Genomic DNA, 57,671 nt, shown 5'->3' on the forward strand with positions numbered 1-57,671 from the left:
TGGATGCCGTCGGCCTCGATCTGGGCGATGAACGCGTCGTCGACTGAGTTGGCGCTGGCGGTGCCGGCGAGGCCGAGGGCGGCCAGACCGAAGGCGGCGGCGGTCAAGGTGGTGCCGGCCAGGGATGCGGTGAAGCGGCGAGTGAACATTTGGTACTCCGTTTGTGCTGCTGGTGGTGGTGGACGCTGGTTGCGCTATCCAAATACTCAGCACTGCGCCTTGACGGATTCTTGATGGATCCTTGGCGTGACCGAGACGTACCGTTCACCAATGCTCGGACGGGCGAAGGAGTTGCGCCCGTGCTCGAACAAACCGCTGAAATCACTTGCGGCGCAGCGGTTTTGACAGGCAGGTCAGCCGGCGGCGTTGGGCCGCAACGGCGGACACGCACCGCCGTAGTCGGACGCCAGCTCGAAGTGCCAGATCTCGTTGGCGTAGATCTGACACAACCCGTACGCCGGGCCGTTGGCAATCAGCCAGGAGTCGGCGGCGCCAGGACCGACGTCGACCGCCTTGCCGATCACGTGCTTGGAGACACTCGGCGAGGCGACGTACTGGCTGGCGACGGCGGCGCTGCCGTAGGTGACGACGGCGTCGTCGAAGAGTTGCTGCTGGAACTGCGGTGAGCGCCATCCCGAGGTGAGACCGACGGTGATGCCGTCGGCCGCGGCTGCGCGGGTGGCCCGCTCGAGAGCATTGAGCAGGGCGGGGTCGAGCCGGCTGACGGCCGGGTCGGACAGATCGAACGGGCTGAGCTGCTGGCCGTCGGGGATCCAGCCGCCGGAGACGGGACCGGCCGGGGCCGGTTGGTCGGAATTGTCACCGGGCGCGGCCGCGGCAGGCGCCGCCAACGCGACGCCGGCAGCCACTGCTGCCGCCAGCAGCGGATAGGAAGCACGCATCGACCCAGTCTGACCGATGCGCTCAACAACCACTCAAGCGGCCGCGATCGTCGACATCAATGGCTGCAGCGTCTCGAACAGCGGTTTGCGGTTGCGCAGGTAGAAGTGGTCGCCACGCAACATCCGCACCGAGAAGTCCGCCTTCGTCCGGGACCGCCATTCGTGCAGGTCGGTTTCTTTGACGATCGGGTCCTCGCTGCCCCCGAAGACGTGGATCGGGCAGGACAGTTCGGGTGCGTCGGTCTCCTGGTCGACCGTCACCAGCAGCTTCAAGTCGTGCCGGGTGATCGTCAGCGCCTGCTCGTGCAGAGTCGGCCAGCGCGTCAGACCGGCGGGCATCAGGCCCATCTCGGCCAGGAACGCCGCGAGCTGCGTGTTGTCCAGCTGGTCCACCACGTGCAGCGGCAGCTGGCGGTTCGGCGGGGCGTAGGCCGACAGGAAGATCGCCCGCGGTTGCTCAGCGCCGGCCGCGGCACGCACGCAGGCCAGCCGGTAAGCCAGCATGGCGCCGAAGCTGTGACCGAAGAACATGTGCGGTTCGTCCAGCAGTGGGCCGAGTTTGGCGATCACCTCATCGACGAGTTCGCGCATGGTGGCGAACCGCTCGCGGTTGGGGATCTCGACCGGGACCACCTCGACGGCTGGCCGCAGCGCCTTGACCCAGGCATTGAAAACCAACGCGCCGCCGCCGGCGTGGTGAAAGCAGAACAGCCGCATGATCGTTGCCTTTCGTCTCAATGTCGGACAAGGTCAGCTTCGGTGATCGGGCTTGGCGGATCCTCTACGAATCCTTGGAGGCTTCTTGCGTTCGGTCTGGCCTAACACCTAGGCCAGGTCCTCGGCAGCCTCGAAGTCGGCGTACTGACGGACACCGGTCTGCAACGCTTTCTGCATCAGCTCTTGGTCGTAGGCAAACGGTTCGGTCGAGTCGATGAACTGCTCGACGGTCGCCACGAAACGGTCCGGGTGATCGTCATGTGGCATGTGGCCGGACTCCTCGAAGATCTCGAGACGCGAACCGGGGATCTGCTGGTGGGCCAGCCGAGCGTGGCTCACCGGGATGATCATGTCGTCTTCGCCCCAGATGATCTGTACCGGAAGGTCCTGCATGAGGTAGGTGCGGTCCAGCATCGTGACGAACTGGCCGCGGGTGTCGACGACTGCGCGCAGCGTCCGGGCGAACGCGGCCACGGCGCCGGGCTTGGCCAGCCCGCGGGCCAACCGGGGCAGGCTGGACACGTCCCGGGTGAATCGCGTTGAGCCCACGACGTTTTCGATGGTGCGGCCAACGAGTTCCAGGGCGGGCAGCGCACCGGGCACCTGCAGCATGGACAGCGCTTCGGCGCCCAAGGGCATGGCGGCAAAACGCAGGGCGATGCTGACGTCCTTGGTGACACCGCCGGCGCTGACCAGGATGACGCGCTCGACGAACTCCGGGTACTGGTAGGTGAACTGTGCGGCGATGCCGCCACCCAGGGAATGCCCGACGAGGGTGACGCGGTCGATGTCGAGCACGGTGAGCAGGTCACGCAGACCGTTGGCGAAGGCCGCCAGCGAGTAGTCGGCGTGCGGCTTGTCCGACTCGCCGTGGCCCAACAGATCGGGCGCGATGACGGTGAATCGTTGCGCAAGCTTGGCGTGCACCGGGCTCCAGGTGGTGGAGTTGTCGCCGACGCCGTGCAGCAGCACGATCACCGGGCCGGAGCCGGCGATGCGGTATGCGCGGCGGTGACCGTGGATGGTGCGGAACCGCAATTGCGGCTCGGTGATGTCGCGGACGGGCCGCAGGTGGCGGCGGTTGCGGTTCGACATGGTGTCCCTCCCTGGCGTATGTCTCCTCCGCCGAAGCGGGGTGTTGCAGACAACAGTCCAGGGCAGCCCTTGGGGAGTTCTTGAGAAATCCTTGGAGGAGGGTTTGCGGGAGGCCGGTTACGAATCCCGGTGGTCGTGCAGACCGCAGGACACGGAGCTGTCCAGGAAATCCACTTCGCCGGTCAGCGTGACCGGATCCCCCCGCTGGAAGACGTTGACGGCGCGCTCGCGCCTGCGATCAGGCGGATGAGATCGGCGGTGCGACGCGGTCGCTCGACCATCACATGGTGTCCCGCGGGAGAAACCGTGACATGTTCTGCTCCAAGGGTTTTGGCCAAACGGATCTGCTTGTCGCGCCACCAGCGGGTGCGCCAACCCGTATGGGCCGTGACGACCATGCGCGGCACCGGCGGCAACGGGTAGCGAGGCCGCAGCGCGCACAGTTCGACCGCCAGCTCGTGGTAGGTGGCATGCTCGGCGAGCAACGCGACCGCAACTTCGGGTTGCCGTGCGGCCTCGCGTATCTCGCGCATCATCTCGGCATCCAGTCCGCCGGGCCGTCGACGTTGCAGGAGCATCAGTGCGGTGCGGGTCAGTGGTTCCTGCAGGTGCAGTCTGCGCAGCACCGTGGCGGTGGCACGCGCGGCGAGCAGCTTGGGCCGCAGCGGCAGCGCCGGGCGCCACGGGCGATCGGCGGCGATGCTGGAGTCGAGCAGGAGCAGCGCGCGGGTGCGGTTTGGATACAGGCGGGCGAACGCTTCGGCGTAGAAGCCGCCGACCGAGTGCCCCACCACCACAACTGGCTCGGACTTGCACACCCCGTCGAGTACACCCGCGATCCGGTCGGCTTCGGCTCGGATCGTGTAACGCCCTTCGGCCCCCGGTGCTACCGGGATGCCGGGCCGGTCGAATCGCACGACAGTGTGGTCTTCGGCGAGTTCGGCGACGGTGTCCCGCCAATGCAATGCGCGACCCCCGAGGCCACTGCACAACACCACGACCGGACCGCTGCTGCCGTCGACGAGGACCTGCACCCGGTGACCGGCGACCTCGATCTCGAAGCGGCCGGTCATGGGCCGTTTCCGATGCGGACGCGGGCGGTGCGTAGCGCAACGTAGATCAGCCAGCCTGCGAAGGCGACCAGTTCTGCGCGCTGGGCGATCCCTACCGCGCCCACGACGTCGGCGCTGTCGATCACGATGGCGACGCCGGTCAGTATCGCGGTTCCGCTGAGGGCGGCCAGCATGAACAGTCCGAGGCGACGCACCGATGTCGGCGCGTTTTCGCGGCGATCGGCCACCGCGAAAGCCAACAGTGATGCTAAGGCCGCGGCCAGGACCACGCCGCTGCTCAGCCAGTGCAGTTGATGGCCGATCGGGACCGTGCCCGTCGCCTCACGGGCTTTGCAGCTGGCGTTCGAGCTGGGAGCGCACACCAGCACCCACACGGTGCTGTCCAAGACGGTCGCAAGGGCGAAGACCACCAGGGCCCACCATCCTCTGGTGCTCCAACGGGTGGCCGGGACGCCGAGCATGGCGGCGGTCGCCGCGAGCACCAGGACGGCGGCGGCGGCCAGATCGCCGGCGCGGAACCATTCCCCGAAAGGTTGGTCGGCGGCGGCCAGTTCGCTGATGTAGAGGTCGGGGTCGGGCAGCGTGTGGGTGAAGACGACCTCGAGCACCCAGTTGGAGTACAAGACCGCGCCAGCCACGGTGCCGGCAACGGCGACCCACCGCAGCACGGGCAACAGCGATCGGCGCTTGGTTGCCACCAGGTCAGGGCGTTGCCGCAGGGCCATAAAGCCATCATGCCGTGCTTGTCGCTGCGCAGACGTGATTCGTCAACGGGTCGCGCCCACGTCGATCACGGGGGCGCGAGGGCTACGCGATTTTGGTGAGCGTGAACGTGTCGTGCGCGTCCGGAATACCGCAGGGCGCCGAGCTTTCCACGAAGTGCGCCTCGCCGGCCAGGGTGCGCGGGTCCCACCACTGATGGACGGTGACCGGATGCGTGCCGCCATCCCAAAGCGAGCCGTTGTCTCCGAGGTAGTACGAGGGGCATGTCACGCCGTCCGGAATCATCCGCGTCACGGTGTGGCGACCATTGACCAGCGGAGCGGAGAAGCCGTGGCCCGGTTCGGTCGTCACATGGGCGACGCATTGTGGCGTGCAGGTGGTCGTGATGGTCCACGTTGCGGTGTCGCCGTCGTCGTCCAGGTAACGGTAGGCGCCGTTCATCGCGGAACCCTCGGCTTGGGCAAGCGGCGCTGTGCCAGCGCAAATCGCGAATGATAACGCAAGCGCTGCGATCGGCAAGTCGAGTTTCATGCTCCCGCCTCGGGCCAGAGTTTAGTTGCCTAGGGACAATATCGCCGAAGTGTATCAGTAAACTCCCAGCTGACGAACGGAGTTCGGCGGTTTACGTGGCAGGCATTGGCTCGTGACGGTCGTTCGGCGCGCTGGCCTGGCGGATTGCACTCATCATGCGTGAAATTGGCCGCGGCGCGGTGGTACCGCCCCGGGCGCAGTCGTCTGCGGCATAGTTGTCTGCGTCGAACCGGGAGAACGCGATGAAAGCCTGGCAACTAGTCGGCGCCAACCAGCCCCTGCAACTCGTCGAGCGTGAGGACCCGCGACCGGGACCGGGGCAAGTCGTCCTCGACGTGCGGGCGGCGGGACTCTGCCACAGCGACGTCGGGTTCCTCGACGGCACGCTGACGCCGTTGTTGCCCAAATTGCCGATCATTCCTGGGCACGAGGTGGCGGGGGTGGTCGCGGCGGTCGGCGCCGACGTCGCCGGATTCGATGTCGGCGAGCGCGTCGTCATCGAGTCGGGCAAGGCAGGCGCGCCGGGGTGGTCGAGCGACGGAGGCTTCGCCGAAAAATGCCTCAGTTCCGCCAAGGCCCTGATCGCACTGCCCGACCAGATTGATTTCGCCCAAGCCGCTACCGCCACGGATGCGGGCCAGACGGCCTACGGCGCCGTGATGGGCGTCGGGCAAGTGCGGGCCGGTGAGAAGGTGGGCATCGTCGGATTGGGCGGTTTGGGTCTGACCGGGGCGCGCATCGCCGTGCTGGCCGGCGCGCAGGTGTACGCGGCCGAACCCAAACGCGACGTATGGGACCTCGCCCGACAGCAGGGTGTTCTCGAGGTGGTCGAAGACGTCCGTCAGTTGGCATCGCACCAACTCGACGTGATTGTGGACTTCGCCGGCTTCGGCACCACCACCGCCGGTGCGATCAGCGCGGTTCGGGTGCATGGCCGGGTAATTCAGGTCGGGCTCGGGCTCAACGAGGCAACGATTTCGACTCCGGAACTGGTGCTCAAGGAAGTGACCTTGCGCGGTGCACGAGGTGGTCATACCGGTGCCCTGGCAGCGGTGCTGAGGCACATGGCCGCGGACGAACTCACCATCCACACCGAAACGATCACTTTCGACGAGATTCCCGCCGCCATCGAGCGACTCCGAGCCGGCGACGTCGTCGGCCGGTTGGTCGCTGAAATACCCTGAGCTCAGGCGGTATTGGGATCGGCCACCTGGACGTCCGGCGACAAGTCACCCACCCGCGTCGCGGTGAACGGTACGACTATGGGAGCGCACGGTGCCTCCAACTGGGTACTGACCCCGACGAACGTCCCGTCCGACTTCACTTGGAAGGCAAGGGTTTCCGTGCCCTGCTTGGTGGTGCTGTTGCAGGTGAACATCTTCCATCTGGTCGCCACCCACTGGTCTCTGTTCTCCCGGAACACCAGGGCGCCCTCCTCAGGCGGTTGCAGCCAGGTGGGGCCGATCGAGGTGTCCCATGCGGTCGCGACGCACCCGCTGGCCCGGCACGCCGAACGGATGGCGATCAACCTGGAATACGGGGCGGACGGCTTCGGTACGCCGTCGACCGTCTGCCTGGTGCCGTCGAAGTCGAACTTGTAGGTGCCGTCAGCTAATGCCGACGCGGCGGCGGTGCCGGGCAACGCCGTCGCGACCAACGGCCCTGCGGCGATTGCGAATATGGCCGCTGAAAGTACCCGACAGATGGTCATGGCGTCGACTCTCATTTCGTTGGCACGCCACTGATCGTGTGCTTGTGAGCTGACAATTGCAAGAGCGTCTTGTTGGGATCGGTAGTCGTTCTTGGAGTGTGCACTGACTGCACCGCCGTCAACGCGGCGGCCGGTCCAGGAAAGGAACCTCCATGAGGAAGACATTCATCGCAGGGCTGGTGACAGCCGCCTTGGTGTCGAGCGGCGCTGTGGCCCCTGCGGGAATCGCACACGCCGACAACCAGGGCCCATACCAATGGTGTCCAGGGCAGGACATGGCGTTTCCGCCGGGGCCGGGTCGGGACATGGTGTGGGACATGACAATCTGCCACACCTTCTATTTCGTCGACTACGGCAAGGGCAACGTTCCGCGTAACACTCCCGGCCCTCCGGAACCTTGGGTCTGGGACGGCGCCAACCCGCCGCCGAGTAATCGGTGCTATCCCTGGTGCCTGTAGAAGGGGAACCGAGCTAGTCCAGGTCGTTGGGCAATAAGGCCAAGCTATCCCGAGAAGGTGACGACATTGCCTGGGAACAGCTGGTTGCCCGGTTGAGACGGTCGGGGATCGCACGATCGGTCCCTGCTCGCCCAGCAGTTCACCGAGCTGGTCCAAACGTCATTGCCGCCCGCGTCGAACGCGATGTCCATTGTCGCGGTGCCGGCCGGGCTGTCAGTTCCGTTCGTGTCGTAATGAAAGTTGGCCACGATCGTGGTGCGCCCCTTGTTCCGCTTGTCGGACCGGCTGCCCTCCATCTGTAGAAGAGCAAAGGTGAACTTCTGTCCAGGCTTGACGTGGTCGTTGTGATTAGGGCCTGACTGCGGGTATTTGGCAGTGCTGTTGTAGTCCCAGAACACCAGGTCGAACTTGGTGTTGTTCACGATCTCGAAGGGGCTCGTGTTGCTAGCAGGGTCAGCGCCGGCGTTTCCGAAAACGCTTGTGGCCGAAGCAATAACGACGACAGTAGCGACAGCGCCCACTCGCATCATCTGGGTGATCGAGGATCTCATCGTTGTCCTTCAACGTAGTTGGAACGCAATTGGCGAGACGAGTCCTTAGCCTAACTGCGAAGGTGCCGATCTTGTGGTGATATGCATCGGTTGGCGCTCCTATGGCCCTGCGGCAAGGCGGTTTTCGATCGAGTTGATGAGGATGCGCCGGCTGCACGGCGAGTGCGCCTCTTGCGGCTGCCGGAGCTAAGTCGGCCGGCCGAAACCAGACGTGGGTCTTTGCTTTATGCGCTGATGAAGTGTGTTGACCGTTCTCCACTGGTGGTGCTCTGTCGGAGAGCTTTACGGGGACGTCTGGAGTTCCCGGGTAGCTTCCTCGAGTTTTCTGAGCAGACGCTTCTGACTCCTCGGCAAGGTGCGCGCATAAACTGGTTCGACCATGGCGAGTCTGCCGCGAAAGCTCACGGCCAGTGTCCAACGCAATTTGCAACGCCCAGCCGGCATGGGCGTGACTTTGTAGACCTATTTCCGACCCTCTGAACTTGCTTCACCGTCCTGGAAACGACGCCGGCGACATGTAGGCAAGTCCACCGTTCGACTCATAGACGTCGACCCGGCTGGGCGGCGTGACGAACTTACGCCAACCTCCGCCCGCCACTGGTTCACCTGCTGCCTCCGCGAAGTTGTAAACACCCCGCGCGACTTCCTCCCCGAACTTGTAGTAGTCCCTCTCGTTGGTTTTCGATATCCACATTTGCTGAGGTTGCAACGTCACCTTGACGCTGCCGGGCGCCTCGGACTCGATCTTGGCAATAGCGCATGCCCACGCGACAGGTGTTTGGCACATATCGGTGAACGACGTTGCCATGCCATCGTCAGTCGACAAGCCACTAAGGACCGCGTCTGATACTTGCTTCGCATATGCCGTGCCGTCATAGGGGGGCGACGAGGTGCCGCCGGGTGCTGCTGACCTGCTCGGGTCGGCCGCGCAACCGGTGAGCGCCAAGAGCAAAACCGCGATGAAGTGCCACCTCATGCACCGAAACCCTATAGCTAGCGTTTCCCGGTCGAGGCCAAATAGATGATACGAGGGGGACTCTAATCTGCGTGTCAGCTCGGCGAATTGGCTGAAAAGCACGCGCGATTGAGGCATGGCTGTGCGTCTCTGCTTTCGCACCATTCATGCACCTGGTCGCGGTTCTCAAGCGCGTCCGTTGCTATGCGTAGGAAGCGGCTATCGTTGTGGCCGGCGCACGCCGACAGCGGCTACGTCGCGGTAAACCAGTGGGACAGCCGAACGCGGCCCACACCCTCACGCGGATCTGGCTCAAGCTGGCCAAGGCGACCGGTGTGCGTTCGCACCGGCTGCACGATGCCCGCCACTCCCGCGGGACTGCGCTGCTCGGGCACGCTGACGCCTCTATCACTGCCCGCCTCTACGCCCACAGCCAGGACGACGCGCTCCGCTCCGCTGGACAGAGTTTGGCGCAGTTGTGACATCGTCGTCACGCTGAACGCAGTTTCGCGGGGCAGCCGATCGAGGGTGTTGCGATAAACCGCAGGTGAAAGCTGGTTTCTCTGGGTGCCCCCGGCAGGATTCGAACCTGCGGCCTTCTGCTCCGGAGGCAGACGCTCTATCCCCTGAGCTACGGGGGCGCACGAACAGCATGTTGCGCCATAGGGCATAAACAAGCCCCGCCAGAGTAGCGCATCCCGGGGACCGCCCGACCACCGGTAATGGATTCGAAGCCAACGCGCCCCAGCCAATAGGATGGACGCTCGTGACCCCCGCCGACCTCGCTGAGCTGCTCAAAAACACCGCCACCGCGGTGTTGGCCGAGCATGGCCTCGACGTGTCCGCGTTGCCGGCGACGGTCACCGTGGAGCGCCCGCGCAACCCCGAGCACGGCGACTACGCCTCCAACCTGGCCTTGCAGCTGGGCAAGAAGGTCGGCGCAAACCCGCGTGAGCTGGCCGGATGGCTCGCCGACGCGCTTGTCCAGACCGACGGCATCGCCGCAGCCGAAGTGGCCGGACCGGGCTTCATCAACATGCGCCTGGAGACCTCGGCCCAGGCCAAGATCGTCAACGACGTCATCGATGCCGGCGCAGGTTACGGCCACTCCGACGCCCTGAAGGCCCTAAAGGTCAACCTGGAGTTCGTCTCGGCCAATCCGACCGGGCCCATCCACATCGGCGGCACCCGCTGGGCCGCCGTCGGCGACGCGCTCGGCCGGTTGCTGACGACGCAGGGTGCCGACGTTATCCGCGAGTATTACTTCAACGACCACGGCGCGCAGATCGACCGCTTCGCTCAATCCCTGGTCGCCTCAGCGAAAGGTGAGCCCCCTCCCGCAGACGGCTACGCAGGCACCTACATCACCGAGATCGCCGCGCAGGTACTGCAGAAGGCGCCCGAGGCGTTGGACCTGCCCGACGGCGAGATGCTCGAAACGTTCCGGGAAATAGGCGTCGATTTGATGTTCGCCCACATCAAGGAATCACTGCACGAATTCGGCACCGACTTCGACGTCTACACCCACGAAGACTCAATGCACACCAGCGGCCGGGTCGAGCAGGCGATCGACAAGTTACGCGAAACCGGCAATATCTACGAGAAGGACGGCGCAACCTGGTTGCGCAGCAGCGCTTTTGGTGACGACAAGGACCGCGTCGTGATCAAGAGCGACGGCATTCCGGCTTACATCGCCGGGGATCTGGCGTACTACCTGGACAAGCGGGAGCGCGGCTTCGACCTGTGCATCTACATGCTCGGTGCCGACCACCACGGCTACATCGCCAGGCTCAAAGCGGCTGCTGCCGCGTTCGGTGAGGACCCGGCCACGGTCGAGGTGCTGATCGGGCAGATGGTCAACCTCGTGCGCGACGGCCAGCCGGTCAAGATGAGCAAGCGCGCGGGCACCGTGATCACCCTCGACGACCTGGTCGAGGCGATCGGCGTGGACGCCGCGCGCTACAGCCTGATTCGTTCCTCGGTGGACACCCCGATCGACATCGACCTGGCGCTGTGGTCGTCGGCGTCGAATGAAAACCCGGTCTATTACGTGCAGTACGCCCACGCCCGGCTGTCCGCGCTGGCCCGTAACGCCGCCGAATTCGGCCTGATCCCCGACACGGCGCACCTCGAGCTCCTCGGTCACGACAAAGAGGGCACGCTGCTGCGCACCATCGGCGAGTTCCCGCGGGTATTGAAAACGGCTGCGTCGCTGCGAGAACCGCACCGCGTCTGCCGCTACCTGGAAGACCTCGCGGGCGACTATCACCGGTTCTACGACTCGTGCCGGGTGCTGCCGCAGGGTGACGAGCAGCCGACCGACCTGCACACCGCGCGGCTGGCGCTGTGCCAGGCCACCCGCCAGGTCATCGCCAACGGATTGGCCATCCTCGGAGTCAGCGCGCCGGAGAGAATGTGAACGTCCATCCCGCCGGACCCCGGCACGCCGAGGATGCCCGGCACGCAGGTAGCCCGCCCCGCCCGCAGTCAGCCGAGGAGTTGCTGCGCCTGGCGCCAAATGTCTGGCCGCGCAGCACTTCTCGTAACGAAAGCGGAGTGGCTTCGATCGCCGGGGTCACGGTCACCGACCTCGCGCAGCAGTACGGGACCCCGCTGTTCGTCGTCGACGAGGACGACTTCCGCTCCCGCTGCCAAGAGACCGCCGCGGCCTTCGGCGGGGGAGCCAACGTGCACTACGCCGCCAAGGCATTCCTGTGCAGCGAGATAGCCCGCTGGATCGAGGAAGAGGGCCTGTCCCTGGACGTGTGCACCGGTGGCGAATTGGCCGTTGCGCTGCACGCTGACTTTCCGCCGGAGCGAATCACGTTGCACGGCAACAATAAATCGGTTACCGAGCTGACCGCGGCGGTAAAAGCCGGTGTCGGGCACATCGTGCTGGACTCGGTGACCGAGATCGAACGGCTCGACACCATCGCCGGCGAGGCGGGCATCGTGCAGGACGTGTTCGTGCGTCTCACGGTCGGTGTCGAGGCCCACACCCACGAGTTCATCTCCACAGCGCACGAAGACCAGAAGTTCGGACTGTCGGTCGCCAGCGGCGCGGCCATGGCCGCGGTGCGGCAGGTGTTCGCCGCCGACCACCTGCGCCTGGTCGGCCTGCACAGCCACATCGGGTCCCAGATCTTCGACGTCGCCGGCTTCGAGATCGCCGCACACCGGGTCATCGGGCTGCTGCGCGACATTGTCGCCGAATTCGGGGTCGACAAGACCGCGCAGGTGTCAACGGTGGATCTTGGTGGGGGACTGGGTATCTCGTACCAACCATCCGACGATCCGCCGCCCATCGCCGACCTGGCGGCCAAGCTGAGCGCCATCGTCGGCCACGAGTCCGCCGCCGTCGGACTGCCCACCCCCAGGTTGGTGGTCGAACCCGGCCGCGCCATCGCTGGACCGGGCACCATCACGCTGTACGAGGTCGGCACCGTCAAGGACGTCGACGTGAGCTCGACCGCGCACCGCCGCTATGTCAGCGTCGACGGTGGCATGAGCGACAACATCCGTACTGCCCTCTACGACGCGCAGTACGACGTGCGGATGGTGTCCCGTCTGTCCGACGCGCCCGCCACCGCGGCCCGTCTGGTCGGAAAGCATTGCGAGACCGGCGATATCGTCGTTCGCGACACCTGGGTGCCGGACGACATCCGGCCCGGTGACCTCGTTGCCGTGGCCGCGACCGGCGCCTACTGCTATTCCTTGTCGAGCCGTTACAACATGGTGTGCCGTCCCGCCGTGGTGGCCGTGCGTGACGGAAAGTCCCGGGTGATCCTGCGCCGCGAGACGGTCGACGACCTGCTGAGTTTGGAAGTGAGGTGACCGTGCCCGATAACGAGAAAGTCGTAGGCGTAGCGGTACTCGGGTTGGGCGTAGTCGGCAGTGAGGTCGTACGCATCATCGAGGAGAGTGCCGAGGATCTGGCGGGCCGCATCGGCGCCCCACTGGTGCTGCGCGGCGTCGGGGTGCGCCATGTGGCCGAGGACCGCGGGGTGCCCGTCGAACTGCTCACCGACGACATCGATGAACTCGTCTCCCGCGACGACGTCGACATCGTCGTCGAAGTGATGGGCCCGGTCGAACCGGCCCGCAAGGCGATCCTGACTGCGATCGAACACGGCAAGTCCGTGGTGACGGCGAACAAGGCATTGCTGTCCACGTCCACCGGAGAATTGGCCAAGGCCGCCGAAACCGCCGTCGTGGACCTGTATTTCGAGGCAGCGGTCGCCGGGGCGATCCCGGTGATCCGCCCGCTGACCCAATCGCTGGCCGGGGACACGGTGTTACGGGTGGCGGGCATCGTCAACGGCACCACCAACTACATCCTGTCCGAGATGGGCAGCACCGGAGCCGATTACCAGCAGGCGCTGGCCGATGCGAGTGCGCTGGGCTACGCCGAAGCCGACCCCACCGCCGACGTCGAAGGTTATGACGCCGCGGCCAAGGCGGCGATCCTGGCATCCATCGCCTTCCACACCCGGGTGACCGCCGATGACGTGTACCGCGAGGGCATCACCAAGATCACCCCGGCGGACTTCGAGTCCGCGAAATCCCTGGGCTGCACCATCAAACTGCTGTCCATCTGTGAGCGCATCACCACCGACGAAGGCCAGCAACGCGTTTCGGCCCGGGTTTACCCGGCGTTGGTGCCGCTGGACCATCCGCTGGCCTCGGTGAACGGCGCGTTCAACGCGGTCGTGGTGGAGGCCGAAGCGGCCGGACGGCTGATGTTCTACGGGCAGGGGGCCGGTGGTGCGCCCACCGCATCGGCGGTCACCGGCGACCTGGTGATGGCCGCCCGTAACCGGGTGCTGGGCAGTCGCGGGCCGCGTGAATCCAAGTACGCCCAACTCCCGGTGGCGCCAATGGGTTTCATCGCCACCCGCTACTACGTCAGCATGAACGTCGCCGACAAGCCCGGCGTGCTGTCGGCGGTGGCCGCGGAATTCGGCAAGCGCGAAGTGAGCATCGCCGAGGTCCGTCAGGAAGGCGTGACCGACGACGGCGGTCAACGGATCGGGGCACGCATCGTCGTGGTCACCCACCAGGCAACCGACGCCGCACTGTCGGAAACCGTTGAGGCGCTTGCCGACCTGGACGTGGTACAGGGAGTGGCGAGCGTGTTGAGACTGGAAGGAACGGACCTATGAGCCGGACGGTCGTCCACCAACCCTGGCCGGGGTTGATCGCGGCCTACCGGGACCGACTCCCGGTGGGCGACGACTGGACCCCGGTCACCCTGTTCGAGGGCGGTACACCGCTGATCCCGGCGCCCCGGTTGTCCGAAAGAACCGGTTGCACTATCCATTTGAAGGTCGAAGGCCTCAACCCCACCGGCTCCTTCAAGGACCGCGGCATGACGATGGCCGTCACCGACGCGCTGGCCCGCGGCCAGCAAGTGGTGCTGTGCGCGTCCACCGGCAACACCTCGGCATCGGCCGCGGCATATGCCGCCCGCGCCGGCATCACCTGCGCGGTGCTGATCCCGCAGGGCAAGATCGCGATGGGCAAGCTGGCGCAGGCGGTCATGCACGGCGCCAAGATCATCCAGATCGACGGCAATTTCGACGATTGCCTGGAACTGGCCCGCAAGATGACCTCCGACTTCCCGACCATCTCGCTGGTCAACTCGGTCAACCCGGTACGTATCGAAGGCCAGAAGACCGCGGCGTTCGAGATCGTCGATGCGCTGGGCGTCGCGCCGGACGTGCACGCACTGCCGGTCGGCAACGCGGGCAACATCACCGCGTACTGGAAGGGCTACACCGAATATCACCGCGACGGGGTGATCGATCGGCTGCCGAGGATGCTGGGCACCCAGGCTGCCGGTGCGGCGCCGCTGGTGCACGGTGAGCCGGTCAAGAATCCGGAGACCATCGCCACCGCCATTCGCATCGGCGCCCCAGCGTCGTGGACGGCGGCCGTGGAAGCCCAGCAGCAGTCCGACGGCCGGTTCCTGGCGGCCACCGACGAGGAGATCCTGGCCGCATACCACCTGGTGGCCAGCCTCGAAGGCGTCTTCGTCGAGCCTGCGTCGGCGGCCAGCATCGCCGGTCTGCTCAAGTCTGTCGAGGACGGTTGGGTGCCGCGCGGCTCGACAGTGGTGTGCACCGTGACCGGCAACGGCCTCAAGGACCCCGACACCGCCCTCAAGGACATGCCGGCGGTGTCTCCGCTGCCGGTCGATCCGGTCCTGGTGGTCGAACAACTGGGGCTCGGATAGCGGTGACGAAGACGCTGCCCGCGGGGTTGGTTGCGAGCGCCGTAGTCTCGGCGTCCAGCGCCAACCTCGGCCCGGGTTTCGACAGTCTGGGCATGGCGTTGAGCCTGTGCGACGAAATCGTGCTCGAGACAACGGATTCGGGCCTGGAGGTGACCGTCGAGGGCGAAGGTGCCGGTCAAGTGCCGCTGGGTCCCGAGCATCTAGTGGTACGCGCCGTTCAGCGCGGCCTGCAGGCCACCGGTTTCCGTGCCGACGGGCTGGTGGTGCGCTGCCGCAACGACATTCCGCATTCCCGCGGTCTGGGTTCCTCGGCGGCGGCTGTGGTGAGTGGCCTCGCCGCAGTCAACGGCCTTGTTGCCCAGACAGATTCGCCACCGCTCAGTGAACCTCAGTTGATTCAGCTGGCCTCGGAGTTCGAAGGGCATCCCGACAACGCGGCGGCCGCGGTGCTGGGCGGTGCGGTGGTTTCCTGGGCGGACCACCGCGGCGACCGGACTACCTACTCCGCGGTGCCGCTGCGCCTGCATCCCGATATCCATCTGTTCGCTGCCATCCCCGAGGAGCGATCGTCGACCGCGGAAACGCGAGTCCTGTTGCCCGCCCAGGTCAGCCACGAGGATGCGCGGTTCAACGTCAGTCGCGTCGCATTGCTGGTGGTCGCGCTCACCGAACGGCCCGATCTGTTGATGGCTGCCACCGAAGATGTTCTCCACCAACCGCAACGCGCTCCCGCGATGTCGTCGTCGGCGGAATATTTGCAGCTGCTGCGACGTCATAACATTGCGACAACCCTGTCCGGGGCCGGGCCGTCGCTCATCGCGCTCGGCACCGAACCGGAGTTACCAGGTGAAGCGGTCGAATACGGGGCCGCAAACGGATTCGTCATCAAGAAGATGACGGCGGGCGACGGAGTTCGCTGGAAGCCGGGTGTCACGGTCGCAGGATGATCCACAGTGCGGCGGCGGGTTTTCTTGCTTCCCGCCAGGAAGCGGGCTATTCTCGGAGCCGTCCAGCAATCGCAGCATCTGCATCCATACTGCCTTGACGCTAGGACAACCACCAATTCTTCTCGTGATTCGTCGCCAATCCTGGCGATCACCGTTTCAGAGTCGATGATTGGGCGCACTCGGCACTTGCCTGAATAATCGTCCGATGCAGGAAACCCCCGCTTGACGTGAGCAGCGGGGCAAGAAAGGAAATCCGTGACTGATACGGACCTCATCACGGCTGGCGAAAGCGCCGACGGCGGAAAGCTGTCGGACGTCGTGACCACAGACTCTCCAGAGGTCAAGAGCAACGCGCCGGGCGGGTCGCTAGCCACCATGGTGCTGCCCGAATTGCGCGCTCTGGCCAATCAAGCCGGTGTCAAAGGGACATCGGGCATGCGCAAGAACGAGTTGATCGCCGCGATCAAGGAAAGCCGGGGACAGGCCAACGGCACGTCGTCGGAACCGCCGCCCGCCAAGGCCGCGCCGGAAGCCGACCAGGCCGATGCGCCGCGCCAGAAGGACGCCACCGACACCGCCACGGCGCAGACGGCGCCGCCGGCCGAAGGCGTTGTGCAGGACGAGCAGAAGAACGACGCACCGCGGCGGGAGCGTCGCGGCGCCTCCCGCGACGCTGGAGCGGCCGCCAGCAAAGAGAACGGCGACGACACTTCCACCGGTCAGCGCGACCAGAAACCGCCGAAGAACGAGGAGCGCTCGTCGGACTCGGGCAACGACCAGAACGGTGACCAGCAGGGCAACAACCAGCGGGGCGGCGACGACGACGGCGACGGGCGGCAGGGTCGCCGGGGCCGCCGGTTCCGGGACCGCAGGCGCCGTGGTGAGCGCACCGGCGAAGGCGGGGGCGGGGAAACCGAGCTGCGCGAAGACGACGTCGTCCAGCCCGTGGCCGGCATCCTCGACGTCCTGGACAACTACGCCTTCGTGCGCACCTCCGGCTACCTGGCCGGTCCGCACGACGTCTACGTCTCCATGAACATGGTGCGCAAGAACGGCCTCCGGCGCGGTGACGCGGTCACCGGCGCGGTTCGGGTACCCAAAGAAGGCGAGCAGCCCAACCAGCGGCAGAAGTTCAACCCGCTGGTCCGCCTGGACAGCATCAACGGCGGCTCCATCGAGGACGCCAAGAAGCGTCCCGACTTCAGCAAGTTGACGCCGCTGTACCCCAACCAGCGACTGCGCCTGGAAACCACCCCGGACCGGTTGACCACCCGGGTGATCGACCTGATCATGCCGATCGGCAAGGGTCAGCGGGCGCTGATCGTGTCGCCGCCCAAAGCGGGCAAGACGACCATCCTGCAGGACATCGCCAACGCGATCACCCGCAACAACCCGGAATGCCACCTGATGGTCGTGCTCGTCGACGAGCGGCCTGAAGAGGTCACCGACATGACCCGCTCGGTCAAGGGCGAGGTCATCGCCTCGACCTTCGACCGGCCGCCGTCAGATCACACCTCAGTCGCCGAGCTGGCCATCGAGCGCGCCAAGCGCCTGGTGGAGCAGGGCAAGGATGTCGTGGTGCTGCTGGACTCCATCACCCGACTGGGCCGCGCGTACAACAACGCCTCGCCGGCGTCGGGCCGCATCCTGTCCGGTGGTGTCGACTCCACCGCGCTGTACCCGCCCAAGCGGTTCCTGGGTGCCGCCCGCAACATCGAGGAAGGCGGGTCGCTGACCATCATCGCCACGGCGATGGTCGAGACCGGCTCCACCGGTGACACCGTCATCTTCGAGGAGTTCAAGGGCACCGGTAACGCTGAGCTCAAGCTGGACCGCAAGATCTCCGAGCGCCGGGTGTTCCCGGCGGTCGACGTGAACCCGTCCGGCACCCGTAAGGACGAGCTGCTGCTTTCGCCGGACGAGTTCGGCATCGTGCACAAGCTGCGTCGGGTGCTCTCGGGTCTGGACTCCCACCAGGCCATCGACCTGTTGATGTCGCAGCTGCGCAAGACCAAGACGAACTATGAGTTCCTGGTCCAGGTGTCCAAGACGACACCGGGCAACATGGACAACGACTGACCCGGCAGGAATACCGGCCTTGCCCCCACTGTTTTGGGGAGCAGGGAGTTGACCTGGCATAATGGGCGCTCGACCAGCGAAGAGGACAGCATGAAAACTGACATTCACCCCGCCTACGAGGAGACCACAGTCCACTGTGGTTGCGGCAACACGTTCACCACCCGCAGCACCAAGCCGGGTGGCCGGATCGTGGCCGAGGTCTGCTCGCAGTGCCACCCGTTCTACACCGGTAAGCAGAAGATCCTCGACAGCGGCGGACGCGTGGCCCGCTTCGAGAAGCGTTACGGCAAGCGCAACAAGACCGAAGCCGGCGACAAGTAGCCGGCTCACCGACGCCCGAACTGTGCACCACGAGCGCAGGCCGGGCGTCGGTTCGCGTTCGGGGCAGGGACCGCTTGAGGAGGTGAGATGACGCAGCCGGTGAAGACGATTGACGTCCTGCTCGCCGAGCACGCGGAGCTCGAGCGGGCGTTGGCCGATCCCGAACTGCACAGCAAAGCCGACGAGGCGCGCAAAGTGGGCCGCCGGTTCGCCCGGGTGGCCCCGATCGTCGCGACCCACCGCAAACTGGTGTCCGCACGCGAGGATCTGGAGACCGCGCGCGAGCTGGCCGCTGACGACGCGTCGTTCGCCGACGAGGTCCCCGAGTTGGAGGCCCGGGTCGCCGAACTCGACACCCAACTCACCGACATGCTGGCGCCGCGCGACCCGCACGACGCCGACGACATCGTGCTCGAGGTGAAATCCGGTGAGGGCGGCGAGGAATCGGCACTGTTCGCCGCCGACCTGGCCCGGATGTACATCCGCTACGCCGAACGGCACGGGTGGACGGTGACGGTGTTGGGGGAGACCACGTCGGATCTGGGTGGCTACAAGGATGCGACGCTGGCCATCGCCAGCAAGGGTGACAGCGCGGACGGGGTGTGGTCGCGGCTGAAGTTCGAGGGCGGTGTGCATCGCGTGCAGCGCGTGCCGGTGACGGAATCCCAAGGGCGCGTGCATACTTCGGCGGCCGGGGTGCTGGTCTATCCGGAGCCCGAAGAAGTCGGCGAGGTGCAGATCGACGAGTCAGACCTGCGCATCGACGTGTACCGGTCGTCGGGCAAGGGCGGTCAGGGCGTCAACACCACCGACTCCGCGGTGCGAATCACCCACCTGCCCACCGGCATCGTCGTCACCTGCCAGAACGAACGCTCCCAGTTGCAGAACAAGACCCGAGCGTTGCAGGTGCTGGCCGCGCGCCTGCAAGTGCTGGCCGAGGAACAGGCGCTTGCCGACGCCTCCGCCGATCGGGCCAGCCAAATCCGCACGGTGGACCGCAGCGAACGCATCCGTACCTACAACTTCCCCGAGAACCGGATCACCGATCACCGGATCGGCTTCAAGTCCCACAATCTCGACCAGGTTCTCGACGGTGACCTCGACGCGTTGTTCGATGCGCTGAGCGAAGCCGACAAACAGTCCCGGTTGCAACAGGCGACATGAAGTCGCTGCGGCAGGCAATCGATTGCGCTACGACGCTGTTGGCCGAAGCGGGAATCGATTCTGCGCGTTGCGATGCCGAGCAACTGGCCGCGCACATCGCCGGCACCGACCGCGGCCGGCTGGCCCTGCTCGAGGTTCCAGGCGAGGAGTTCTTCGGACGCTATGACGACGCCGTCGCCGCCCGGTCGCGCCGCGTGCCGTTGCAGCATCTGATCGGAACCGTGGCATTCGGCCCCACGCTGCTGCACGTGGGTCCGGGTGTGTTCATTCCGCGACCGGAGACTGAGGCGATGTTGGAATGGGCGATGGGACAACCACTTCCGGAGCGTCCCGTGATCGTCGACGCGTGCACCGGATCCGGCGCGTTGGCGGTTGCGCTGGCCCGGCACCGGCCAGCGGCGCGGGTGATCGGCGTCGACGACTCCGAGGCGGCCTTGGTGTACGCACGACGCAATGCAGAAGGTGCCAACGTGGAATTGGTGCACGCGGACGTGGGTGCGCAGGGACTGCTACCCGAATTGGACGGACAGGTGGACCTGCTCGTCGCGAATCCGCCCTACGTACCGGATGACGCTGTGCTGGAACCCGAAGTCGCGCAGCACGATCCGCACCACGCGGTATTCGGTGGACCGGACGGCATGGCGGTGATCCACGACGTCGTCGGCCTCGCCGGCCGGTGGCTGCGGTCCGGTGGCTTGTTCGCCGTCGAGCATGACGACACCACGTCGGCGTCGACGGTCGAATGCATCGACAGCACAGACCTTTTCGACGACATCGTGGCACGGAACGATCTGACCGGACGGCCGCGGTTCGTCACCGCCCGCAGGAGGCCAAGGTGAGCGACGTCTTCGACTGCGCCGACCCGGACCAGCGCGTGCGCGGCATCACCTCCGCGGTGGACGCGCTCAAATCCGGTCGCCTGGTCGTGATGCCGACCGACACCGTGTACGGCATCGGTGCCGATGCGTTCGATCGCGGCGCGGTGGATGCGCTGCTCGCGGCCAAGGGCCGGGGCCGCGACATGCCGGTCGGCGTCCTGGTCGGTTCCTGGCACACCATCGAGGGCCTGGTGTACGGCATGCCCGACGGCGCGCGCGACCTGGTGCGCGCGTTCTGGCCGGGGGCGCTGAGCCTGGTGGTGAAGCAGGCTCCCTCGCTGCAATGGGATCTCGGCGACGCGTACGGCACGGTGATGCTGCGGATGCCGTTGCACCCGGTGGCCATCGAGTTGCTGCGCGAAGTCGGACCGATGGCGGTGTCCAGCGCCAACATCTCCGGTCAACCTGCCGCCGGCGACGTCGACGAGGCACGACGCCAACTCGGCGACCTCGTCGACGTCTACCTCGATGGTGGCCCGGCCGCACAGCAGGCCGCGTCTACGATCCTCGACCTGAGTGGGAAGACGCCATGCATCCTGCGTGAGGGGCCGGTCAGCGTCGCGCGGATAGCCGAGGTGCTCGGCGTGGACGCCGAGATCCTCGCCGGCGACTTGCCCAACGTGTAACCACTGCGAAAATCTCGGTCGATTTTCGCAGTCACTGCACGCTCGACGAAGGCGAACCCGGGTTGCAGCCACCGCCACACGTTCGGCGAGCGAAAGGCCGCGGCACGAGACTCAGGTTGGTGACGTAGCCTCTCGTGGTGTCCAGCGACGTGACCAGCCTTGCCGGTGGTTTGCTCGCCCTCGCGCCCCGCACCGCCGGCGTCCCGCTGCGTGAACTCGCTTTGGTCGGCCTGACCGCGGCGATCATCACCTATTTCGCGACCGGGCCGGTCCGCGTGCTGGCCACCCGGCTGGGCGCGGTCGCCTATCCGCGCGAACGCGACGTGCACGTGACGCCCACTCCCCGCATGGGCGGGCTGGCGATGTTCCTCGGCGTGGTCGCCGCGGTGTTCCTGGCTTCTCAGTTGCCGGCTCTCACCCGCGGATTCGTCTATTCCACCGGCATGCCCGCGGTGCTGGTCGCCGGTGCGGTGATCATGGGTATCGGGCTGATCGACGACCGCTGGGGCCTGGATGCGCTGACGAAGTTCGCCGGGCAGATCACCGCCGCCAGCGTGCTGGTCACCATGGGCGTCGCCTGGAGCGTCCTCTACATCCCGGTCGGCGGCGTCGGGACCATCGTGCTGGATCAGGCCTCTTCGATCCTGCTCACCTTGGCGCTGACCGTGTCGATCGTCAACGCGATGAATTTCGTCGACGGCCTGGACGGGCTGGCCGCCGGACTGGGGCTCATCACCGCGCTGGCCATCTGCGTGTTCTCGGTGGGCCTGCTGCGCGACCACGGCGGCGACGTGCTCTATTACCCGCCGGCGGTGATCTCGGTCGTTCTCGCAGGTGCCTGCCTGGGCTTCCTGCCGCACAACTTCCACCGTGCCCGGATCTTCATGGGCGATTCCGGGTCGATGCTGATCGGCCTGATGCTGGCTGCGGCTTCCACCACGGCCGCCGGTCCGATCTCCCAGAACGCCTACGGCGCCCGCGACGTGTTTGCTCTGCTGTCACCGTTCCTGCTGGTGGTGGCGGTCATGTTCGTGCCGATGCTGGATTTGCTGCTGGCGATCGTGCGACGCACCCGGGCGGGCCGCAGCGCGTTCACACCCGACAAGATGCATTTGCACCACCGGCTGTTGCAGATCGGGCATTCGCATCGACGGGTGGTCCTGCTCATCTACTTGTGGGTGGGCATCGTCGCATTCGGCGCCGCGAGCACGATTTTTTTCGACCCGCGGCACACCGCTGCGGTGATGCTGGGCGCGATCGTCGTCGCCGGTATCGCGACGGTGATTCCGTTGTTGCGGCGCCGCGACGACTACTGGGACGAGGACTGAGGCCGACTACGACAGCCGGTAGTAGCTGTCGCTAGTTTGTGATACGGTGCTGGTAGAACCCCGAAATAACCATCGCGGGTTGCCGGCCCCCCGGCCTGTCGGATGTGTATCCGGCCGCGCCGCTCGACGACCGACACAGGGAGCTACCCCTTGGGAAAGTCCAGCGCGAGCCTTGCGATACGCTCGGCGGGCCACGAATCAGCAAGTGATGTGGTTCACGCTCCATCAACCCGGGATTGAGGTGCTGCAGTGACGACACCAGCGCAGGACGCGCCGTTGGTGTTTCCCGCTGTTGCTTTCCGCCCCGTGCGCCTCTTCGTCATCAGCCTGGTCCTGACTGCGGTCGCGACGGCGATAGCCGGCTACGTGGGCAACCCGATGGTCGGGGTGTACTTGGGTGTCGGGTTGCTGCTGGGTTTGCTCAACGCTCTTCTGGTGCGTCGTTCGGTGGAGTCGATCACCGCACGCGACCATCCGCTGAAGAGGTCGATGGCGATCAACTCGGCGTCCCGAGTCACGGTCATCACCATCCTGGCGCTGATCATCGCCTTCATCTTCCGCCCCGAAGGATTGGGCGTGGTGTTCGGCCTGGCGATCTTCCAGCTGCTGCTGGTGGCATCGACCGCGCTGCCGGTGTGGAAGAAGCTGCGGACCGCAAACCTGAATGAGCAGCATGAAACGCCGCCGAGCGGGGTATTGACCGGATCGGAACGGACTGAGGAAAGAGGCACCGGTGATGACTGAGTCGATCTTGGCCGCCGCCCAGATCGAGGTCGGCGAGCACCACACGGCCAAATGGCTGGGCTTGACCGTCAATACCGACACCATTTACTCGACGGCTATCGCCGCGGTAATCGTGCTTGCGTTGGCGTTCTGGCTGAAATCGAAGGTCACCTCCAGCGATGTTCCGGGCGGCGTGCAGCTGTTCTTCGAGGCCGTCACCATCCAGATGCGCAACCAGGTCGAGTCCGCTATTGGGATGCGGGTCGCCCCCTTCGTGCTGCCGCTCGCGGTGACAATCTTCGTCTTTATCTTGATTTCGAACTGGCTCTCGGTCCTTCCGCTGCAGTACAAAGACGGTGAAAAGCCGACCGAGTGGCTCTCGGCAGCGGCATCGGACATCAATTACGTGCTGGCGCTAGCCCTCTTCGTCTTCGTTTGCTATCACGCCGCAGGGATCTGGCGGCGCGGCATCATCGGCCACCCGGTCAAGGTGCTCAAGGGGCACGTGGCAATCCTGGCGCCGATCAACGTCGTCGAAGAATTGGCCAAGCCGATCTCGTTGTCGCTCCGACTCTTTGGCAACATCTTCGCCGGCGGCATCCTGGTCGCACTGATTGCGATGTTCCCGCCCTACATCTTGTGGCTGCCCAACGCGATTTGGAAATCCTTCGACTTGTTCGTCGGCGCGATTCAGGCGTTCATCTTCGCGCTGTTGACAGTCCTGTACTTCAGTCAATCCATGGAACTGGACGAAGACCACCACTAGAAAAATCCTGGTAGACCGCTACCAGTTATCAAGGAGGAGAAACAATGCCAGCAGCTCCCGAAATTCTTCAGGGCGCCCTTATCGGCGGTGGGCTCATCATGGCCGGCGGCGCCATCGGCGCGGGTATCGGCGATGGTATTGCCGGTAACGCACTGATCGCCGGTGTTGCGCGCCAGCCCGAGGCGCAGGGACGGCTGTTCACGCCGTTCTTCATCACCGTCGGTCTGGTCGAGGCCGCCTACTTCATCAACCTGGCCTTCATGGCGTTGTTCGTCTTTGCCACTCCAGGTGCCCAGTAATCGTTGTGATGGGTCCTGAAGGCGAAGTGCGCCTTCTTGCTTCGGCTGTCGACCTCGTAGCAGAAGGCCAGAAGAACTTCCTCATCCCGAACGGCACCTTCTTCTTCGTGCTGGCCATCTTCCTGGTGGTGTTGGGCGTGATCAGCACCTTTGTCGTGCCGCCGATACTGAGAGTGCTTCGGGAACGCGACGCGATGGTCTCGAAGACGCAGGCCGACAACAAGAAGTCGTCCGAGCAATTCGCTGCCGCCGACGCCGACTACGAGGAAGCGCTGAAGGAGGCCCGGGTCCAGGCGGGATCCTATCGGGACGACGCCAGGACCGAAGGTCGCAAGGTCATCGACGAGGCGCGCTCGGAAGCCGAGCGGCATGTGGCAGACACGTTGGCGCAGGCCAACGAGCAACTGAAGCGGGAGCGCGACGCCGTGGAAATGGATCTGCGCGCCAACGTCGGTTCCATGTCGGCAACGCTGGCCAGCCGGATCGTCGGCGTCGAGATCACTCCTACAGCTACGACTTCAGAAGCGACTAGGTAGCCAATACATGTCGACATTTATCGGACAGCTGATCGGATTCGTTGCCATCGTGCTGCTCGTCTGGCGTTACGTCGTGCCGCCGGTGCGCCGGATGATGAAAGACCGGCAAGAGATGGTGCGTCAGCAGCTGAAAGACTCGAAAGAGGCGGCCGAGCGCCTCGAGCGGTCCGAACGCGCGCACACCAGGGCGGTGGAATCGGCCAAAGACGAGTCCGAGCGGCTCATCGAAGAAGCCAAAGCCGACTCCGAACGCATCGCCGAACAGCTGCAGGCGCAGGCCGAGTCCGACGCCGAACGCGTCAAAGCGCAGGGCAGCCGCCAGATCGGTGTGCTTCGGGCACAGATGATCCGGCAGCTCCGTCTGGAACTCGGACACGAATCGGTGCGTCAGGCAAGGGAATTGGTGCAGAACTTCGTCGCCGACGAGCAGCAGCAGGCTTCCACCGTCGACCGCTTCCTCGACGAACTCGACGACATGGCGCCCGAGCCGAGCGACGTGCAGTCCCCGGTGGCGGCCAAGATGCGCTCCGCCAGCCGGCTGGCCCTGAAGAACTCCGTGGACAAGTTCGAGTCGCTCGCCAAGGACCTCGACAAGAAAGGCCTGACGACGCTGGCCGACGAGCTCGTCTCGGTGGCCAAGTTGCTCGGCCGCGAAGCGGTCGTACTCCGGTATCTGAGTGTGCCGTCGGAGGATTCGGCGCCGCGCGTCCAGCTCGTCGAGCGGCTGTTCGACGGCAAGGTCGGTGACCCCACTCTGGAGCTGCTCCGTGCGGCGGTGTCCGAACGCTGGTCGGCCAACGACGATCTGGTCGACGCGATCGAGCAGGTGTCCCGGCAGGCGTTGCTCGCGGTCGCCGAAAACGACGACAAGATCGACGAGGTCGAAGACCAGCTGTTCCGGTTCTCCCGGATCCTCGACACTCAGCCGCGACTGGCCATCCTGCTCGGCGATCAGCGAACCCCGGTCGAAGGTCGGGCCGAGTTGCTGCGCAAGGTGCTCGACAGCGCCAGCGGCCGCGTCAACGCCGTCACCTCCGCGCTGTTGTCGCACACCATCGAGCTGTTGAGAGGCAAGCCGGCCGACGAGGCCGTGCTGTTCTTGGCCGAGGTGGCGGTGGCGCGCCGCGGCGAACTCGTCGCGCAGGTCAGCGCAGCGGCCGAACTCAGCGATGCGCAGAACCAGCGGCTCGTCGAAGTGCTGAGCCGCATCTACGGGCACCCGGTTGCCGTGCAACTGCAGATCGACAAGGAGCTACTGGGCGGACTGTTGATCACCGTCGGTGACGAGGTCATCGACGGCACGCTCAAGTCTCGTCTTGCCGCCGCCGAGGCGCAGCTACCGGACTAACCGCCCAGCCCGACCGAAGACACGAACTAGTCAGAACCCAAGTAGGAAGACGAAACGTTATGGCCGACTTGACAATCTCCGCCGACGACATCCAGAGCGCGATCGAGGAGTACGTAAGTTCGTTCACTTCCGACACCTCTCGCGAGGAGGTCGGCACTGTCGTCGATGCCGGTGACGGTATCGCCCACGTCGAGGGATTGCCGTCGGCGATGACCCAGGAACTGCTCGAATTCGAGGGCGGTGTGCTGGGGGTGGCGCTCAACCTGGACGAGCACGACATCGGCGCGGTCATCCTGGGTGACTTCGAGCAGATCGAAGAGGGCCAGCAGGTCAAGCGGACCGGCGACGTGCTGTCGGTGCCGGTCGGGGACGGCTTCCTGGGCCGCGTGGTGAACCCGCTCGGGCAGCCGATCGACGGCGGCGGCGACATCGACACCGACGACCGGCGGGCTCTGGAGTTGCAGGCGCCCTCGGTGGTGCAGCGGCAGGGCGTGAAGGAGCCGTTGCAGACCGGGATCAAGGCCATCGACGCGATGACTCCCATCGGCCGCGGACAGCGTCAGTTGATCATCGGCGACCGCAAGACGGGCAAGACCGCGGTGTGTGTCGACACGATCCTCAACCAGCGCAAGAACTGGGAGACCGACGACGAGAAGCTCCAGGTTCGCTGCGTCTACGTGGCGATCGGGCAGAAGGGCACCACGATCGCCGCGGTCCGCCAAGCGCTGGAAGAGGGCGGCGCGATGGACTACACCACCATCGTCGCGGCTCCTGCCTCGGAGTCGGCCGGCTTCAAATGGCTTGCGCCGTACACGGGTTCGGCGATCGCGCAGCACTGGATGTACCAGGGCAAGCACGTACTGATCGTGTTCGACGACCTGACCAAGCACGCCGACGCCTACCGGGCCATCTCGCTGCTGCTACGCCGCCCGCCCGGCCGTGAGGCGTTCCCGGGTGACGTGTTCTACCTGCATTCGCGGCTGCTGGAACGTTGCGCGAAGCTGTCCGACGATCTCGGTGGTGGGTCGCTGACCGCTCTGCCGGTGATCGAGACCAAGGCCAACGACATCTCGGCGTACATCCCGACCAACGTCATCTCGATCACCGACGGCCAGTGCTTCCTGGAGTCCGACCTGTTCAACCAGGGTGTCCGTCCGGCCATCAACGTGGGTAGCTCGGTGTCCCGAGTCGGTGGTGCGGCTCAGATCAAGGCGATGAAAGAGGTGGCCGGCTCGCTGCGGCTGGACCTTTCGCAGTACCGCGAACTGGAGTCCTTCGCCGCCTTCGCCTCCGACCTCGACGACACGTCGAAGAAGCAGCTGGCCCGGGGTGAGCGCCTGGTGGAGCTGCTCAAGCAACCGCAGTACGAGCCGATGCCCGTTGAGCAGCAAGTGGTTTCGATCTTCCTGGGCACTGGCGGTCAGATCGACTCGGTGCCGGTACAGGACGTGAAGCGGTTCGAAGCCGAGTTGCTGGACCACATGCGCGCGTCGGAAGAGTCGTTCCTGGAAGGCATCCGCTCGAGCGGCAAGTTCGGTGACGACGAGGAAGAAAAGCTCACCGCGATCATCAAGAAGTTCAAGAAGGGCTTCGCGGCCAGCGATGGCGAATCGGTGGTGCCTGACGAACATGTCGAGGCGATGGACGAGGACGACGTAGAGAAGGAGTCGGTCAAGGTCCGGAAGGAAAAGCCGAAGGAAGAGAAGAAGGATTCCAAGGACTCGTCCGGCAAGGCGACCAAGAAGGAATCGGTGGACTCCAAGAAAAACAAGAAGTAACGGACCATGGCTGCCACACTTCGCGAACTCCGCGGCCGGATCCGCTCGGCGGGTTCGATCAAGAAGATCACCAAGGCCCAGGAACTGATTGCCACGTCGCGCATCGGCAAGGCGCAGTCCCGGCTGCAGGCCGCCCGGCCATACGCCTTCCAGATCACCTCCACGCTTCTCACGTTGTCCGCCGAAGCCGCCCTCGACCACCCGCTACTGGTGGAGCGGGAGAACCCGAAAAAGGCTGGCGTGCTGGTGTTGTCGTCCGACCGTGGCCTGTGCGGCGCCTACAACTCCAGCATCTTCCGTCGCTCGGAAGAACTGTTCTCGCTCCTGCGCGAGGAAGGTAAGCAGCCGGTTCTCTTCACTGTCGGCCGCAAAGCGCAGAACTACTACTCGTTCCGGAACTGGGACATTCAACAGTCCTGGTCGGGTTTCTCCGAGCAGCCCCAGTACGAGAACGCCGCTGAGATCGGCGACACGCTGGTCGACGCCTTCATGAAGGGCACCGGCGAGGAATACGACGATTCCGGCATCGAGGTCGACAGTGATGTGCAGGGCGTCGACGAATTGCACATCGTCTATTCGGAATTCAAGTCGATGATGTCGCAATCGGCTGCCGCGCACCGGATCGCGCCGCTGGTCGTCGAATACGTCGGAGACGATGACGACGACGAACCGCACACCCTGTATTCCTTCGAGCCGGACGCCACCACGCTGTTCGACGCACTGTTGCCGCGGTACCTGACCACTCGGGTGTATGCGGCGCTGCTGGAATCGGCGGCCTCCGAACTGGCTTCGCGCCAGCGTGCGATGAAGTCGGCCACCGACAACGCCGACGACCTCATCAAGGACCTGACGCTGCAGGCGAACCGTGAGCGGCAGGCCCAGATCACCCAAGAGATCAGCGAAATCGTCGGTGGCGCCAACGCGCTCGCCGACGCCGCCAAGTAAGCACCACGAGGAAGCGATAGACATATGGCAGCTACATCAGACACGACAGAGAAGTCCGGCAAGAAGTCGAACGGCTCCGACACCAACGGTCGCGTGGTCCGTATCACCGGACCCGTTGTCGACGTCGAGTTTCCGCGTGGTTCCGTACCGGAGCTGTTCAACGCGTTGCACGCCGACATCACCTACGAGTCGATGAAGAAGACCTTGACTCTCGAGGTGGCTCAGCACCTCGGTGACAACCTGGTCCGTGCCATCTCGATGCAGCCCACCGACGGACTGGTGCGCGGCGTCGACGTCACCGACACCGGCAAGTCGATCTCGGTCCCGGTAGGTGAGGAAGTCAAGGGCCACGTCTTCAACGCGCTGGGCACGTGCCTGGACGAGGAGGGGTACGGAGAAGACTTCGACCACTGGTCGATCCACCGCAAGCCGCCGAGTTTCGAAGACCTGGAGCCTCGCACCGAGATGCTCGAGACCGGTCTGAAAGTTGTGGACCTGCTCACGCCGTACGTGCGTGGTGGCAAGATCGCACTGTTCGGCGGTGCCGGCGTGGGCAAGACCGTGCTGATCCAGGAGATGATCAACCGTATCGCCCGAAACTTCGGTGGTACTTCGGTTTTCGCCGGTGTGGGCGAGCGCACCCGTGAGGGCAACGACCTCTGGGTCGAGCTCAAGGAAGCCGACGTGCTCAAGGACACCGCGCTGGTGTTCGGTCAGATGGACGAGCCGCCCGGCACCCGTATGCGGGTGGCGTTGTCGGCGCTGACCATGGCGGAGTGGTTCCGCGACGAAGCCGGCCAGGACGTGCTGCTGTTCATCGACAACATCTTCCGGTTCACCCAGGCCGGTTCGGAGGTCTCCACGCTGCTCGGCCGGATGCCGTCCGCGGTGGGTTACCAGCCGACGCTGGCGGACGAGATGGGTGAGCTGCAGGAGCGCATCACCTCCACGCGAGGCAAGTCGATTACGTCCATGCAGGCTGTCTACGTGCCCGCCGACGACTACACCGACCCCGCGCCGGCCACCACCTTCGCGCACCTGGACGCCACCACCGAGCTGTCGCGGTCGGTGTTCTCCAAGGGCATCTTCCCCGCGGTGGACCCGCTGGCCTCGAGTTCGACCATTCTGGACCCCAGCGTCGTCGGCGACGAGCACTACCGCGTGGCGCAGGAGGTCATCCGAATCCTGCAGCGCTACAAGGACCTTCAGGACATCATCGCCATCCTCGGTGTCGACGAACTGTCCGAGGAGGACAAGCAGCTGGTCAACCGCGCGCGGCGCATCGAGCGGTTCCTGTCGCAGAACATGATGGCCGCCGAGCAATTCACCGGCCAGCCCGGTTCGACGGTGCCGGTCAAGGAGACCATCGAGGCCTTCGACAAGCTGACCAAGGGCGATTTCGACCACGTGCCCGAGCAGGCCTTCTTCCTGATCGGTGGACTCGACGACCTGGCCAAGAAGGCCGAGACCTTCGACGTCAAGCTGTGAGGCGTGCAAGTCCTGACTCGAAAGATATGGAAGGTGGTGTGGCATGGCTGAATTGAACGTGCAGATCGTCGCGGTCGACCGTGAGATCTGGTCGGGGGAAGCGACGTTTCTGTTCACCCGCACCACCGTCGGGGAGATCGGCATCCTGCCGCACCACATCCCGCTGGTCGCGCAGCTGGTCGACGACGCCATGGTCCGGGTGGAACGGGAAGGCGAAGACGACCTGCGGATCGCAGTGGACGGCGGCTTCTTGACGGTGACCGAGGACGGCGTCAGTGTCCTCGCGGAATCGGCCGAGTTCGAGAAGGACATCGACGAGAGTTCGGCCAGGCAGGATTCCGAATCAGACGATCCCGCAACCGCCGCCCGGGGCCGCGCCAGATTGCGCGCCATCGGCGCGATCGACTGATCCGTAGGATGAGCGCGCCCATGGTCGGCATGGTCGTGCTCGTTGTCCTGCTGGGTGCGGCCGTTCTGGCCCTGAGTTTCCGGCTGTGGAAACTGCGCCAGGGAGGAATGGCGGCCATCATGCGCGACATCCCCGCGGTGGGTGGTCATGGCTGGCGGCACGGGGTGATCCGTTATCGCGGTGGCGAAGCCGCGTTCTATCGACTGTCCAGTCTGCGGTTGTGGCCGGATCGCCGGCTGAGCAGGCGCGGAGTGGAGGTCGTGGGCAGGCGTGCGCCCCGCGGCGACGAATTCGACATCATGAGCGACGAGATCGTGGTGCTGGAACTGCGCGACACCACCCAGGAGCGTCGGCTGGGATATGAAATCGCCTTGGACAGAGGCGCTTTGACGGCTTTTCAGTCATGGTTGGAGTCTCGGCCGTCACCCCGCGCCCGTCGCCGCAGCGTCTAGCCCCCGAGCAGGGGGTCACCTTACCCTCGCGAGCAGACGCAAAAGCCCCCGAAAATGCCCATTTTCAGGGGCTTTTGCGTCTGCTCGCGGCACTACCGCCGTCTGCTCGCGGCACTACCGCCGCCCGGCTGCCAGAGCACGTCACCGTCGGGATTGGCCACCCGCGACAGAATGAACAGCAAGTCCGAGAGCCGGTTCAGGTACTTCGCCGGCAGCACGCTCACCCCGTCCGGATGCGCCTCGACCGCGGCCCACGCCGAACGCTCGGCGCGACGGGCGACCGTCCGCGCGACGTGCAGCAGTGCCGACAGCGGCGAACCACCCGGCAGGACAAACGAATTCAGCGCCGGCAGATCCTCGTTGTAGGCGTCGCACCAACCTTCCAGCCGGTCGATATAGGGCTGGGTGATACGCAGCGGCGGATACTTCGGGTTGTCCACCACCGGAGTCGACAGGTCCGCGCCCGCGTCGAACAGGTCGTTCTGAATCTGCTTGAGCACACCTGCGAGTTGCTCATCGGGTGCGCCCAACGCCACCGCGACGCCGATCGCAGCGTTGGCCTCGTCGCAGTCCGCGTAGGCGACCAGGCGTGCGTCGGTCTTGTGGACCCGTGAGAAATCGCTCAATCCCGTCGTGCCGTCGTCGCCGGTGCGGGTATAAATGCGGGTCAGATGGACTGCCATAGGCAAAACCGTACCGGGCCGACTGACATGGACGGTGTCGCTCACTAGACTTACCCGGGTGGCGGAGCGATTCGTGGTGACTGGTGGCAGCCGGTTGTCCGGCGAAGTCGCCGTCGGAGGCGCCAAGAACAGTGTGCTCAAGCTGATGGCCGCGACCCTGCTGGCCGAGGGCACCAGCACCATCACCAACTGCCCTGACATCCTCGACGTGCCGTTGATGGCCGAGGTACTGCGTGGTCTCGGCGCCACCGTCGAGCTCGACGGGGACGTCGCCCGGATCACCTCACCCGACGAGCCCAAGTACGACGCCGACTTCGCCGCCGTACGCCAGTTCCGCGCTTCGGTCTGTGTGCTCGGGCCCCTGGTCGGACGCTGCAAACAGGCCAGAGTCGCGCTGCCCGGCGGTGACGCGATCGGATCGCGGCCGCTGGACATGCACCAGGCGGGTCTGCGGCAGCTCGGCGCCACCTGCAACATCGAGCACGGGTGTGTGGTTGCTCACGCAGATACGTTGCGCGGGGCGGAGATTCAGCTGGAATTCCCGTCGGTGGGCGCCACCGAGAACATCCTGATGGCAGCGGTCATGGCCGAGGGCGTCACCACCATCCACAACGCCGCACGCGAACCCGACGTCGTCGACCTGTGCACCATGCTCAACCAGATGGGTGCCCAGATCGAGGGAGCCGGCTCACCGACCATGACCATCACCGGCGTCCCGCGGCTGCATCCCACCGAGCATCGGGTCATCGGTGACCGCATCGTGGCGGCTACGTGGGGGATCGCCGCCGCCATGACCCGCGGCGACATCACCGTGACGGGAATAGATCCGGCGCATCTGCAGTTGGTGCTGCATAAGTTGCACGATGCGGGCGCCACGGTCACCCAGACCGATACCAGCTTCCGGATTGCGCAATACGAACGGCCCAAAGCGGTCAACGTCGCGACGTTGCCGTTTCCGGGGTTCCCAACTGACTTGCAGCCCATGGCGATTGCGCTTGCCTCGATCGCCGACGGCACCTCGATGATCACCGAGAACGTGTTCGAGGCACGGTTTCGATTCGTCGAGGAGATGATCCGGCTCGGGGCCGACGCGCGCACCGACGGGCACCACGCCGTGGTGCGCGGACTGCCGCAGTTGTCCAGTGCTCCGGTGTGGTGTTCGGACATCCGCGCAGGTGCCGGCCTGGTACTGGCAGGCCTTGTGGCAGACGGAGATACCGAGGTCCACGACGTGTTTCACATCGATCGCGGCTACCCGTTGTTCGTCGAGAACCTGGCGATTTTGGGAGCCGAGATCGAGCGGGTACAGTAGCCATCGTTCACGCCCCACAGGCGCGATCACCTCCCAGAAGATGATCGAAACCAGGGCTTGACTCTCTAGCCGGATCTGTATTAAGCTGGCAGGGTTGCCCCGAAGCGGGCGAAACAAGCAGTAAAAAGTGTTGTTTGAGAACTCAATAGTGTGTTTGGTGTTTTTGTTTGTTGTTGTTTTTTGACTACATTCGGCGCCCCCCGTGTGTCGGTGTAGTCGTTTTTTCAGATGCCAGTTCATGGCGTCTTTTTGTTAGGTCAGATTTTCTCTGATTGTGAATTCACCTCGGTATCGAGGGGTTTTTGTTTGGAGAGTTTGATCCTGGCTCAGGACGAACGCTGGCGGCGTGCTTAACACATGCAAGTCGAACGGAAAGGCCCTTCGGGGTACTCGAGTGGCGAACGGGTGAGTAACACGTGGGTGATCTGCCCTGCACATCGGGATAAGCCTGGGAAACTGGGTCTAATACCGGATAGGACCACGGGATGCATGTCCTGTGGTGGAAAGCTTTTGCGGTGTGGGATGGGCCCGCGGCCTATCAGCTTGTTGGTGGGGTGACGGCCTACCAAGGCGACGACGGGTAGCCGGCCTGAGAGGGTGTCCGGCCACACTGGGACTGAGATACGGCCCAGACTCCTACGGGAGGCAGCAGTGGGGAATATTGCACAATGGGCGCAAGCCTGATGCAGCGACGCCGCGTGGGGGATGACGGCCTTCGGGTTGTAAACCTCTTTCACCATCGACGAAGGTCCGGGTTTTCTCGGATTGACGGTAGGTGGAGAAGAAGCACCGGCCAACTACGTGCCAGCAGCCGCGGTAATACGTAGGGTGCGAGCGTTGTCCGGAATTACTGGGCGTAAAGAGCTCGTAGGTGGTTTGTCGCGTTGTTCGTGAAATCTCACGGCTTAACTGTGAGCGTGCGAGCGATACGGGCAGACTTGAGTACTGCAGGGGAGACTGGAATTCCTGGTGTAGCGGTGGAATGCGCAGATATCAGGAGGAACACCGGTGGCGAAGGCGGGTCTCTGGGCAGTAACTGACGCTGAGGAGCGAAAGCGTGGGGAGCGAACAGGATTAGATACCCTGGTAGTCCACGCCGTAAACGGTGGGTACTAGGTGTGGGTTTCCTTCCTTGGGATCCGTGCCGTAGCTAACGCATTAAGTACCCCGCCTGGGGAGTACGGCCGCAAGGCTAAAACTCAAAGGAATTGACGGGGGCCCGCACAAGCGGCGGAGCATGTGGATTAATTCGATGCAACGCGAAGAACCTTACCTGGGTTTGACATGCACAGGACGCCGGCAGAGATGTCGGTTCCCTTGTGGCCTGTGTGCAGGTGGTGCATGGCTGTCGTCAGCTCGTGTCGTGAGATGTTGGGTTAAGTCCCGCAACGAGCGCAACCCTTGTCTCATGTTGCCAGCGGGTAATGCCGGGGACTCGTGAGAGACTGCCGGGGTCAACTCGGAGGAAGGTGGGGATGACGTCAAGTCATCATGCCCCTTATGTCCAGGGCTTCACACATGCTACAATGGCCGGTACAAAGGGCTGCGATGCCGCGAGGTTAAGCGAATCCTTTTAAAGCCGGTCTCAGTTCGGATCGGGGTCTGCAACTCGACCCCGTGAAGTCGGAGTCGCTAGTAATCGCAGATCAGCAACGCTGCGGTGAATACGTTCCCGGGCCTTGTACACACCGCCCGTCACGTCATGAAAGTCGGTAACACCCGAAGCCAGTGGCCTAACCCCTTGGGAGGGAGCTGTCGAAGGTGGGATCGGCGATTGGGACGAAGTCGTAACAAGGTAGCCGTACCGGAAGGTGCGGCTGGATCACCTCCTTTCTAAGGAGCACCACGAAAAGCACTCCAATTGGTGGGGTGCGAGCCGTGAGGGGTTCTCGTCTGTAGTGGACGAGGGCCGGGTGCACGACAACAAGCAAGCCAGACACACTATTGGGTCCTGAGGCAACACTTGAGTGTTTCAGGTGTTGTCCCACCATCTTGGTGGTGGGGTGTGGTGTTTGAGAACTGGATAGTGGTTGCGAGCATCAAATGATCGCGTCGCCGTTCGCGGTGGCGTGTTTCTTTTGTGCAATTTTATTCTTTGGTTTTTGTAGTGTTTGTAAGTGTCTAAGGGCGCATGGTGGATGCCTTGGCATCGAGAGCCGATGAAGGACGTGGGAGGCTGCGATATGCCTCGGGGAGCTGTCAACCGAGCGTTGATCCGAGGATTTCCGAATGGGGAAACCCAGCACGAGTGATGTCGTGTTACCCGTATCTGAATATATAGGGTGCGGGAGGGAACGCGGGGAAGTGAAACATCTCAGTACCCGTAGGAACAGAAAACAATTGTGATTCCGCTAGTAGTGGCGAGCGAACGCGGAACATGGCTAAACCGCATGCATGTGATACCGGGTAGGGGTTGTGTGTGCGGGGTTGTGGGAATGATCTTCTCAGCTCTACCTGGCTGAGAGGCAGTCAGAAAGTGTCGTGATTAGCGGAAGTGGCCTGGGATGGTCCGCCGCAGACGGTGAGAGCCCGGTACGCGAAAATCCGACACCTGCCTTGATCAATCTCCCGAGTAGCAGCGAGCCCGTGGAATTTGCTGTGAATCTGCCGGGACCACCCGGTAAGCCTAAATACTTCTCGATGACCGATAGCGGATTAGTACCGTGAGGGAATGGTGAAAAGTACCCCGGGAGGGGAGTGAAAGAGTACCTGAAACCGTGCGCCTACAATCCGTCAGAGCCTCCTTGTGGGGTGATGGCGTGCCTTTTGAAGAATGAGCCTGCGAGTCAGGGACATGTCGCGAGGTTAACCCGTGTGGGGTAGCCGCAGCGAAAGCGAGTCTGAATAGGGCGCATCCCCTTTGGGGTGTAGTGGCATGTTCTGGACCCGAAGCGGAGTGATCTACCCATGGCCAGGGTGAAGCGCGGGTAAGACCGCGTGGAGGCCCGAACCCACTTAGGTTGAAGACTGAGGGGATGAGCTGTGGGTAGGGGTGAAAGGCCAATCAAACTCCGTGATAGCTGGTTCTCCCCGAAATGCATTTAGGTGCAGCGTTGCGTGGTTCACCACGGAGGTAGAGCTACTGGATGGCCGATGGGCCCTACTAGGTTACTGACGTCAGCCAAACTCCGAATGCCGTGGTGTCAAGCGTGGCAGTGAGACGGCGGGGGATAAGCTCCGTACGTCGAAAGGGAAACAGCCCAGATCGCCGGCTAAGGCCCCAAAGCGTGTGCTAAGTGGAAAAGGATGTGCAGTCGCAGAGACAACCAGGAGGTTGGCTTAGAAGCAGCCACCCTTGAAAGAGTGCGTAATAGCTCACTGGTCAAGTGATTGTGCGCCGATAATGTAGCGGGGCTCAAGCACACCGCCGAAGCCGCGGCACATCTACTTTTGTAGGTGTGGGTAGGGGAGCGTCCCTCATTCAGCGAAGCCGTCGGGTAACCGCCGGTGGAGGGTGGGGGAGTGAGAATGCAGGCATGAGTAGCGAATAGGCAAGTGAGAACCTTGCCCGCCGAAAGACCAAGGGTTCCTGGGCCAGGCCAGTCCGCCCAGGGTGAGTCGGGACCTAAGGCGAGGCCGACAGGCGTAGTCGATGGACAACGGGTTGATATTCCCGTACCCGTGTGTGCGCGCCCGTGATGAATCAATTGTGCTAACCACCCAAATGGTCGCTGATCAATCCCTTCGGGGTGCGACGGTGACCGGCTGCGTGGGACCCCGGTTGGTAGTAGTCAAGCGAAGGGGTGACGCAGGAAGGTAGCCGTACCAGTCAGTGGTAATACTGGGGCAAGCCCGTAGGGAGAGCGATAGGCAAATCCGTCGCTCACTAATCCTGAGAGGTGACGCATAGCCGATTGAGGCGAATTCGGTGATCCTCAGCTGCCAAGAAAAGCCTCTAGCGAGTTCACACACGGCCCGTACCCCAAACCAACACAGGTGGTCAGGTAGAGAATACCAAGGCGTACGAGATAACTATGGTTAAGGAACTCGGCAAAATGCCCCCGTAACTTCGGGAGAAGGGGGACCGGCATGCCGTGAACACCTTTTCGGTGGGAGCGGAAACCGGTCGCAGAAACCAGTGAGAAGCGACTGTTTACTAAAAACACAGGTCCGTGCGAAGTCGCAAGACGATGTATACGGACTGACGCCTGCCCGGTGCTGGAAGGTTAAGAGGACCCGTTAACTCGCAAGGGTGAAGCGGAGAATTTAAGCCCCAGTAAACGGCGGTGGTAACTATAACCATCCTAAGGTAGCGAAATTCCTTGTCGGGTAAGTTCCGACCTGCACGAATGGCGTAACGACTTCTCAACTGTCTCAACCATAGACTCGGCGAAATTGCACTACGAGTAAAGATGCTCGTTACGCGCGGCAGGACGAAAAGACCCCGGGACCTTCACTATAGCTTGGTATTGTTGTTCGGTACGGTTTGTGTAGGATAGGTGGGAGACTGTGAAACTCGGACGCTAGTTCGAGTGGAGTCGTTGTTGAAATACCACTCTGATCGTATTGGACACCTAACGTCGAACCGTATATCCGGTTCACGGACAGTGCCTGGTGGGTAGTTTAACTGGGGCGGTTGCCTCCTAAAATGTAACGGAGGCGCCCAAAGGTTCCCTCAACCTGGACGGCAATCAGGTGTTGAGTGTAAATGCACAAGGGAGCTTGACTGCGAGACCTACAAGTCAAGCAGGGACGAAAGTCGGGATTAGTGATCCGGCACCTCTGAGTGGAAGGGGTGTCGCTCAACGGATAAAAGGTACCCCGGGGATAACAGGCTGATCTTCCCCAAGAGTCCATATCGACGGGATGGTTTGGCACCTCGATGTCGGCTCGTCGCATCCTGGGGCTGGAGCAGGTCCCAAGGGTTGGGCTGTTCGCCCATTAAAGCGGCACGCGAGCTGGGTTTAGAACGTCGTGAGACAGTTCGGTCTCTATCCGCCGCGCGCGTCAGAAACTTGAGGAAACCTGTCCCTAGTACGAGAGGACCGGGACGGACGAACCTCTAGTGCACCAGTTGTCCCACCAGGGGCACCGCTGGATAGCTACGTTCGGACAGGATAACCGCTGAAAGCATCTAAGCGGGAAACCTTCTCCAAGATCAGGTTTCTCACCCTCTAGGAGGGATAAGGCCCCCCGCAGACCACGGGATTGATAGGCCAGACCTGGAAGCTCAGTAATGGGTGCAGGGAACTGGCACTAACCGGCCGAAAACTTACCAACACAACCAATCGCAACCACTATCCGTCTCTCGGCATTCGTGTCGAGGACACCACACCCCCCATCAACACAACTTGATTGCACAAAATAAATAGAGTTACGGCGGCCACAGCGACAGGGAAACGCCCGGTCCCATCCCGAACCCGGAAGCTAAGCCTGTCAGCGCCGATGGTACTGCCCTTTTCGGGTGGAAGAGTAGGACACCGCCGAACACACAAAAACACCCCCATTTATTTGGGGGTGTTTTTGTTATTGCGCGACCAGCCGCAAAAGCCCCTCATTTCGCTAAGAAATGGGGGCCTTTTGCTGGGGGCACCCCCCGCTTGCGGGGGTGCGTCGCGCCATGTCAGAAGAGGGTTGCGTGGGCGCGGCGCCGTTCCAAGGCGAGCAGCGTCTGCTTGCGGTCCAACCCACCGCCATACCCGGTCAACTTGCCGCCGGCACCGATCACCCGATGACACGGGACGATGATGGCAATCGGGTTGTGGCCGTTGGCCAGTCCTACCGCGCGCGCGGCGCCGGGGGCCCCGATCTGTTGGGCTATCTCTCCGTAGGAGCGGGTCTGGCCGTAGGGGATGGTCAGCAGGGCCTGCCACACCCGCTGCTGAAATGCCGTGCCGCCCATGTCCAATTCGACGTCGAAGTCGAGCAGTTCGCCGCCGAAATAAGCATCGAGTTGGGCTGCCACTTCGGCGAACGCGGTGTCGTCCGGAATCCAATCGGCCCGACTCGGTTCGTAGGTCTGGTCCACCATGCGCAGATTCGTCAGAGTCCCGTCCCGCCCGGCCAGCGTCAACGGTCCGATCGGGCTGTCGATGGTGCGGTAGACAGTCATGCGATCCCCTTCTGAGTTGTAGGCGGCCACTGGTTGACCGGATGTTCCAGGGTGGTCCAAAGATGTTGAGTCGCATAGGAACGCCACGGCCGCCAGCGTGCGCTGCGCTCGGTCAGCGTTCGTGTGGGTGCCGGCAGACCGAGTTTCTCGGCGGCCAGTCTGACGCCGAGGTCGCTGGCCGGGAAGGCGTCGGGGTCTCCCAGCCCACGCATCGCGATCACCTCCGCGGTCCAGGGCCCGATGCCCGGCAGGTCCAGCAACTGGCGCCGCGCCCGGGTCCAATCGCACCCGGGATCGAGGTTCACCTTCCCCTCGGCGATGCCGTCGACCAGAGCGCTCACCGTTCGGCGACGGGCCGCGGGGACGGCCAGATGGACCGGATCGATCTCCGCGAGCTGTTCGACGGACGGGAAGGTGTGGGTCAACGCGCCCGCGCTGTCGTGCACGGGCTGACCGTACGCGGCGACCAGCCGGGCCGCGTGCGTCCGTGCGGCCTTGGTCGAAACCTGTTGTCCGAGAACGGTACGCACGGCCAGTTCGGCCTCATCGACGGTGCGGGGAATGCGCTGCCCGGGCGCCTTGGCCACCACCGGCGCCAGGTCCGGGTCCGCGCTGAGCGCCTCCACGACCGCTTCGGGATCGGCGTCCAGATCCAGCAGACGACGGCACCGCGCCGTGGCCGTGGCCAGGTCGCGGAAGTCGTCGAGCACCAGCACGCAGTGCACGTGATCGGGTGCGGGCGTCAGCGTCACCACGCCGTTGCCCGCGGAGAGCCGTAACGTGCGCCGGTAGGCGCCGTCCCGTACCTCTTCGCATCCCGGAACCGCGGTGGCGGCCAGGTGTCCGAACACCCCTTCGTAGGCGAATGGCGTGCGTACCGGCAGGCGCAACGACACCGCGTTCAAAGACCTGCCGGCACAACCGAATCGCGCGTTGGCGCGCTTGCGCAACACCGTCGGTGTGCTGTCGGCGACGAGGCGCACGGTGTCGTTGAACTGGCGGATGCTGGAAAAACCGGCGCCGAACGCGACGTCGCCGAACGGCAGATCTGTCGTCTCGATGAGCACCCGAGCGGTCTGCATCCGCTGCGCTCGGGCCAGTGCGAGCGGACCGGCGCCGACCTCGCTCTGCAACAACCGTTCGACCTGCCGGGTGGTGTACCCGAGGCGCGCCGCCAACCCGGTGACACCCTCGCGGTCGACCGTGCCGTCGGCGATGAGCCGCATCGCTCGGGCGACGACGTCACCGCGCACGTTCCACTCTGGAGAACCCGGCGACGCGTCCGGACGGCAGCGCTTACAGGCGCGGAATCCCTCGCGTTGGGCCGCGGCGGCCGTCGGCAGGAAACGCACATTCCGTTCATACGGTGGCCGAACCGGACAGCTGGGCCGGCAATAGATCCGGGTGGTCAGCACAGCCGTCACGAACCAGCCGTCGAACCGCGCGTCCTTGGCCTGGACAGCTCGGTAGCAGCGTTCGAAATCCTCGTGCACTCTTCGACAATTACACTAAGTCGCCGGCGAGACTAGCGGAAAAGCGACATCACTGTGGAGTGATCTGCAGACGCCATCATCCACCGCCGCAACCGCCGCCACAGCCACCGCCGCCGCAGCCGCCACCGCCGCCGCAGCCACCGCTGCATCCGCCTCCGCAACCGCTATCGCCGTCAGAGCGCATGCCCTTCCGGTGCGGGTCTTGGTCCTTACCGGCCGTCCAGATGTCGCCGTACTTGGCGGCGGCAGCCCGCACGGCGAGCACGTGAAAAACGACGAACGGGAGCGCCAGGATCGCGAGATTGCCCAGCGCGTTCCCCGTGGGACTCATGCGGCGAAGGCTACCCGGTCGAGCTACTTCTTGATTTCGGCCGGATCGACGGGCGAGGCCAGCCGGGTGCGTTCGTCGTGGCCCCGCAGTTTCACGTGCCTGCCCAACGACCAGCGAGCCTGCTCCTCTTCGCTGGCGCCTTCGACCGTCTGCGCCGAAGCGAGCAACCGGCCGGGTTTGGATTTCGCCAGTTCGCACAATCGCGCGGCCTCGTTGACCGGTTCACCGATCACGGTGTATTCGAAGCGCTCCTTGGCGCCCACGTTGCCGGCGACCACCTGGCCGGCCGCCACCGCGATGCCGGCCTTGCACTCCGGCATTTCACCGGCCAACCGGTCGGCGATGCATCGGGCCGCGGCCAGCGCTTCGTCCTCGGGCGAGTCGAGATGGTTCGGGGCTCCGAAAATCGCCAGCGACGCATCGCCCTCGAATTTGTTGACCAGGCCGTGATGAGCATCGACCTCTTCGACGACGATCGTGAAGAAGCGGTTGAGCAGCTGCACGACCTCCGAAGGCGGGCGTTTCGTCACCAACTGCGTCGAGGCGACGATGTCGATGAAGACAACGGCGACGTGGCGTTCCTCGCCGCCCAGCTTGGGCCGATCCCGTTCGGCGGCCAGGGCGACCTCGCGACCGACGTGACGGCCGAAGAGGTCGCGCACGCGCTCCCGCTCGCGTAATCCGTCGACCATCGCGTTGAATCCGCGCTGCAGCTCGCCGAGTTCGGTGCCGTCGAAGACCACCAGATCGCCCCGAAGGTTGCCTTGTTCGACGCGCTTGAGGGCCGCGCGTACCACGCGCACCGGGGTCGCAGTCAGCCAGGCCAGAATCCACATCAACGCAAAACCGAAGATGAGCGTGGCGCTGGAGACGATCAGGACCGCGACGGCGAATTGGGTCTCGGTCATATTCCGCAACGCAATCTGGAAGATCGCGATCAGGGCGATGCCGATCACCGGGACGCCCGACCCGAGCATCCACACCATCATCGTGCGACCCATGATGCCCGGCGCCAGTCGGCGGGGCGGTGGCCCCGCTTCCAGCGCCTGCGCGGCCACCGGGCGCAGCGCGAACTCGGCGAGGAGATAGCTGCCCGTAGCGACAAGCACCCCGCAGAACGTCACGGCGAAGAGGAAGCGCGGAATGAAGTTGGTGTTGGCCATGCCGTAGACGGTGGTGAGTAACGCCGCACCGACGCCCCACAAGATCAGGTCGACGACGGCTACGTGCCAGGGCGCCTGGAACGTATTGCGTTCGTCCTCTCGGGTCGGCGTGCGTTCTTCGATCGCCCAGCGCAGCGAGATGACGGTGCGACGAGTAATCCAATACATTCCCGCTGCCAGAGCCAGGACGATATACGCGGGGGCAACTCCGGCCGTAATCCACAACACGTGCTCGCTGAACACGCTGGGATTGGGGATGGCCACGGTCACCAGCAGCACGGCGACGCCGATCCCGATCAGGTTGGCGCCCCCGACCATCACGGTCATGATCACCTGGATGCGTACCCGCCGACTGTGCGGGTTCTCCGAAACGCGTCCGAGCAGCCAGGAACCGAACGCAGGAGTATCCGGCCGACCACTTTGACGGGTCACCTTTTCCAGGACCCGGCCCAAGCGGCGCGCGATTCTCTCGGCAAGTGACTTCTTGGGCGACATCGTGGCGTCAGCCTAGTTCGTCGCACGCTCTAAGGTGTGTCGGGTGCGTCTCGTCATCGCTCAATGCACCGTCGACTACGTCGGCCGCCTCACCGCCCATCTGCCTTCCGCGCGTCGCCTGCTGCTGTTCAAGGCGGACGGCTCGGTGAGCGTGCACGCCGACGACCGCGCCTACAAGCCGCTGAACTGGATGAGCCCGCCGTGCTGGCTGAGCGAAGAGCCGGGGCAGGTGTGGGTGGTGCAGAACAAGACCGGAGAACAGCTGCGCATCACCATCGAGGAGATCGAGCACGACTCCAGCCACGAGCTGGGCGTCGACCCGGGATTGGTCAAGGACGGAGTGGAAGCTCACCTGCAGGCCTTGCTGGCCGAGCACGTTCAGCTGCTCGGTGAGGGGTACACGTTGGTGCGCCGCGAATACATGACCGCGATCGGGCCGGTCGACCTGTTGTGTCGGGACGAAAAGGGACGTTCAGTGGCGGTGGAGATCAAGCGGCGCGGCGAAATCGACGGGGTCGAGCAGCTGACGCGCTATCTCGAATTGCTCAACCGCGACACCGTACTGGCGCCGGTACAGGGCGTCTTCGCGGCGCAGCAGATCAAGCCCCAGGCCCGTACCCTGGCCATCGATCGTGGGATCCGTTGTCTGACACTGGATTACGACAAGATGCGGGGGATGGACAGCGACGAGTACCGGCTGTTCTGATGCCGCGGCGCCGCAAACCCCGGCCCATGTCGCCGCTGCCGTTGCCGCGCCGGCTCGAAACCGGACCCGACGGCCACGAGTACGAAGTGCGGTCCGTCGCCGCCGCCCGCGCGGTCAAGACCTATCGCTGCCCGGGGTGTGATCACGAAATCCGTTCCGGGACAGCGCATGTGGTGGTGTGGCCGACCGGGTCACCGATCGCGGTGGAGGACCGCAGACACTGGCACACGCCGTGCTGGGCCAATCGGGCCAACCGCGGGCCGACCCGCAAATGGTATTAAGCGGTCAGCGCGAAGCCGGCTCGACCAACTCGATGAGCACGCCGCCCGCGTCCTTGGGGTGGATGAAGTTGATCCGGGAGTTTGCCGTGCCGCGTCGGGGCGCTTCGTAGACCAGCCGCACGCCCTGGGACCGCAGCTGCTCGCACATGGCGTCGAGATCCCTGATCCGGCAGGCCAGCTGCTGGATGCCGGGGCCGCGCTTGTCGATGAACTTGGCGATCACCGAGGTCTCGTCCAGCGGTGCCATCAACTGGATCTGCGCGCTGGTGCCGGGCACGGCCAGCATGGCCTCCCGAATGCCCTGGTCGTCGTTGATTTCTTCGTGCACCAGGATCATGCCGAGGTGGTCGTTGTACCACTCGATCGCGGCGTCGAGGTCGGCGACTGCAATGCCGACGTGATCAAGTCCGGTTACCAGCGAGGTGGCCAGACTGCGACGGGCGTCAACTTGATCGGTGGTCATTACATAACGGTAACCTCGTGGGGAAGAATCCGCTTCTCCGGGTTGGCACGATCGGCCGTTCGGTATGCGTTTAGGAGGTTTGATGACCACGTCGGTGATCGTTGCTGGAGCACGCACCCCGATCGGCAAGTTGATGGGTTCGTTGAAGGATTTCAGCGCCAGCGATCTGGGGGCCATCGCGATCAAAGCGGCCCTGGAAAAGGCCGGGGTTTCGCCGTCGGCGGTTGAGTACGTGATCATGGGCCAGGTGCTGACAGCCGGGGCCGGACAGATGCCCGCACGCCAGGCCGCTGTCGCCGCCGGCATCGGGTGGGACGTGCCTTCGCTGACCATCAACAAGATGTGTCTGTCCGGGATCGATGCCATCGCGCTGGCTGACCAGCTGATCCGGGCGGGGGAGTTCGACGTCGTGGTCGCTGGAGGTCAGGAATCCATGACCAAGGCGCCCCACCTGTTGGTCGACAGCCGGTCCGGCTACAAGTACGGCAATGTCACCGTGCTGGACCACATGGCTTACGACGGACTGCACGACGTGTTCACCGATCAACCGATGGGCGCGCTGACCGAGCAGCGCAACGACGTCGACCAGTTCACCCGCCAGGAGCAGGACGAATACGCCGCCCGGTCACACCAGCGGGCGGCCGCGGCCTGGAAGGACGGGATATTCGCCGACGAGGTCGTCCCGGTCCAGATCCCGCAGCGCAAGGGAGATCCGCTGCAGTTCAGCGAGGACGAGGGCATCCGCGCCAACACCACCGCCGACTCGTTGGCCGGCCTCAAGCCGGCGTTCCGCAAGGACGGCACCATCACCGCCGGATCCGCCTCGCAGATCTCCGACGGCGCCGCCGCGGTGGTGGTGATGAACAAGGAGAAGGCCCAGGAGTTGGGTCTGACCTGGCTGGCCGAGATCGGCGCCCACGGCGTGGTGGCCGGACCGGACTCCACGCTGCAATCCCAGCCCGCCAATGCCATCAAGAAAGCGCTTGACCGCGAAGGGATTTCGGTCGACCAGCTGGACGTGGTGGAGATCAACGAGGCGTTCGCGGCCGTGTCGCTGGCCTCGACCAAGGAACTCGGCGTGGACCCTGAGATCGTCAACGTCAACGGCGGGGCGATCGCCGTCGGGCACCCGATCGGCATGTCCGGCGCTCGCATCACGCTGCACGTGGCGCTGGAATTGGCGCGGCGCGGATCGGGCTATGGCGTAGCGGCGTTGTGCGGCGCCGGCGGACAGGGCGACGCGCTCATCCTGCGTGCTCCGTGAGTTTGCTGGCGACGGCTCATTCAGCGACGGCCGCAGGCTTTGTGAGATTGGTCATATCGCTAAGTTACCGGTCGGTACGTGCGGTTTTCGGTGCCGCCGTGACCGGCTCACGACTGCGGCGGGCGGCGTGACAGACTTAACGGCGTGACACGTCCTCGACCCCCGATCGGGCCTGCGCTGGCCGGCGCGGTCGACCTGTCCGGTCTCAAACAGCGCGCTCAACAGAACGCGGCGAGCGCTTCGACAGGCCCGGCGGGAGGCGAGCCGGATGGGCCCGGCGCCGCGCAGATCATTCAGGTCACCGAGGCCAACTTCGAAGACGAAGTTATCAACCGTTCCGACGAGGTGCCCGTCGTCGTGCTGCTGTGGTCGCCGCGCAGCGAGGTCTGCGTCGAGTTGCTCGAGACGCTGGCCGGCCTGGCCGCGGAGGACAACGGCAAGTGGGCGCTGGCGGCCGCCAACGTGGACGCCTCGCCGGGGATGGCCCGGGTGTTCGGCGTCCAGGCCGTCCCGACGGTGGTGGCACTGGCCGCGGCGCAACCGATCTCCAGCTTTCAGGGTCCGCAGGAAGGCGATCAGCTACGGCGCTGGATCGACAAGCTGCTCGAAGCGACTGCCGGCAAGCTCCGGGGTGCGCCGGCGTCGGGAGAGTCGGCACCGGTCGACCCGGTGCTGGCCAAGGCGCGCGCGGATCTGGACGCGGGCGACTTCGCCGCGGCCAAGGAGTCCTACCAGGCGGTGCTGGAGGCGAATCCGGGCAGCGTCGAAGCCAAGGGCGCCATCCGCCAGATCGAGTTCCTCACCCGCGCCACCGCGCAGCGTCCGGACGCCGTCCTGGCCGCCGATGCCGCGTCGCAAGACATCGAAGCCGCTTTCGCCGCCGCTGACGTGCAGCTCCTCAACCAGGACGTCAGTGGAGCGTTCGCCCGGCTGATTGCGTTGGTGCGCAACACATCCGGAGACGAGCGCACCAAAGTTCGCACCCGGCTGATCGAACTGTTCGAGTTGTTCGACCCGGCTGACCCGGAGGTGATCGCCGGACGGCGCAACCTGGCCAACGCACTGTACTGAGGTCTTTTCCCAGCGCGAGCAGACGCAGAATCGCGTTATAGCGCTCGCCTGAGTGCGATTCTGCGTCTGCTCGCGGGGTCAGCGTTGCTCGGGTTCCAGCCAGAGCGCTGACATGGGCGGCAGCACCATCACCGCTGACGCGGGCCGCCCGTGCCAGGGATCGTCGGTGGCGTCGACCCCGCCGAGGTTGCCGATCCCCGAGCCGTTGTAGACCGTTGCGTCGGTGTTGAGCACCTCCCGCCAGCGTCCCGCCAGGGGCAGGCCGAGACGGTAGTTGCTGTGCTCGGCGCCGGCGAAGTTGAACACGCACGCCATGACCGAGCCGTCGCTGCCGTAGCGCAGGAAGCTCAACACGTTGTTGGCCGAGTCATTGGCGTCGATCCAGGAGTAGCCCTCGGGTGTGGTGTCCTGGCTCCACAGCGCCGGATGGCTGATGTAGATCGCGTTGATGTCGCGGACCAGCCGTAACGCTCCGTTGGAGAAGCCCTGCTCGTCGAGCTGCCACCAGTCCAGGCCGCGTTCCTCCGACCACTCGGCGCGCTGCCCGAACTCCTGGCCCATGAACAGCAACTGCTTGCCGGGGTGGGCCCACTGGTAGGCGAGCAGGCTGCGCAGGCCGGCCGCTTTGGCGTGATTGTCGCCGGGCATCCGGCCCCACAGCGTCCCCTTGCCGTGCACCACCTCGTCGTGACTCAGGGGTAGCACGTAGTTCTCGCTGAACGCATACAGCAACGAGAACGTCATCTCGTGGTGGTGGTAGTTGCGGTAGATCGGGTCACGGCTCAGGTAGTCGAGCGTGTCGTGCATCCAGCCCATGTTCCACTTCATCGAAAACCCAAGGCCACCAAGGTTGGTCGGCCGGGTCACGCCCGGCCACGACGTCGACTCCTCGGCGATGGTGACAATCCCCGGGGCCGCCTTGTGGGCGGTGGCGTTCATCTCCTGCAGGAATTGCACCGCCTCCAGATTTTCCCGCCCGCCGTAGATATTCGGCGTCCAACCACCTTCCGGGCGTGAGTAGTCCAGGTAGAGCATCGATGCCACCGCGTCCACCCGCAGCCCGTCGATATGGAACTCGTGCAGCCAATACAACGCGTTGGCGACCAGGAAGTTTCGCACCTCGGGCCTCCCGAAGTCGAAAACGTAAGTCCCCCAGTCCAACTGCTCGCCGCGCTTGGGATCGGAATGTTCGTAGAGTGGGGTCCCGTCGAAGCGGCCCAGCGCCCATGCGTCCTTGGGGAAATGGGCAGGAACCCAGTCCACGATGACGCCGATACCGGCCTGGTGCAAGGCGTCGACGACCGCGCGGAACTCGTCGGGCGTGCCGAAGCGCGAGGAGGGCGCGTAGTACGACGTGACCTGGTAGCCCCACGAGCCGCCGAACGGATGCTCGGCGACGGGCAACAGTTCGACATGGGTGAAGCCCTGCTCCGCAACATATTCGGTCAACTCGTGAGCAAGCTGACGATAACTGAGTCCGGGCCGCCAGGAGCCCAGATGGACTTCCAGGGTGCTCATCGGCTCGAATACCGGGTTGCGCTGCGCGCGCCGCGCAAGCCAGTCCTCGTCACTCCAGCTGTACTGACTGACCGTGACGCGGGATGCGGTCTGCGGCGGCACCTCGGTACCGAAGGCGAACGGGTCGGCGCGATCGACGACGGCGTCGTCGGCGCCGTGCACCCGGAACTTGTAGAGACCGTCGACGGGGAAGTCCGGCCAGAACAGCTCCCAGACACCGGAGGAGCCCAGCACCCGCATCGGGGCGTCGTAACCGGTCCACCCGTTGAACTCGCCGATCAGGTTGACGCCCTTGGCATTCGGGGCCCATACCGCGAACGATACGCCCGTCACGACGCCGTCGGGTGTGGTGAACGAACGGGGATGGGCGCCGAGCACCTCCCACAACCGTTCGTGGCGGCCTTCGGCGAACAGGTGCAGATCGACTTCGCCCAGCGTCGGAAGGAATCGGTAGGCGTCGGCCACGACGTGCGTACCGGAGCCGTCGTAGGCGACCTCGAGCCGGTAGTCGACCAGGTCGACGAAGGGCAGTGCGACAGCGAACAGTCCGGAGTCGATGTGCTGCAACGGGAATCGCTGCTCGCCGACGAGCGCGACGACGCTGGTCGCGTGCGGGCGAAGGGTCCGGATCACCGTGTGGTCACCGTATTCGTGGGCGCCGAGAATGCTGTGCGGGTTGTGGTGCACGCCGGCGACCAGGCGTCCCAACTCGTCGGGGTCGGGTGCCAGATGTGTCGTGGCGAGATCAGTCCGATTCATTACCTCTCACTTCCTGCGCAGCAGCGTGATTCGGGATTCTTCGGGAATGGCGGGCATGTTGACGATGTGCGCCACTGCCCGGCCCGGATCGAGGCGAACGTAATTGGCTTGGCCCCATTGGTATTCCTCGCCGGTGATCTCGTCGCGGACCCAGAATCGGTCATAGGGCTCCATACCCAGTGCCTCCATGTCCAACCACAGCGTCGATTCCTCGGCCACGAAAGCATTCAGGGTGACGACCACCAGGACGCAGTCGCCGGTGGCCGGGTCGAACTTGCTGTAGGCCAGCAGGGCGTCGTTGTCCAGATGATGGAAGTGGATGGTGCGCATCTGCTGCAGTGCGGGATGCAGGCGCCGAATCTCGTTGAGCCGGGCGATGAACGGCTCCAACGAATTCCCGGCCGCCAGCGCGCCGGCGAAGTCGCGGGGACGTAGTTCGTACTTCTCCGAATCCAGATATTCCTCGCTGCCCTCGCGCACCGCGCGGTGCTCGAACAGCTCGTATCCCGAGTACACCCCCCAGGCCGGACTCATGGTCGCTGCCAGCGCCGCCCGGATGGCGAACATTCCCGGGCCGTTGTGCTGCAGGATCGCATGCAGGATGTCGGGGGTGTTGACGAAGAGGTTCGGGGTGCGGAAGTCGGCGAGTCGGGCGATGTCGTTGCCGAACTCGGTGAGCTCCCATTTGGCGGTGCGCCACGTGAAATAGCTGTAGGACTGGGTGAATCCGAGTTTGGCCAGACCGTACTGACGGGCCGGGGGAGTGAAGGCCTCGGACAGGAACAACACGTCGGGGTCGACGGATTTGACCTGGCCGATCAGCCACGCCCAGAAGTTCGGTGGCTTGGTGTGCGGGTTGTCGACGCGAAAGAACTTGACACCGTGGTCGATCCAGTGCCGCACGACGCGCAGGACTTCGTCGTAGAGACCGGCCGGGTCGTTGTCGAAGTTGATCGGATAGATGTCCTGGTACTTCTTGGGCGGGTTCTCCGCGTAGGCGATGGTGCCGTCTGGCAATTCGGTGAACCAGTTGCGGTGATCGCGCGCCCACGGGTGATCCGGGGCGCATTGCAGCGCCAGATCCAGGGCCACTTCCAAGCCCAGATCGCGTGCGGTGGCGACGAAGTCGTCGAAATCATCGATGGTGCCCAGCTGCGGGTGCACCGCGTCGTGGCCGCCTTCGTCACTGCCGATCGCCCAGGGTGAGCCGACATCGCCGGGGGCGGCGGTGGGATTGTTGTTGCGCCCCTTGCGGTGCACCTTGCCGATCGGATGGATCGGCGGCAGGTAGACGACGTCGAATCCCATCTCGGCGATCCGGGGCAACGCGGCCGCCGCAGTGGCGAAGGTGCCGTGTACCGGTTTGCCGTCGGCGTCCCACCCACCGGTCGAACGCGGAAACATCTCGTACCACGAGCCAAAGTGAGCAAGCGGCCGATCCACCCAGACGTCGAACTGCTCACCGCGGGTGACCAACTCCCGCAACGGGAACTCGTCCAGCAGATCGGCGATCTCCGGTGTCAGCGCCAACGCGGTTCGGGTCACCGGATCGCCCGGCGTCCGCAGCGCCGTAACGGCTTCCAACAGCGGTCCGCGCTGCTGGCGCGGCACACCCGTCGCGGCGCGTTCCAACAGCGCGGCCCCGACCAACAGGTCGTTGGACAGTTCCTTTTCGCCTTGGCCCGCATCGAGTTTCGCGACCAACCCGTGACGCCAGGTATGAATCGGATCACCCCAGCCGTCCACGCGAAACGTCCACAGACCTACCCGGTCCGGAGCGAATTGACCATGGAACACATACGGTTCCAAGCCCAGTGACATCGGCAGGTGTAGCGGTTTGACACGATCTTCCGGCGGCGCTCCCGCCGGCTTCACATCGGTGTCCGGGGCCTGCACCGCCTTGATCCGGCGGACCTCGGTCACCTGCGGATAGCGAGTTCCGAGGTAGCGCACCACCAGGGTGGCCGCCACCGCCTCGTGACCTTCCCGCCATACCGCGGCGCGGACCGGGATTACCTCCCCGACGACCGCTTTGGCGGGATACGTACCGCATGAGACGACGGGCTGGACGTCATCGATCTCGACACGACCGGGCACCAATCACTCCGTTCCGATTCGCCCGGTTCCTCCCCGGTCCGTGTGAGCGGACCGCATCGTCACCGGACGGTTCCGATTTGTCCGGCTCCTCCGCGGCCCGGCCCTGGGCCGCATCATCGCCGGAGTGTTCTGCGAGTACTCACCCCGGGCGAACGCACAGGTCGTTGTCGGGGTGTCATCTGTGGGTCGGTCCGTTCGCCTCTTTGCGCCCCATACCCACCCTAGTGGCCGACTACACCGAAGGTGTCCAAGCCGACTGCCCGACAGATCCCGAAGGAATCCTGCACGCTGCGAAAACCTCAGTAAGGTTGAAATGCGTGAAAGCACTCCGCCGCTTTACCGTCCGTGCCCACCTTCCCGACCGCCTCGCGGCGCTCGACCAGCTGTCGACCAACCTGCGCTGGTCCTGGGAGAAGCCCACGCAGGACCTGTTCGCCACCATCGACCCCGAGTTGTGGTCCCGATGTGGCCAGGACCCGGTCGCGGTGCTCGGCGCGGTCAAGCCGTCGCGCCTGGACGAACTGGCGCTCGACGAAAACTTTCTGCGCCGGCTCGACGAGCTCGCAGCCGATTTGGACGACTACCTGACCCGACCGCAGTGGTACCAGCAGCAGGATGCGGCTCAACTGCCCACCGGCATCGCGTACTTCTCGATGGAGTTCGGGGTGGCCGAGGTCTTGCCCAATTACTCCGGCGGCCTGGGGATACTCGCCGGCGACCATCTGAAGTCGGCTTCTGACTTGGGGCTGCCTCTGATCGCGGTGGGCCTCTACTACCGCTCCGGATATTTCCGCCAGTCCCTGACCGCAGACGGCTGGCAGCAGGAGACCTATCCCTCGCTGGACCCGCAGGGGCTGCCGCTGCGGCTGCTGACCGACGCAGCCGGGGATCCGGTGCTGGTCGAGCTGGCGCTGCCGGACTCCGCGCAGCTGCGGGCCCGGATCTGGGTGGCGCAGGTCGGTCGGGTGCCGCTGCTGCTGCTGGACTCCGACGTCCCGGAGAACGAGCACGAATTGCGCGGTGTCACCGACCGTTTGTACGGCGGCGACCAGGAACACCGCATGGTGCAGGAACTGCTGGCCGGCATCGGCGGCGTACGGGCCATTCGCGCATTCACCGCTATCGAGGGGCTGCCGGCGCCCGAGGTGTTCCACATGAACGAGGGCCACGCGGGATTCCTCGGCGTCGAACGGATCCGCGAGTTCATCACGGACTCGGGTTTGGACTACGACACCGCGCTGACGGTGGTGCGGGCCAGCACCGTCTTCACCACCCACACCCCCGTGCCGGCGGGTATCGACCGGTTCCCGGTCGAGTTGGTGCGACGCTATTTCGACGACGAGCGTGACGGCGTCCCAACGCTGTTGCCCGGCGTGCCGACCGCGCGTGTGCTGGCGCTGGGCGCCGAAGACGACCCCACCAAGTTCAACATGGCGCACATGGGATTGCGGCTCGCACAGCGCGCCAACGGTGTCTCGCTGCTGCACGGCCAGGTGAGTCGGGCGATGTTCAACGAGCTGTGGCCAGGATTCGACCCAGGCGAAGTGCCGATCGGCTCGATCACCAACGGTGTGCACGCGCGCACCTGGGCGGCGCCGCAGTGGCTGCAGCTGGGTCGCGAACTGGCAGGCTCGGATTCGTTCCGCGAACCGGCGGTATGGCTGCGGTTGCAGCAGGTCGACGCCGGACATCTGTGGTCGATCCGTTCCCAGTTGCGGGCCCTGCTGGTCGAGGACGTCCGGGCCCGGCTGCGTGAATCATGGCGGGAACGCGGCGCGTCAGAAGCCGAATTGAGTTGGATCGCAACGGCATTCGATCCCAGCGTGCTCACCATGGGGTTCGCCAGGCGGGTCCCGACCTACAAGCGGCTGACCCTGATGCTGCGCGACCCGGATCGGCTGGAGCGGTTGTTGCTCGATCCGGAACGGCCGATCCAGTTGATCGTCGCCGGTAAGTCGCATCCCGCCGACGACGGCGGCAAGGCACTGATCCAGCAGGTGGTGCGGTTCGCCGATCGGCCGGAGGTGCGGCACCGCATCGCCTTCCTGCCCAACTACGACATGTCGATGGCCCGGTTGCTGTACTGGGGCTGTGACGTCTGGCTGAACAATCCGCTGCGACCGTTGGAGGCCTGTGGCACGTCCGGAATGAAGAGTGCGCTGAACGGTGGGCTGAATCTGTCGATCCGCGACGGATGGTGGGACGAGTGGTACGACGGCGAAAACGGTTGGGAGATACCGTCGGCCGACGGAGTGGCCGACGAGCACCGCCGCGACGACCTGGAGGCCACGGCGCTGTACAACCTGCTCGAGCAGGCGGTGACGCCGAAGTTCTACGAACGCGACGAGCACGGGACGCCGCCGCGTTGGATCGAGATGGTGCGGCACACGTTGCAGACGCTCGGACCGAAAGTGCTGGCTTCGCGGATGGTCACCGATTACGTCGAGCAGTACTACACGCCGGCGGCGCAGTCGCTGCGCAAGACCGTGGCCGCTCCGGAAGGTGGCGAGGTGTTCGATGTGGCACGCGAACTGGCCGCGTACCGTCGTCGCGCCGAAGCCGCCTGGCCCGAGATCGACATCACCGACGTCGACAGCACCGGGCTGCCGGACACCCCCCTGCTCGGGTCGAAGCTGACCCTGACCGCCACCGTGCAACTGGCCGGCCTCTCACCCGACGAAGTGGCCGTGCAAGCGGTGGTGGGCAGGGTCGACGCGGCCGACGAGCTACAGGATCCGCTCGTGCTGGGGATGACCTACGCCGGCAGCGCCGAAGGCGGCAACCAGGTGTTCTCGACGACGACGCCGCTACCGCTGGCCGGGGCGCTGGGGTACACCGTGCGGGTGCTGCCGCGGCACCCGATGCTGGCCGACAGCAGCGAACTCGGTCTCGTCACGCTCGCCTAATGCCGGCGAGCAGTCCCCCGCAAGCGGGAGGTGCCCCCAGCAAAAGCCCCTATTTCGTGCCGAAATCGGGTGCTTTTGCGTCTGCTCGCGCGGGGGAGTTACCCACCAACCGGGTGAGGGCCGCGCGGACCTGGGCGGCGTTCGTCGTCGGCCAGAACGGGGGCAGCGAGGCGCGCAGGTATTCGCCGTAGCGGGCGGTGGCCATCCGCGAGTCCAGTACCGCGACCACGCCGCGGTCTTCGACGCGACGCAGCAGCCGTCCCGACCCCTGCGCCAGCAACAGCGCCGCGTGGCTGGCGGCGACGGCCATGAAACCGTTTCCACCGCGGGCGGCCACGGCGCGCTGGCGGGCGCTGAGCAGCGGGTCGTCCGGCCGCGGGAACGGGATCCGGTCGATCAGCACCAATGACAGCGACGGTCCTGGCACGTCGACGCCCTGCCAAAGCGACAGGGTGCCGAACAACGAGGTCGCCGGGTCGTCGCTGAATTGCTCGACCAGGGCCGACGTGCTGTCGTCGCCCTGGCACAGCACCGGGGTGGTCAGCCGCTCGCGCATCGCCTCGGCGGTCGCGCGGGCCGCACGCATCGATGAGAACAGTCCCAGGGTGCGTCCGCCGGCGGCGGTGATGAGTTCGGCGATCTCGGTGAGTTGCTCGGCCGAGCCGGTGGAATCGCGACCCGGCGGCGGGAGATGCGCGGCGATGTAGAGAATCCCGGCCTTGGCGTGCTGGAACGGCGATCCGACGTCCAAACCGCGCCAGGACTCGTCCCCGCTCAGACCCCACGCGGTCGCCATCGCGTCGAACGCCCCGCCTACCGTCAGCGTCGCCGACGTCAACACCGTCGTCGAGCGGCTGAACACGTGCTCGGCCAGCAGCCCGGCCACCGACAGCGGGGCCACCCGCAACACCGCGCGCGGTGTGCCGCGGTTTTCCTCGTGGTCGAGCCAGACGATGTCGGTGCGATCGGGGATGGCGGGTCCGAACGAAGACAGCATCCGCGCGGCGGTGTCGGAGATCTCGATCAGCGCGGCGGCCGCTTCCGCGCGCGCGGCGGCCGCCCGGGCGTCGCTGGTGCCGTCGATCGCCGAACGGGCCGCGGCGGCTGCGTCGCGCAGCGCGGTCAGGTAGGTGGCAAGTTCGTCGTCGAGATAGTCGATGCGGCCGGGCTGAGCGTCGTGGATCGCCGAGGAGAAGGTCGCCGACGCGGCTTCCAGACGCTGCACCAATTCGGGGTCCACCAACCGGGCGATGCGCCGCGCGGCCACGCCCAGCGTCGCCGACGTCAACTCCGCGGTGGCCACCGACGTGACCCGGTCGACCAACTCGTGCGCCTCGTCCACGACCAGCAAGTCGTGCTCGGGCAGCACGGCCGAGTCCGCCACGGCGTCGATGGCCAGTAGCGCGTGATTGGTGACGACGACATCGGCTTTGCCTGCCCGGCCCCGGGCGCGTTCGGAGAAGCACTCGGTGCCGAACGGGCAGCGGGCCACCCCGATGCACTCTCGCGCCGAGACGCTGACCTGCGACCAGGACCGGTCCGGCACACCGGGTTTCAGGTCGTCGCGGTCGCCGGATTCGGTGGTCGTCGCCCATTCGGTGAGGCGTTGCACGTCACGGCCCAGCGCGCTGATCGTCATCGGGTTGAACAGTTCCTCTTGCGGGACGTCCGACTCGTCGCCTTGACCGCCGTGAATCTTGTTCAGACACAAGTAATTTCGACGGCCCTTCAGTAGCGCGAAGGTCGGCCGTCGCGGCAGCGCGTCGTCCAGAGAGTCGGCCAGCCGGGGTAGGTCGCGCTCGACGAGTTGGCGCTGCAACGCAATCGTCGCCGTCGACACCACCACGGGCACGTCGTCGCTGACCGCACGCAGGATCGAGGGAACCAGGTACGCCAACGACTTACCGGTGCCGGTGCCGGCCTGCACCACCAGGTGCTCGCCGGTCTCAAAAGCCTGCGCGATCGCGGCGGCCATCTGCTGCTGACCGCGACGTTCGCTGCCGCCGAGCGCGGCCACCGCGGTGGCCAGCAGCGCAGTGACCGACTCCGACACTGCTCAGGCCGAGACGATCTGCGTCGGGATCGCGGGTTCGCCGGCCGACAGGCTCAGGCCCTCCCACGGCAGGCTCCGCAATCCCGCCGCCACCCGCTGGCGCGCCGCCGACAGATCGCCGTCGTAGACCACCTCACCGCCGCGCACCAGCGGCGTCGTCAGTACCCGGTGCGGCTCCTCGACTCGGGGCGGGCGCCCGGCCGGATGCACGATCTCTTCGGTGATGGTGCCGGTCGGCCGGGACACCCGCAGCGCCGCTTTGCGGCCACCGTGTGATTGCTTCTGGCTGCTGCGTTTCTGCACCGGAATGCCGTCCACCTCGACGAGTTTGTAAACCATGCCGGCGGTCGGGGCGCCCGAACCGGTCACCAACGAGGTACCGACGCCGTAGCGGTCCACCGGCGCGGCCGCCAGAGCGGCGATGGAGAATTCGTCGAGATCGCCGGTCAGGACGATGCGGGTCTGCGTTGCACCCAGTTGGTCGAGTTGGGCGCGGACCTGATGCGACAGCGCGGCAAGATCACCGGAATCGATGCGCACCGCCCCGAGGCCCGGGCCGGCGGCAGCCACGGCGTTGGCCACTCCCGTCGTCACGTCATAGGTGTCGACCAGCAACGTGGTGTCCACGCCCAGGGCATCGACCTGTGCGCGGAACGCGGCGAGCTCGTCGGGACCACTGTCCCAGGTGTGCACCATGGTGAACGCGTGCGCGGCGGTACCCACCGCGGGCACGCCGTAGAGCCGCTGGGCCTCGAGGTTGGAAGTGCCGGCGCAACCGGCGAGGTAGGCGGCGCGCGCTGCCGCCACGGCGGCGCGTTCGTGGGTACGGCGGGTGCCCATCTCGATCACCGGGCGATCGCCGGCGGCACTGACCATCCGGGCCGCGGCCGACGCAATCGCCGTGTCGTGATTGAAGATCGACAGCGCCAGGGTTTCCAGCAGCACGCACTCGGCGAAGCTGCCGTGCACCGACAACACCGGGGAGTTCGGAAAGTACAGTTCGCCCTCGGCGTAGCCGTCGATGTCACCGCCGAACCGGAAATCCCGCAGATAGGCGATCGTGTCGGAATCCAAGAACTGGGCCAGCAGCTCGCACGCGGCATCGTCGAACCTGAACTGCGACAAGGCTTCCAGCAGCCGGCCGGTTCCGGCGACCACCCCGTAGCGGCGCCCCGGCGGGAGACGCCGGGCGAACAGGTCCCAACTGGTCCGTCGCCGGGCGGTGCCGTCGCGCAGAGACGCGGCCAACATGGTCAGTTCGTACTTGTCGGTCAGCAGCCCAGCCGATGCCGCTTCAGTCACGGGCGTTCACCTCGCTAACGGTATCGGCTGACCACTCGACGCGCGCTCGGTATTCTTGGCCCCATGGTTGTAGCGATAGCGCCGGCCAAGCCGGGCAGCACGGGGCAACGCGAATCCGCTCCGGTCGAGGCTACGACGAGCCCCTGGGTGACCATCGTCTGGGACGACCCCGTCAATTTGATGACGTACGTGACGTATGTATTCCAGAAGTTGTTCGGCTACAGCGAGCCGCACGCCACCAAGCTGATGCTGCAGGTGCACAACGAAGGCAAGGCGGTGGTGTCCTCGGGCAGCCGCGAGTCCATGGAAGTCGACGTGTCCAAGCTGCATGCCGCCGGTTTGTGGGCGACCATGCAGCAGGACCGCTGAGATCCGAGCTCTCCGGTATTCATCGTGCGCAAATGGAAGCGCGTGGAGACGCGCAACGGTCCCCGTTTCAGGTCGTCCCTCGCCCCGCATGACGCGGCCCTGCTGCAGAATCTGGTCGGCGCGATGATCGGCTTGCTCGACGAGCGCCAGTCGACCTCGCCGTCCGACGAACTCGAGGAGATCACCGGGATCAAGACGGGGCATTCCCAGCGTCCCGGGGACCCCACGCTGGGGCGGCTGCTCCCCGATTTCTATCGAAGCGACGACGCGGATCCGCTGACCCTGGAAGGGTCCGAGGCGCTCAACTCGGCGCTG

Annotated in this window: 52 protein-coding genes, 1 tRNA gene and 3 rRNA genes (2 of these 56 cut by a window edge); 35 read left to right on the forward strand and 21 right to left on the reverse strand. The window is 65.1% G+C overall.

What is annotated here, in order from left to right:
- The 7 genes from AC5Y46_RS10430 to AC5Y46_RS10460 all read right to left on the reverse strand — a co-directional run.
- Positions 1-149, reverse strand: partial view of a DUF732 domain-containing protein gene (locus AC5Y46_RS10430; protein WP_499941109.1) — the start only. It extends 187 nt beyond the left edge of the window; only the first 149 of its 336 coding nucleotides appear in the window; the start codon lies at positions 147-149; its stop codon lies beyond the left edge, outside the window.
- Positions 150-353: 204 nt separating this feature from the next.
- Positions 354-902 carry a M15 family metallopeptidase gene (locus AC5Y46_RS10435; protein ID WP_499941107.1) on the reverse strand — a complete coding sequence of 183 codons (549 nt, stop codon included), beginning with the start codon at positions 900-902 and terminating at the stop codon, positions 354-356.
- Between the two features lie 33 nt (positions 903-935).
- Positions 936-1,619, reverse strand: coding sequence for a thioesterase II family protein (locus tag AC5Y46_RS10440; protein WP_499941105.1), 684 nt, complete (start codon positions 1,617-1,619; stop codon positions 936-938).
- 108 nt (positions 1,620-1,727) lie between these two features.
- Entirely contained in the window at positions 1,728-2,714 is a 987-nt protein-coding gene (locus AC5Y46_RS10445) for an alpha/beta fold hydrolase (protein ID WP_499941104.1), read from the reverse strand.
- A gap of 182 nt (positions 2,715-2,896) precedes the next feature.
- Entirely contained in the window at positions 2,897-3,787 is an 891-nt protein-coding gene (locus AC5Y46_RS10450; RefSeq protein ID WP_499941102.1) for an alpha/beta fold hydrolase, read from the reverse strand.
- Complete coding sequence (locus tag AC5Y46_RS10455; protein WP_499941100.1) at positions 3,784-4,512, reverse strand: DUF998 domain-containing protein; 729 nt, start codon at positions 4,510-4,512, stop codon at positions 3,784-3,786. Before AC5Y46_RS10455 ends, AC5Y46_RS10450 begins: the two co-directional genes overlap by 4 nt.
- An 82-nt stretch (positions 4,513-4,594) precedes the next feature.
- Positions 4,595-5,041 carry a hypothetical protein gene (locus AC5Y46_RS10460; RefSeq protein WP_499941098.1) on the reverse strand — a complete coding sequence of 149 codons (447 nt, stop codon included), beginning with the start codon at positions 5,039-5,041 and terminating at the stop codon, positions 4,595-4,597.
- A gap of 242 nt (positions 5,042-5,283) precedes the next feature.
- On the opposite strand from AC5Y46_RS10460, the gene AC5Y46_RS10465 reads away from it, so the two are divergent.
- Positions 5,284-6,225: an alcohol dehydrogenase catalytic domain-containing protein gene (locus AC5Y46_RS10465; protein WP_499941096.1), complete on the forward strand. Its 942-nt coding sequence runs from the start codon at positions 5,284-5,286 to the stop codon at positions 6,223-6,225.
- A 2-nt stretch (positions 6,226-6,227) separates the two neighbouring features.
- Here the strand turns inward: AC5Y46_RS10465 and AC5Y46_RS10470 are convergent, their stop codons facing one another.
- Positions 6,228-6,752, reverse strand: a complete 525-nt coding sequence (locus AC5Y46_RS10470; RefSeq protein ID WP_499941095.1) for an Rv2253/PknI dimerization domain-containing protein — start codon at positions 6,750-6,752, stop codon at positions 6,228-6,230.
- Positions 6,753-6,904: 152 nt separating this feature from the next.
- Here AC5Y46_RS10470 and AC5Y46_RS10475 point away from each other — a divergent pair, with 152 nt between their 5' ends.
- Entirely contained in the window at positions 6,905-7,210 is a 306-nt protein-coding gene (locus AC5Y46_RS10475; protein ID WP_499941093.1) for a hypothetical protein, read from the forward strand.
- 44 nt (positions 7,211-7,254) lie between these two features.
- Here the strand turns inward: AC5Y46_RS10475 and AC5Y46_RS10480 are convergent, their stop codons facing one another.
- Both AC5Y46_RS10480 and AC5Y46_RS10485 read right to left on the reverse strand, forming a co-directional pair.
- On the reverse strand, positions 7,255-7,761 hold the full coding sequence (locus tag AC5Y46_RS10480; RefSeq protein WP_499941092.1) for a hypothetical protein: 507 nt from the start codon (positions 7,759-7,761) through the stop codon (positions 7,255-7,257).
- A 487-nt stretch (positions 7,762-8,248) separates the two neighbouring features.
- On the reverse strand, positions 8,249-8,737 hold the full coding sequence (locus AC5Y46_RS10485; protein WP_499941091.1) for a hypothetical protein: 489 nt from the start codon (positions 8,735-8,737) through the stop codon (positions 8,249-8,251).
- Between the two features lie 248 nt (positions 8,738-8,985).
- Between AC5Y46_RS10485 and AC5Y46_RS10490 the strand changes: the two genes are divergently transcribed.
- Positions 8,986-9,198, forward strand: coding sequence for a hypothetical protein (locus AC5Y46_RS10490; protein WP_499941089.1), 213 nt, complete (start codon positions 8,986-8,988; stop codon positions 9,196-9,198).
- 86 nt (positions 9,199-9,284) lie between these two features.
- Here the strand turns inward: AC5Y46_RS10490 and AC5Y46_RS10495 are convergent.
- Positions 9,285-9,357 (reverse strand) — tRNA-Arg (locus tag AC5Y46_RS10495).
- A 125-nt stretch (positions 9,358-9,482) separates the two neighbouring features.
- Between AC5Y46_RS10495 and argS the strand changes: the two genes are divergently transcribed.
- The 21 genes from argS (at position 9,483) to AC5Y46_RS10600 (ending at position 31,038) form a co-directional block, all read left to right on the forward strand.
- The gene (gene argS, locus AC5Y46_RS10500; protein ID WP_499941088.1) at positions 9,483-11,135 is read left to right on the forward strand and encodes an arginine--tRNA ligase; all 1,653 of its coding nucleotides are present in this window, start codon (positions 9,483-9,485) and stop codon (positions 11,133-11,135) included.
- An 80-nt stretch (positions 11,136-11,215) separates the two neighbouring features.
- Positions 11,216-12,550, forward strand: a complete 1,335-nt coding sequence (gene lysA, locus AC5Y46_RS10505; protein ID WP_499941397.1) for a diaminopimelate decarboxylase — start codon at positions 11,216-11,218, stop codon at positions 12,548-12,550.
- A 2-nt stretch (positions 12,551-12,552) separates the two neighbouring features.
- The gene (locus tag AC5Y46_RS10510; protein WP_499941395.1) at positions 12,553-13,878 is read left to right on the forward strand and encodes a homoserine dehydrogenase; all 1,326 of its coding nucleotides are present in this window, start codon (positions 12,553-12,555) and stop codon (positions 13,876-13,878) included.
- On the forward strand, positions 13,875-14,951 hold the full coding sequence (thrC, locus tag AC5Y46_RS10515) for a threonine synthase (RefSeq protein ID WP_499941086.1): 1,077 nt from the start codon (positions 13,875-13,877) through the stop codon (positions 14,949-14,951). Before AC5Y46_RS10510 ends, thrC begins: the two co-directional genes overlap by 4 nt.
- Before the next feature lie 2 nt (positions 14,952-14,953).
- Entirely contained in the window at positions 14,954-15,898 is a 945-nt protein-coding gene (gene thrB / locus AC5Y46_RS10520) for a homoserine kinase (protein WP_499941085.1), read from the forward strand.
- A gap of 255 nt (positions 15,899-16,153) precedes the next feature.
- Positions 16,154-17,977 (forward strand): transcription termination factor Rho, encoded by a 1,824-nt coding sequence (gene rho / locus AC5Y46_RS10525; RefSeq protein ID WP_499941083.1) that lies wholly within the window; start codon positions 16,154-16,156, stop codon positions 17,975-17,977.
- A 90-nt stretch (positions 17,978-18,067) separates the two neighbouring features.
- Positions 18,068-18,298 carry a 50S ribosomal protein L31 gene (rpmE, locus tag AC5Y46_RS10530; protein WP_499941082.1) on the forward strand — a complete coding sequence of 77 codons (231 nt, stop codon included), beginning with the start codon at positions 18,068-18,070 and terminating at the stop codon, positions 18,296-18,298.
- 87 nt (positions 18,299-18,385) lie between these two features.
- The gene (gene prfA / locus AC5Y46_RS10535) at positions 18,386-19,462 is read left to right on the forward strand and encodes a peptide chain release factor 1 (protein ID WP_499941080.1); all 1,077 of its coding nucleotides are present in this window, start codon (positions 18,386-18,388) and stop codon (positions 19,460-19,462) included.
- Positions 19,459-20,301, forward strand: a complete 843-nt coding sequence (prmC, locus tag AC5Y46_RS10540; protein WP_499941078.1) for a peptide chain release factor N(5)-glutamine methyltransferase — start codon at positions 19,459-19,461, stop codon at positions 20,299-20,301. Before prfA ends, prmC begins: the two co-directional genes overlap by 4 nt.
- Positions 20,298-20,966 (forward strand): L-threonylcarbamoyladenylate synthase, encoded by a 669-nt coding sequence (locus AC5Y46_RS10545; RefSeq protein ID WP_499941076.1) that lies wholly within the window; start codon positions 20,298-20,300, stop codon positions 20,964-20,966. The genes prmC and AC5Y46_RS10545 overlap by 4 nt, the downstream gene beginning before the upstream one ends.
- Positions 20,967-21,100: 134 nt before the next feature.
- Positions 21,101-22,294, forward strand: coding sequence for a UDP-N-acetylglucosamine--decaprenyl-phosphate N-acetylglucosaminephosphotransferase (gene rfe / locus AC5Y46_RS10550; protein ID WP_499941074.1), 1,194 nt, complete (start codon positions 21,101-21,103; stop codon positions 22,292-22,294).
- Between the two features lie 249 nt (positions 22,295-22,543).
- Positions 22,544-23,038: an ATP synthase subunit I gene (locus tag AC5Y46_RS10555; protein ID WP_499941073.1), complete on the forward strand. Its 495-nt coding sequence runs from the start codon at positions 22,544-22,546 to the stop codon at positions 23,036-23,038.
- Entirely contained in the window at positions 23,031-23,783 is a 753-nt protein-coding gene (gene atpB, locus AC5Y46_RS10560; RefSeq protein WP_499941071.1) for a F0F1 ATP synthase subunit A, read from the forward strand. Before AC5Y46_RS10555 ends, atpB begins: the two co-directional genes overlap by 8 nt.
- 44 nt (positions 23,784-23,827) lie before the next feature.
- Positions 23,828-24,082: a F0F1 ATP synthase subunit C gene (locus AC5Y46_RS10565; protein ID WP_463826618.1), complete on the forward strand. Its 255-nt coding sequence runs from the start codon at positions 23,828-23,830 to the stop codon at positions 24,080-24,082.
- Between the two features lie 8 nt (positions 24,083-24,090).
- Entirely contained in the window at positions 24,091-24,618 is a 528-nt protein-coding gene (locus AC5Y46_RS10570; RefSeq protein ID WP_499941069.1) for a F0F1 ATP synthase subunit B, read from the forward strand.
- Positions 24,619-24,625: 7 nt separating this feature from the next.
- Complete coding sequence (locus tag AC5Y46_RS10575; RefSeq protein ID WP_499941067.1) at positions 24,626-25,966, forward strand: F0F1 ATP synthase subunit B/delta; 1,341 nt, start codon at positions 24,626-24,628, stop codon at positions 25,964-25,966.
- Between the two features lie 59 nt (positions 25,967-26,025).
- The gene (gene atpA, locus AC5Y46_RS10580; RefSeq protein ID WP_499941065.1) at positions 26,026-27,744 is read left to right on the forward strand and encodes a F0F1 ATP synthase subunit alpha; all 1,719 of its coding nucleotides are present in this window, start codon (positions 26,026-26,028) and stop codon (positions 27,742-27,744) included.
- A gap of 6 nt (positions 27,745-27,750) precedes the next feature.
- On the forward strand, positions 27,751-28,689 hold the full coding sequence (locus AC5Y46_RS10585; protein ID WP_499941064.1) for a F0F1 ATP synthase subunit gamma: 939 nt from the start codon (positions 27,751-27,753) through the stop codon (positions 28,687-28,689).
- Positions 28,690-28,713: 24 nt separating this feature from the next.
- On the forward strand, positions 28,714-30,177 hold the full coding sequence (gene atpD, locus AC5Y46_RS10590) for a F0F1 ATP synthase subunit beta (RefSeq protein WP_499941062.1): 1,464 nt from the start codon (positions 28,714-28,716) through the stop codon (positions 30,175-30,177).
- A gap of 43 nt (positions 30,178-30,220) precedes the next feature.
- Entirely contained in the window at positions 30,221-30,586 is a 366-nt protein-coding gene (locus AC5Y46_RS10595) for a F0F1 ATP synthase subunit epsilon (protein WP_499941060.1), read from the forward strand.
- A gap of 8 nt (positions 30,587-30,594) precedes the next feature.
- Positions 30,595-31,038 carry a DUF2550 domain-containing protein gene (locus AC5Y46_RS10600; RefSeq protein ID WP_499941058.1) on the forward strand — a complete coding sequence of 148 codons (444 nt, stop codon included), beginning with the start codon at positions 30,595-30,597 and terminating at the stop codon, positions 31,036-31,038.
- A gap of 92 nt (positions 31,039-31,130) precedes the next feature.
- On the opposite strand, the gene AC5Y46_RS10605 is transcribed toward AC5Y46_RS10600, so the two are convergent.
- Positions 31,131-31,721 carry a cob(I)yrinic acid a,c-diamide adenosyltransferase gene (locus AC5Y46_RS10605; RefSeq protein ID WP_499941056.1) on the reverse strand — a complete coding sequence of 197 codons (591 nt, stop codon included), beginning with the start codon at positions 31,719-31,721 and terminating at the stop codon, positions 31,131-31,133.
- A 58-nt stretch (positions 31,722-31,779) separates the two neighbouring features.
- Between AC5Y46_RS10605 and murA the strand changes: the two genes are divergently transcribed.
- From murA to rrf, 4 genes are all read left to right on the forward strand, one after another.
- On the forward strand, positions 31,780-33,033 hold the full coding sequence (gene murA, locus AC5Y46_RS10610) for a UDP-N-acetylglucosamine 1-carboxyvinyltransferase (protein ID WP_499941054.1): 1,254 nt from the start codon (positions 31,780-31,782) through the stop codon (positions 33,031-33,033).
- A 303-nt stretch (positions 33,034-33,336) separates the two neighbouring features.
- Positions 33,337-34,866 (forward strand): 16S ribosomal RNA (locus tag AC5Y46_RS10615).
- 278 nt (positions 34,867-35,144) lie between these two features.
- Positions 35,145-38,253 (forward strand): 23S ribosomal RNA (locus AC5Y46_RS10620).
- A gap of 95 nt (positions 38,254-38,348) precedes the next feature.
- Positions 38,349-38,462 (forward strand): 5S ribosomal RNA (gene rrf, locus AC5Y46_RS10625).
- Together the 16S, 23S and 5S rRNA genes form the textbook arrangement of a ribosomal RNA operon.
- A gap of 134 nt (positions 38,463-38,596) precedes the next feature.
- On the opposite strand, the gene AC5Y46_RS10630 is transcribed toward rrf, so the two are convergent.
- From AC5Y46_RS10630 to AC5Y46_RS10645, 4 genes are all read right to left on the reverse strand, one after another.
- Positions 38,597-39,085 (reverse strand): methylated-DNA--[protein]-cysteine S-methyltransferase, encoded by a 489-nt coding sequence (locus AC5Y46_RS10630; RefSeq protein ID WP_499941053.1) that lies wholly within the window; start codon positions 39,083-39,085, stop codon positions 38,597-38,599.
- Positions 39,082-40,578, reverse strand: a complete 1,497-nt coding sequence (locus AC5Y46_RS10635; protein WP_499941051.1) for an AlkA N-terminal domain-containing protein — start codon at positions 40,576-40,578, stop codon at positions 39,082-39,084. Before AC5Y46_RS10635 ends, AC5Y46_RS10630 begins: the two co-directional genes overlap by 4 nt.
- Positions 40,579-40,654: 76 nt before the next feature.
- Entirely contained in the window at positions 40,655-40,909 is a 255-nt protein-coding gene (locus AC5Y46_RS10640) for a hypothetical protein (RefSeq protein WP_499941049.1), read from the reverse strand.
- A 23-nt stretch (positions 40,910-40,932) separates the two neighbouring features.
- Positions 40,933-42,567 (reverse strand): adenylate/guanylate cyclase domain-containing protein, encoded by a 1,635-nt coding sequence (locus tag AC5Y46_RS10645; RefSeq protein ID WP_499941047.1) that lies wholly within the window; start codon positions 42,565-42,567, stop codon positions 40,933-40,935.
- Between the two features lie 43 nt (positions 42,568-42,610).
- On the opposite strand from AC5Y46_RS10645, the gene nucS reads away from it, so the two are divergent.
- Together nucS and AC5Y46_RS10655 are read left to right on the forward strand one after the other, a co-directional pair.
- Complete coding sequence (gene nucS / locus AC5Y46_RS10650; protein ID WP_499941045.1) at positions 42,611-43,273, forward strand: endonuclease NucS; 663 nt, start codon at positions 42,611-42,613, stop codon at positions 43,271-43,273.
- Positions 43,273-43,554, forward strand: a complete 282-nt coding sequence (locus AC5Y46_RS10655) for an Rv1322 family protein (protein WP_499941044.1) — start codon at positions 43,273-43,275, stop codon at positions 43,552-43,554. The genes nucS and AC5Y46_RS10655 overlap by 1 nt, the downstream gene beginning before the upstream one ends.
- Positions 43,555-43,558: 4 nt before the next feature.
- Here AC5Y46_RS10655 and mce read toward each other — a convergent pair whose 3' ends face one another.
- Positions 43,559-44,017 carry a methylmalonyl-CoA epimerase gene (gene mce, locus AC5Y46_RS10660; RefSeq protein ID WP_499941042.1) on the reverse strand — a complete coding sequence of 153 codons (459 nt, stop codon included), beginning with the start codon at positions 44,015-44,017 and terminating at the stop codon, positions 43,559-43,561.
- An 82-nt stretch (positions 44,018-44,099) separates the two neighbouring features.
- On the opposite strand from mce, the gene AC5Y46_RS10665 reads away from it, so the two are divergent.
- Together AC5Y46_RS10665 and AC5Y46_RS10670 are read left to right on the forward strand one after the other, a co-directional pair.
- Positions 44,100-45,281, forward strand: a complete 1,182-nt coding sequence (locus AC5Y46_RS10665) for an acetyl-CoA C-acetyltransferase (RefSeq protein ID WP_499941040.1) — start codon at positions 44,100-44,102, stop codon at positions 45,279-45,281.
- 144 nt (positions 45,282-45,425) lie between these two features.
- Positions 45,426-46,352 carry a co-chaperone YbbN gene (locus AC5Y46_RS10670; RefSeq protein WP_499941038.1) on the forward strand — a complete coding sequence of 309 codons (927 nt, stop codon included), beginning with the start codon at positions 45,426-45,428 and terminating at the stop codon, positions 46,350-46,352.
- A gap of 78 nt (positions 46,353-46,430) precedes the next feature.
- Here AC5Y46_RS10670 and glgB read toward each other — a convergent pair whose 3' ends face one another.
- Positions 46,431-48,629: a 1,4-alpha-glucan branching protein GlgB gene (glgB, locus tag AC5Y46_RS10675; RefSeq protein ID WP_499941036.1), complete on the reverse strand. Its 2,199-nt coding sequence runs from the start codon at positions 48,627-48,629 to the stop codon at positions 46,431-46,433.
- Between the two features lie 6 nt (positions 48,630-48,635).
- The gene (locus AC5Y46_RS10680; protein ID WP_499941034.1) at positions 48,636-50,726 is read right to left on the reverse strand and encodes an alpha-1,4-glucan--maltose-1-phosphate maltosyltransferase; all 2,091 of its coding nucleotides are present in this window, start codon (positions 50,724-50,726) and stop codon (positions 48,636-48,638) included.
- Positions 50,727-51,043: 317 nt separating this feature from the next.
- On the opposite strand from AC5Y46_RS10680, the gene glgP reads away from it, so the two are divergent.
- Positions 51,044-53,632 (forward strand): alpha-glucan family phosphorylase, encoded by a 2,589-nt coding sequence (gene glgP / locus AC5Y46_RS10685; RefSeq protein ID WP_499941033.1) that lies wholly within the window; start codon positions 51,044-51,046, stop codon positions 53,630-53,632.
- Between the two features lie 49 nt (positions 53,633-53,681).
- Here the strand turns inward: glgP and AC5Y46_RS10690 are convergent, their stop codons facing one another.
- Positions 53,682-55,685, reverse strand: coding sequence for an ATP-dependent DNA helicase (locus AC5Y46_RS10690; protein WP_499941032.1), 2,004 nt, complete (start codon positions 55,683-55,685; stop codon positions 53,682-53,684).
- 3 nt (positions 55,686-55,688) lie between these two features.
- Complete coding sequence (locus AC5Y46_RS10695; RefSeq protein WP_499941030.1) at positions 55,689-56,987, reverse strand: nicotinate phosphoribosyltransferase; 1,299 nt, start codon at positions 56,985-56,987, stop codon at positions 55,689-55,691.
- Between the two features lie 63 nt (positions 56,988-57,050).
- Between AC5Y46_RS10695 and clpS the strand changes: the two genes are divergently transcribed.
- Together clpS and aosR are read left to right on the forward strand one after the other, a co-directional pair.
- Complete coding sequence (gene clpS, locus AC5Y46_RS10700) at positions 57,051-57,356, forward strand: ATP-dependent Clp protease adapter ClpS (RefSeq protein ID WP_055579620.1); 306 nt, start codon at positions 57,051-57,053, stop codon at positions 57,354-57,356.
- A 24-nt stretch (positions 57,357-57,380) separates the two neighbouring features.
- Positions 57,381-57,671 carry the 5' portion of an oxidative stress transcriptional regulator AosR gene (gene aosR / locus AC5Y46_RS10705; protein ID WP_499941029.1) on the forward strand. 291 nt of this gene lie beyond the right edge of the window, so 291 of the gene's 582 nt are visible here — the first part of the coding sequence; its start codon is at positions 57,381-57,383; the stop codon falls past the right edge of the window.

It is taken from the genome of Mycobacterium sp. NGS59 (assembly GCF_059812345.1).

Excerpts from the sequence above, each read along its gene's own strand:
- AC5Y46_RS10565 (WP_463826618.1), top strand. The coding sequence starts at position 23,828 with ATGCCAGCAGCTCCCGAAATTCTTCAGGGCGCCCTTATCGGCGGTGGG.
- AC5Y46_RS10470 (WP_499941095.1), bottom strand. The coding sequence starts at position 6,752 with ATGACCATCTGTCGGGTACTTTCAGCGGCCATATTCGCAATCGCCGCA.
- AC5Y46_RS10645 (WP_499941047.1), bottom strand. The coding sequence starts at position 42,567 with ATGTCGCCCAAGAAGTCACTTGCCGAGAGAATCGCGCGCCGCTTGGGC.
- AC5Y46_RS10605 (WP_499941056.1), bottom strand. The coding sequence starts at position 31,721 with ATGGCAGTCCATCTGACCCGCATTTATACCCGCACCGGCGACGACGGC.
- AC5Y46_RS10440 (WP_499941105.1), bottom strand. The coding sequence starts at position 1,619 with ATGCGGCTGTTCTGCTTTCACCACGCCGGCGGCGGCGCGTTGGTTTTC.
- AC5Y46_RS10595 (WP_499941060.1), top strand. The coding sequence starts at position 30,221 with ATGGCTGAATTGAACGTGCAGATCGTCGCGGTCGACCGTGAGATCTGG.
- atpD (WP_499941062.1), top strand. The coding sequence starts at position 28,714 with ATGGCAGCTACATCAGACACGACAGAGAAGTCCGGCAAGAAGTCGAAC.
- prfA (WP_499941080.1), top strand. The coding sequence starts at position 18,386 with ATGACGCAGCCGGTGAAGACGATTGACGTCCTGCTCGCCGAGCACGCG.
- AC5Y46_RS10665 (WP_499941040.1), top strand. The coding sequence starts at position 44,100 with ATGACCACGTCGGTGATCGTTGCTGGAGCACGCACCCCGATCGGCAAG.
- AC5Y46_RS10450 (WP_499941102.1), bottom strand. The coding sequence starts at position 3,787 with ATGACCGGCCGCTTCGAGATCGAGGTCGCCGGTCACCGGGTGCAGGTC.
- AC5Y46_RS10600 (WP_499941058.1), top strand. The coding sequence starts at position 30,595 with ATGAGCGCGCCCATGGTCGGCATGGTCGTGCTCGTTGTCCTGCTGGGT.
- AC5Y46_RS10640 (WP_499941049.1), bottom strand. The coding sequence starts at position 40,909 with ATGAGTCCCACGGGGAACGCGCTGGGCAATCTCGCGATCCTGGCGCTC.
- glgB (WP_499941036.1), bottom strand. The coding sequence starts at position 48,629 with ATGAATCGGACTGATCTCGCCACGACACATCTGGCACCCGACCCCGAC.
- AC5Y46_RS10575 (WP_499941067.1), top strand. The coding sequence starts at position 24,626 with ATGTCGACATTTATCGGACAGCTGATCGGATTCGTTGCCATCGTGCTG.
- AC5Y46_RS10630 (WP_499941053.1), bottom strand. The coding sequence starts at position 39,085 with ATGACTGTCTACCGCACCATCGACAGCCCGATCGGACCGTTGACGCTG.
- atpA (WP_499941065.1), top strand. The coding sequence starts at position 26,026 with ATGGCCGACTTGACAATCTCCGCCGACGACATCCAGAGCGCGATCGAG.
- AC5Y46_RS10480 (WP_499941092.1), bottom strand. The coding sequence starts at position 7,761 with ATGAGATCCTCGATCACCCAGATGATGCGAGTGGGCGCTGTCGCTACT.
- AC5Y46_RS10435 (WP_499941107.1), bottom strand. The coding sequence starts at position 902 with ATGCGTGCTTCCTATCCGCTGCTGGCGGCAGCAGTGGCTGCCGGCGTC.
- AC5Y46_RS10475 (WP_499941093.1), top strand. The coding sequence starts at position 6,905 with ATGAGGAAGACATTCATCGCAGGGCTGGTGACAGCCGCCTTGGTGTCG.
- AC5Y46_RS10485 (WP_499941091.1), bottom strand. The coding sequence starts at position 8,737 with ATGAGGTGGCACTTCATCGCGGTTTTGCTCTTGGCGCTCACCGGTTGC.
- thrC (WP_499941086.1), top strand. The coding sequence starts at position 13,875 with ATGAGCCGGACGGTCGTCCACCAACCCTGGCCGGGGTTGATCGCGGCC.
- AC5Y46_RS10460 (WP_499941098.1), bottom strand. The coding sequence starts at position 5,041 with ATGAAACTCGACTTGCCGATCGCAGCGCTTGCGTTATCATTCGCGATT.
- atpB (WP_499941071.1), top strand. The coding sequence starts at position 23,031 with ATGACTGAGTCGATCTTGGCCGCCGCCCAGATCGAGGTCGGCGAGCAC.
- prmC (WP_499941078.1), top strand. The coding sequence starts at position 19,459 with ATGAAGTCGCTGCGGCAGGCAATCGATTGCGCTACGACGCTGTTGGCC.
- mce (WP_499941042.1), bottom strand. The coding sequence starts at position 44,017 with ATGACCACCGATCAAGTTGACGCCCGTCGCAGTCTGGCCACCTCGCTG.
- AC5Y46_RS10455 (WP_499941100.1), bottom strand. The coding sequence starts at position 4,512 with ATGGCCCTGCGGCAACGCCCTGACCTGGTGGCAACCAAGCGCCGATCG.
- AC5Y46_RS10570 (WP_499941069.1), top strand. The coding sequence starts at position 24,091 with ATGGGTCCTGAAGGCGAAGTGCGCCTTCTTGCTTCGGCTGTCGACCTC.
- rpmE (WP_499941082.1), top strand. The coding sequence starts at position 18,068 with ATGAAAACTGACATTCACCCCGCCTACGAGGAGACCACAGTCCACTGT.
- AC5Y46_RS10655 (WP_499941044.1), top strand. The coding sequence starts at position 43,273 with ATGCCGCGGCGCCGCAAACCCCGGCCCATGTCGCCGCTGCCGTTGCCG.
- clpS (WP_055579620.1), top strand. The coding sequence starts at position 57,051 with ATGGTTGTAGCGATAGCGCCGGCCAAGCCGGGCAGCACGGGGCAACGC.
- AC5Y46_RS10445 (WP_499941104.1), bottom strand. The coding sequence starts at position 2,714 with ATGTCGAACCGCAACCGCCGCCACCTGCGGCCCGTCCGCGACATCACC.
- AC5Y46_RS10465 (WP_499941096.1), top strand. The coding sequence starts at position 5,284 with ATGAAAGCCTGGCAACTAGTCGGCGCCAACCAGCCCCTGCAACTCGTC.
- AC5Y46_RS10585 (WP_499941064.1), top strand. The coding sequence starts at position 27,751 with ATGGCTGCCACACTTCGCGAACTCCGCGGCCGGATCCGCTCGGCGGGT.